Here is a 56851-nt window from a genome sequence, read left to right as displayed (position 1 = left end):
ATCGCGCAGCCGGACTGGACCTCCGCCGAGCCGTTTCGCGCGCTGGGCCGCCCCAATCTGTTCTTCGGCGTCACTGCCGGCAACATGGACTCGATGGTCAACCACTACACGGCTGACCGGAAGATCCGCTCCAACGACGCCTATACCCCCGGGGATGTACACGGCCACCGGCCGGACCGTGCCGTGATTGTCTACGCCCAGCGCGCCCGCGAGGCGTACAAGGACGTGCCGGTGGTCGCCGGCGGCATCGAGGCGAGCCTGCGCCGCATCGCCCACTACGACTACTGGCAGGACAAGGTGCGCCGCTCGGTGCTGCTGGATGCGCGTGCCGACATCCTGCTGTTCGGCAATGCCGAGCGCGCCCTGGTCGAGCTGGCCCATCGCGTGGCCGCCGGCGAGCACCCGCGGGAGATCACCGACCTGCGGGGTACGGCGTTCCTGCGCGATGCGGTGCCGGGCGGCTATGTGGAGCTGGACTCCAGCGAAGTGGATACCCCGGGCCCGGTGGATTCCAACCCCGACCCCTACGCGATGGTCTCGCCGTCGACCTGTGCCGAGGCCGACACGAAGCAGGAATCGAAAGGTGCCGCCGAGGAGGGGGGCGCTCAGGTCGTTCGCTTCCACCGCGACATCCCGCGCGGGACCCCGCGAGACCAGACGGTCATCCGCATCCCGGCCTTTGAACAGGTCAAGGGCGATTCCGTGCTGTACGCCCATGCCTCCCGCGTGCTGCATCTGGAGACCAACCCGGGCAATGCCCGCGCCATCGTCCAGCGCCATGGCGACAAGGAGGTCTGGCTGAACCCGCCGCCGATCCCGCTGACCACCGCGGAGATGGATGCGGTGTTCGACCTGCCGTATGCGCGTGCGCCGCATCCCTCTTATGGCGATGCGCGTATCCCGGCCTGGGAGATGATCCGCTTCTCGGTGAACATCATGCGGGGCTGCTTTGGCGGCTGTACGTTCTGCTCGATCACCGAGCACGAGGGCCGCATCATCCAGAGCCGCTCCGAGGAGAGCGTGCTCAAGGAGATCGAGGAGATCCGCGACAAGGTCGACGGGTTTACTGGCGTGGTCTCCGATCTCGGCGGGCCGACCGCGAACATGTACCGTCTGGCCTGCAAGGACCCGGAGATCGAGCGCAGCTGCCGCCGGCTGTCCTGTGTCTATCCCGGGATCTGCAAGAACCTCGATACCGACCACACGCCGCTGGTGAACCTCTACCGCAAGGCACGGGCGCTGCCCGGGATCAAGAAGATCCTGATTGCCTCGGGCCTGCGCTACGACCTGGCCGTGGAATCACCGGAGTACGTGAAGGAACTGGTTACCCATCATGTGGGAGGTTACCTGAAGATTGCCCCGGAACATACGGAATCCGGGCCGCTTTCTCGCATGATGAAGCCGGGCATGGGCGCCTACGACCGCTTCAAGGCGATGTTCGAGAAATACTCGAAACAAGCGGGCAAGGAGCAGTACCTGATCCCGTATTTCATCGCCGCGCACCCGGGCACGTCGGACGAGGACATGCTGAACCTCGCGCTGTGGCTCAAGCGGCACAACTTCCGCGCCGACCAGGTGCAGGCCTTCCTGCCCAGCCCGATGGCGCTCGCGACCGCGATGTGGCACTCCGGGCGGGACCCGTTGCGCGGCATCAAGCGCAAGGCGGGGGACCGGGTGCCGGTCGCGCGCGGCGCACGGGCGCGGCGACTGCACAAGGCGTTCCTGCGCTACCACGATCCGAACAACTGGCCGCTACTGCGCGATGCGCTCAAGCGCATGGGCCGCGCAGACCTGATCGGCAATGGCAAGCAACACCTGATCCCCACCTGGCAGCCCGCCGGCACCGGCAAGGGCACCGGTGGTGCGAGGGAGGCCACCGGCGGCCGTGTGACCCGCGGCGGCAAGGCCCTGCAGAAACGCGGCCAGACCTTCCAGACCCAGCACAAGGGCGTGGAGACCGCCGCCCGCCCGGCCGGGCCCGGGCCGAAGAAGGGCCCGCCCCGGGCCAAATCCCGCCCGGGCAAGCGCCGACCGCAGCGTCCGTAGAGCTCCACCTCCGCTACATGAATTGCGTAGGAGGCCAGCCCTCTGGCCGATGGGGCATGTCCGACACCCGATCGGCCAGGGGGCTGGCCTCCTACAGGGGGTGAGGGCCGGGTCGGGGAAATGCGCTTATTCTGGCCGTTGGGGGTGTCCACCCTTGCCATCCCGCCGCCATGACCCGCGGTCCTAGTCATCGTGTTGCTCTGCCTCCCTGGCATCCCGGATAGCCGCTGCACGGTTGTTGGGGCGCCGGGAGAAGCAATGTCTTGTAGGAGGCCAGCCCTCTGGCCGATGGGGTCTGTCCGGCATCCAATCGGCCAGAGGGCTGGCCTCCTACAGGGGGGGCGCCCCGGGTTGTCAGGGGCGGTGGTTAGCCCTCCTGGGGCTGGCGGTGCGGGCGGGGTGCCGGCTCGGGTACGTGGCCTTCCAGGGACAGGTGCAGGCCGGTGTGTTCCGGGTCGGTGGTGTCGAGCAGATAGAGGTACGGGCCGACGACGTCTTCCGGGCGTGGCAGCTTCTCGGCGTTCTCGGCGGGGTAGTGGCCGGCGCGGAAGCGCGAGCGCACGGGGCCGGTATCGATGCCGTTCACATGGATGAAGTGCTTCTCGTTGCGGTGCTCGCGCGCGAGGATGTCGATCATCGCGTCCTGCGCGGCCTTGGCCATGCCGAACGCACCCCAGAAGGCCTTGCGGCAGTCCTGGGTGGAAACGACCAGGCTGCCGTGCGGGCTGTCTTCCAGCAGCGGGAGCACGGCCTGAGAGAGGAAGAACGGGCCGTGCAGGTTGCTGTTGATGACCTTGAACCACAGCTCGGGGTCGTATCCCTTCATCGGCGTCAGCGTACCGGCCCAGCCGGCGTGCAGCACCAGCCCGTCCAGGCGCCCGAGGGAGTCGCGGATGTTCTCGGCGAGGTCGCCGTAGTCCTTGACCGTGGCACCTTCCAGGTTGAGCGGATAGATCGCCGGCTGCGGGTGGCCTTCCTGCTCGATCAGGTCGTAGGTCTTCTCCAGCCCCTTGATGTCCTTGTCCAGCAGCACGACGACCGCGCCTGCCGCCGCGCAGGCCTGCGCGATCGCACGTCCGATGCCCGCGGCCGCGCCGGTCACCAGGACCACGCGGTCGTTGAAGGCGCCCGGTTCCGGGCGATAGTCCAGCAGGGCGGGGATGTCGAGATCGGTCAAGGCAGCGTCTCCAGTAGCTTGTGGGCTGATTCTAATCCAGACCGCACGGCGGCTTCGAGGGTCGAGGGCAGGCCCGGCGTCACATAGTCGCCGGCCAGGAACAGTCCGGGCCAGGGGGTGCCGGCTACCGGGCGCAGTGCGTCCAGATCGACGCGGGCATCGATCGTGGCGCGTCTCTCGCACACGACATGACCGGTCTGGGGGATTCCCAGTTCGGGGAAGGTCCGTTCCAGTTCTTCCGCGACGCGACGCCAGCGCTCCTCCGCCGTCATCGCCGGCAGGTCGTCCGAGGTGGAGATCACGACGGCCAGCCAGTGCGGCTCGCCGGCCACCCGGCGGGGAATGAGCCATTGTCCGTGCTGGTCGATGAGCCCCTGTAGCGGCGGGCGTTCCAGGATCGGGCCGGGGTAGCGCAGGTACACCGTGCAGATGCTGCGCTCGCCCATGGCCACCAGGGCCCGATGGTGGGGTTGCAGCTCGGGGGCCTCGGGCAGGAGCCGAGCGGCCGCGCTGGGCGCGGTGGCGAGGATCACCGCGTTGGCATGGGTGACGCGATGGTTGCGGTCGCGGAGCTGGTAGCGGGCCTCCGTGCCCCCGGATTCGATGGCCACAATGCGCCGTCCGATCTCGACCGTGGCGCCGCGCTCGCGCAATTCGCGCAGGGCGGGTTCCGGATACAGCGATCCCAGCGGCCGGGTCGGGATGAGCAGTCGGGCGTCGTCCGGCCCGTGGTTTAGGGCCAGACGCAGCACGTTCTGGAAGATCCGGGCCGAGGCGCTGCGGATCGGCGTGTTCATGACTGCGAGGCACAGCGGTTCCCAGAGCTGGCGGATCAGCGTGTCCGGCTGATGGCGCGTCTGCAGCCATTCGAGTACGTCGAGGTCCTCGTCCAGCGGCCGATGCAGGATCGAGGCTGCCCCCAAAAGGGCCGGGAGGCGCCTGTGCAGCGGGGTGCCCGCGAGGCTTTGCCACAGGCCACTGGCGAGGGCGGGCAGGCGTGGCGAGCGGGGCTCCAGGCCAAAGGCCGGATGAGGGCGGCCCGGTGCATGCATGCGCAGGCCGAACGGCAGCGCCGCAAAGGCGCGCTCCGGGTCGGTGCCGACCGAGCGCAGTTGTTCCAGGGTGGCGTGACAGGCGCCGACCAGCACGTGCTGGCCGTTGTCCAGTTCGGCGCCATCGCGGTTCAGGCTGCGGGCGCGACCGCCGCCGGTGGCGGCGGCCTCGATCAGGTGGACCGCGATGCCGGCCCGGGCCAGGGTCAGCGCGGCGGTCAGACCGGCCCAGCCGGCGCCGAGCACGACGACCGGATGCGATGCGGGAACGGCAGCCATGGGGCGGGCGCGGTCAGCCCGCGCGGCGGTAGTCGCGCTTCAGTCGGCGCGCAGTGCGCCAGGCGATCCAGAGCTTGCGGATCGGGGTCAGCCGCACGCGGTGCTCCAGCACGCGATAGCCATCGTCCTGGATCTCGTCGAGCAGGGTGCGGTAGATCGCGGCCATGATCAGGCCCGGGCGCTGGGCGTAGCGGTCCTCGGCGGGCAGGTGCTCCTCCGCGCGCTGATAGTAGCGGCGGGCCCGTTCGGCCTGCTCGGCGAACAGGGCGCGGTGGCGGTCGTCTGTAACGTTAAGCTGGAATTCCTCGGGCTTTACGCCGTGCTTTTTCAGCTCGTCCAGCGGGATGTAGACCCGGCCGCGCATCGCGTCTTCGTGGACGTCGCGCAGGATGTTGGTCAGTTGCAGGGCCATCCCCAGGTCATGCGCGTATTTCAGCGTGCGCCGGTCCGAGAAGCCGAAGATATGGGCGGACAGGATCCCGACTACGCTGGCCGCGCGGTAGCAGTACAGCGACAGTGTGGTGAAGTCGGGATAGCTGTCGTAGTCGAGATCCATCTGCATGCCGTCGATGATCTCGTCGAAATACTCGCGGCTGAGATCGAACGGCGCCAGATGCGGCTGCAGGGCCTGGGTGATCGGGTGGCGCGGCTGATGGTCGAACAGACGCTCGATCTCCTCGCGCCACCACTGGAGCTTGGTGCGCGCCACGCTCTCCTCGCTGACCTCGTCGACGATGTCGTCCACCTCGCGGCAGAACGCGTACAGCGCGGTGATCGCACGGCGCCGGTCGGGTTCCAGGAACCGGAATGCGTAGTAGAAGCTGGAGCCGCTCTTCGCGGCCTTCTCCTCGCAATATTCGTCGGGGGACATACGCGCTCGGGATCGGGGTTCCGTCTTGGGACGGCAAGGCTAGCACAGCGGGGCCGGGATGCGGATGGCGGCGGTGATCGAAGCCACGTTTGACATACATCAACCGTACCCGGCTGGAGGCCGCGTAGGGTGGGGGTGTCAGGGTGGCGCAAGGGCCCGCCCTCCCGTTGCGGAGAGTCGTATGGAACAACGTCTGGTATTCGATCCCGAGGTGCTGCGCCGCTATGACGTGAGCGGGCCTCGTTTTACGTCCTACCCAACGGCTCCGCAGTTCCATGAGGGGTTTGACGCGCAGGCCTATGCGCGGGTGGCGCGGGCGACGAATGCCGAAGGTGCAGCGCGCCCGTTGTCGCTCTACGTCCACGTGCCCTTCTGCGACACGGTGTGTTTCTACTGTGCCTGCAACAAGGTGATTACCGGCAATTATCGGCGCGCGACGAGCTATCTCGACTCGCTGGAGCAGGAGATCGCCCTGCAGGGCGGGCTGTTCGATCGCGATCGGCCGGTACGCCAGCTGCACTTCGGGGGCGGGACGCCGACGTATCTGTCCGACGAGGACCTGACCCGGGTCATGAAGGCCCTGGGCCGGCATTTCACGCTGGAGACCGGTCCGGAGCGGGAATTCTCTATCGAGATTGATCCGCGTGCCGTGCGCCCCGGCACCCTGCCGCTCCTGGCGTCGCTGGGCTTCAACCGCATCAGTGTCGGGGTGCAGGATGTCGATCCGGCCGTGCAGAAGGCCGTCAACCGCATCCAGCCGTTCGAGGTCACCGAGCAGGCGGTACGCCAGGCGCGCGAGCAAGGCTTTACCTCCACCAACCTGGACCTGATCTACGGGCTGCCCCTGCAGACGGTCGACACGTTCTCCGCGACACTGGACCGCGTGCTGGAACTGCGCCCGGAACGGCTGGCCGTGTACAACTACGCGCACCTGCCGGAGCTGTTCAAGACGCAGCGCCAGATCCGCGACGGCGACCTCCCGCCGGCCACGGAGCGGCTCGCGATCCTTGAGATGACCATCCAGCGACTGACCGACGCGGGGTATGTGTACATCGGCATGGATCACTTTGCGCTGCCCGATGACGAACTCGCGATCGCCCAGCGCGCGGGCACGCTGCAGCGAAACTTCCAGGGCTACTCGACGCGCGCGGAGTACGACCTCGTGGCACTGGGGCCGACCGCCATTGGCAAGGTCGGGGACAGCTACAGCCAGAACCTGCGCGAGGTCGATGCCTATCAGGAACGGCTGGCATCCGGCCGGCTGCCCGTGTTCCGCGGCCTGGAGCTGAGCGCGGATGACCGCCTGCGGCGCGCCGTGATCAGCGAGTTGATGTGTCACTCGAGGGTCGACTTCGGCGGCATCGAGGCCGCATTCGGCATCGACTTCCGGGAGACCTTTGGCGATGCCCTGGACCGTCTGGCCGAGATGGAGGCCGACGGCCTCGTCACCATCGGCAGCGACTGCCTGGAGGTCCAGCCACGCGGCCGGCTCCTGCTCCGCAACGTTGCCATGGCCTTCGACGCCTACCTGAACCGCGAAGCGCAGCGCCGCTACTCCAAGGTCGTCTAGCTCGTGTTACGCCTGCGGCGGCGGGGGCGCAGGCTGTGGGCGAGGATGATCCAGGCGTCGCGGGTGCGCAGGCGTGGGCGGGCGAATACGTCGTCCTGCTGGCGCAGGCGCCAGAGTACGCGGGCGCCGCCGTTGATGATGGCGCGGATCTCCAGGCCCATGCGTCCGCGCAGCATGCCGCCGAGCGGTGCCCCCGCGCGCAGCAGGCGATCGGCGCGTGCGTACTGGAACTGCATCAGGTTTCGTAACTGAAAGGTCGTCTGGCCCGCCGCGATCATCTCCTCGCTGACGCCGTACTGTGCCATCTCGTTCTGCGGCAGGTAGATCCGGTTGTTCTCGGTGATGTCCTGGTGCAGATCCTGATAAAAGTTGATCAGTTGCAGGGCCGAGCAGACCGCGTCGGAGTAGCCAATCATCTCCTCGGTCGGGTTGCCGTCGAGGTACAGCATCAGCCGCCCGACCGGGTTGGCGGAGCGGCGGCAGTACTCCATGACCTCGCCAAAGGTCGCGTAGCGCTTCTGTTCCAGGTCCTGGATGAAGGCGTCGACCAGATCGACGAACGGGGCGGCGGGCAGGCTGAAACGCTGCCGCGCATCGGCCAGCGCGATCCATTCCGGCTCGGATTCCGCGGCCGGGTCCTCGAGGATCTGCACGCGTTCCTGCATGGCGATCAGGTCGGCACGCCGCTCGTCGACCGGGCGCTGGTCCTCGTCGGCGAGGTCGTCGGCATCGCGAGCGAAGCAGTAGATCGCGGCGACCGGCCCGCGCAGGCGCGCGGGCAGCAGCCAGGAGGCGACCGGGAAGTTCTCGTAGTGCTCCGCCGCACGGCGCTGGCAGTGGCGGTACGCGGCGCGGATGTCGGGGCGGCCCGCCATGCGGCTCAGTCCCGCGAGCCCGTGTCCGGAGCGGTGTCGCCGTCCGGGTTGTCGTCCGGTAGGTTCGCGTCGACGGGCTGGCGGGCGCGATTGTTCAGGGTATCCGGCGCCTCCGGGTTCTTGCGCGCGCGGATACCCAGCTCCTGGAACCGTCGGGCGCTCGGCATGACCTGGCGCTCCAGGCTGCCTACGGTTTTGTTGAAGGCGTCGGTGCTCTGGTCCAGCGCCTTGCCGAGGCGCGCCAGGTGTTCGGTCATGGTGCCCAGGCGGTGGGAGAGCTCCGCCCCGAGATCACGAATCTCCAGCGCGTGCTCGGTGAGCTGCGCCTGTTGCCAGCCGTACTCGACCGTGCGCAGCAGGGCGATCAGCGTGCTCGGGGTCGCGAGCAAAACCTGGCGTTCCAGGGCGTATTCCAGGAGACCGGGTTCGTGTTCCAGCGCGGCGGCCAGGAACGGGTCGCCGGGCAGGAACAGGACGGCGAACTCGGGGGACTGCTCGACGCTGGCCCAGTACTGCTTGCTGGAGAGCTCGGTGACGCGCGAGCGCAAGTGCTGGGCATGACGCTTGAAGGCCGCTGCGCGCGGTTCCGGGTCGGCCGCGGCGACGGCGTCGAGATAGGCATCCAGCGGTGTCTTGGCATCCACGACCAGGGCGCGATTGCCGGGCATGTGCACCAGCAGGTCCGGGCGTTGGCGGCCGCCGTCGCCGTCCAGCGGCGGCTGTTCGGTGAAGTCGCAGTGCGCCGAGAGGCCGGCCAGCTCCACCGCGCGCTTGAGGGTGAGCTCGCCCCAGCGCCCGCGCACGCCGGGGCGGGACAGGGCCTGCACGAGGTTGTGTGCCTCGCGCTGGAGCGTGGCGTTGTCCGAGCTCAGGCGCTGGATCTGTTCGTTCAGTGCGGCGAAGGCCTGAGCCCGTGAGCGTTCCATCGCGTTGATCTCGGCCTCGGTCTTGCCCAGCGTCTCGCGGATGGGCTTGAGCATCGCCTCGACCTTGTTCTCCGAACGCTCGATCTCGTTCTGCCCCTCGCTGAGCTTCTGCGACAGGATTGACTGGGCCAGGCGCAGGAACTGGTTGGAGTTGGCCTCCAGCGCCTCGCTGGCGAGTGCCGAGAAGGAGCGGTCGAGTTCCTGGCGCGCGGTCTCGAAGCTCTGGCGCAGGTCCTCGCGGCGCTGTTCCGCGGCTTCGAGCTCGGCCTCCAGGCGGGCATTGCGCGTTTGCAGATCACCTACGCGGCGATTCAGGCGCAGTCCGGCCAGGGCATAGCCGAGCACGAGGCCGACCAGGAGGGTCGCCCCGAGCGCGGTCCAGGCGGTGAGGGGGAGTGCGGTCAGCTCGCCAGCCATTGCGGGCCTGCCTTGGCCTGGTGCCAGTCCCAGAAGTCGCCCGGTTGATCGAGGGCGCCATCGGCGCCCCAGCGGTCCGGGTCCTGGGTGGCGTCGATGTAGCCCCAGCGCGCGATCAGCGTGGCCATGCCGGCGGCGCGACCGGCCGCGATATCGCGTTCGGCGTCACCCCAGTAGCAATGTTGTTCGGGCGGGAGCCCCGTCTGGCGTGCGGCCAGCCACATGGGCTCGGGGGCCGGTTTGCGTTGCGGGAGGGTGTCGCCGCTGACGATCGCGGCCAGCCGGGGCGTCAGGCCCAGGGCCTCCAGGAGCGGTTCGGTTAGCCAGGCGGGCTTGTTGGTCACCACACCAAGCGGCCAGCCGCGCTGCTCGCAGGCGTCCAGCACCTGGTCCAGCCCGGGGAAGAGGCTGGTGTCGATGCACAGGTCGCGGGCGTAGATCTCGAGGTAGCGCTGCTTGAGGGCCTCGCGGCGCGCACCCTCGACATCCGGAAAGCCCAGCTGCACAAGGGCCTGGGACCCGTGCGAGACATGATTGCGCACGGCGTTGAAGGGCAGCGGCGGGCGATCGTTCTCGGCCAGCAGCACGGTGAGCGCGGCGTGCATGTCCGGGGCCGTGTCGAGCAGGGTCCCGTCCAGGTCGAACAGGACCCCGCGGATTTCGCGGCTCATGGGGTCTCGCTGTCGCTGTCCGGGCGGCGCGCGGCCATCAGGTAGTTGACGTCCGTGCGCGGGGCCAGCCGATAGCGGCCAGACAGTGGCGAGTAGGTAAGCCCCGTCATGTCGACGACTTCGAAACGGTGCTTGCGCAGGACCGCGCCCAGCTCCGAGGGGCGGATAAAGCGGCTGTATTCGTGCGTGCCGGTGGGCAGCAGTCGCAGCACGTATTCGGCGCCGACGATCGCCTCGGCGAACGCGCGGGAGGTGCGGTTGATGGTCGAGAGGAACAGCCAGCCACCCGGGCATACCAGCTTGACCAGGGCGTCGATGACCGCCTCGGGATCGGGCACGTGTTCCAGCATCTCCAGGCAGGTGACCACGTCGTAGTCGCCCGCATGATGCTCGGCATGGGCCTCGGCGGTGGTGTGCAGGTAGTGAATCTCCAACCCGGAGTCGTGTGCGTGCTCGCGCGCGACCTCCAGGTGTTCGGCCCCGGCATCCAGTGCGGTCACCTGTGCACCGCGCACCGCCATCGCCTCGGACAGGATGCCCGCGCCACAGCCGACATCCAGCACCTTCTTGCCGGCCAGATCGGCGTGCTGGTCGATCCATTCCAGACGCAGGGGGTTGATCGCGTGGAGGGTGGCAAAGGCACCGTTCGGGTCCCACCACTCGTGTGCCCGATGCGTGAACTTGTGCAGTTCGGCGTGATCGACGTTGTCGCCAGTGCTGCTTTGGGATTCGCGGGTCATGGTTATCTCGATTACGCGGCCAGTTCGCGCTGGATTTCCAGCACGCGCGCGCCCCATTCGCGGGCCTCGGCCTGGAGCTCGTCCAGGTCCAGCGTAAGCAGTTCCCGGTCCCTGAGCAATGGCCGTCCTGCGACATGGACGTCGGTTACCGCCTCGCGGGTGGCGGCGTAGACGATCTGGGCGGCGGGCTCGTGCATGGGTTGCAGCTCGATGGCGCTAAGATCGATGCTGACCACGTCGGCCTGCTTGCCCGGTTCCAGGCTGCCGATGCGGTCAGCCAGGCCCAGCGCACGGGCGCTGCCCAGCGTGGCCATCTCCAGCGCGGCGGTGGCGGGCAGGGCCGAGGCGTCGCCACTGACGCCCTTGGCCAGCAGCGCGGCCGTGCGCATCTCCCCGATCATGTCGAGATCGTTGTTGGAGGCGGTACCATCGGTTCCCAGCCCCACGGTCACGCCGGCGCCCAGCAGTTCCGCGACCGGACAGAAGCCCGAGGCGAGCTTGAGATTGGATTCCGGGCAGTGTGCGACCGACACCGGACGCCCTTGCAACAACTCGCGGTCCTGTGCGCTGACCTGGGTCATATGCACGGCGATGAACGGCTGGTCCAGGAGTCCCAGGCGTGCCAGCCGGGCCAGCGGCCGCTCCCCGTGATCACGTTCGGCATCGGCGATCTCGCCGGCGGTCTCGTGCACATGCATGTGGATGGGGACGGCCAGCTCGCGGGCACGCTCCGCCACGCGCTGCAGGCTCTCGTCCCCGACGGTGTAGGGCGCATGCGGTGCCACGGTGTAGTGGATGCGGTCGTGGTGCTGCCAGTTCTCCACGACCTCGGCGCCCCGCTGGAAGTACTCGTCCGTGGTCTGGGCCCAGGGCGTGGGGAAGTCGAACACGGTCAGCCCCAGTGCGGCACGGATGCCGGATTCGTCGACCACGCGCGCGGCATTGTCGACGAACAGGTACATGTCACTGAAGCAGGTAGTGCCGCCGCGCAGCATCTCGGCGACCGAGAGGCGCGTGCCCGCGCGTACGAACTCGGGTGACAACAGGCGCCCTTCGGCCGGCCAGATGTAGCGCTTGAGCCAGTCCATCAGCGGGCGGTCGCTGCCTACACCGCGCAGCAGGCTCATGCCGGAGTGGGTATGTACGTTGACCAGGCCGGGGGTCAGGGCATGGCCCTCGCGGTGCAGATGTTCGGCATCGGGGTACTGCGCGAGGGCTTCTTCGCGCGGCAGCAGGGTCTCGATGATGCCGTCGCGAATCACCAGTGCGTGATCGACGAGCACCGTGTCGCGCGGGATCACCGGCAGAATCTGCGAGGCACTGAGAACCAGAGTTCGGGTTGTCGACATGGGAGGCCAGACCGAGGGAATTCGGCCGCGCATGGTACCGCAAAGGGGCGGCGAAGGCCGCCCCTTTGGGCAGGCCGATCCGGTTAGCTGGCCTGGCGTCCCAAGACCTGGGCGCGTGTGATCTCGGCGACATGTCGGCCCTGGGAGGCGGCCATCGCAAGTTCGTTTTCGCTCGGCTGACGCGAGCCGTCGCCATCGGCCAGGGTAGTGGCACCGTAGGGTGTGCCGCCGCTGATTTCGCTCATATCCAGCAGCCGCTTCTCGGTGTAGGGCAGCCCGACAATGGTCATGCCGTAGTGCATCAGGTTGACGATGGTCGAGACCAGCGTGGTCTCCTGGCCCCCGTGCTGCGAGGCGGTGGAACCGAATACAGAGCCAATCTTGCCGACCAGTTTGTCGCCAAACCACAGCGCACCAGTCTGATCGAGGAAATTGGCCATTTGCGCGGACATGCGGCCAAAGCGGGTCGGGGTGCCGATGATGACCGCGTCATAGTCCGCCAGTTCTTCCGGTCTGGCGATGGGGGCGGCCTGGTCCAGCTTGGCCCCGGCCTGCTTTGCGACATCCTCGGGCATTAGTTCCGGGACACGCTTGATCGTGACTTCGGTGCCAGGGATCTCGCGGGCGCCACGGGCGACCGCCTCGGCCATCTGCTCGATATGGCCCCAGGTGGAGTAGTACAGGATCAGGACTTTGGTGCTCATGGGAAGGACCTCCGGGTTTAATCGAGGTCCAGCTTAATTCGCATTAAACCGAACAAAAATGGCCTTTTAATGGCTTTATTGTTCGATTAAATAGAACCGTTAATGGGGTGACTGCGCGGCGCTTTGTTGCGCGGGTGATGTCCCGAGTACCGCCCTTTCCAGGTCCGACAAGTCACCCGGGTAGCCGTACAGGAAGCCCTGGAAGTGGCGGCAGCCCAGTCCGAACAGGAAGGCCCGCTGCTCGGCCGTTTCGACCCCTTCGGCAATCACGTCCAGGTCCAGCGTGTGGGCCAGATTGACGACCATCTGCGCAATCGCGGCGTCGTTGGGGTCGTCCAGCACATCGCGCACGAAGGACTGGTCGATCTTCAGCTGTGCCAGTGGGAGCTGTTTCAGGTAGGCGAGGGACGAGTAGCCGGTGCCGAAGTCATCCAGGGCGAATTCCACGCCCAGTGTGCGCAGTTCGTCGATGTGGGCGACGACGGTGTCGATCTCCTCGAGCAGCATGCTCTCGGTCAGCTCGAGTTTCAGCCGGTCGCCCGGGGCGCCGGTCTCCTGGAGGATCTCGCGCAGCTGCTGGACGAAGTGCTTGTTGCGGAACTGCCGGGCGCTGATATTGACCGAGAGGGTCAGTTCCCGGAAGGCGGCGATGTGCTGCCAGGCAGCGAGCTGGGCGCAGGCGGTGCGCAGCACCTTCCGCCCGATGGGAACGATCAGGCCGGTCTGCTCGGCGATGGGGATGAACTCGCCGGGGGAGATCGCGCCGCGCTGCGGATGCGGCCAGCGCAACAGCAGCTCGGCGCCGATGACTCGGCCGTCGGCTTCGACCTGGGGTTGATAGACGATGGTAAATCGATCCTCGTCCAGGGCGTGGCGCAGCTCGTTTTCGAGTTCGAAGCGGGCCTCCACCGCGCGATGCAGCCCGGGGTCGTAGAAACGCACGGTATTGCGCCCGGCGTTCTTGGCCCGATACATGGCGAGGTCAGCCTGCTTCAGCACCTCTTCCACGCCGAGGCTGTGGCCGCTGAACAGGGTTGCACCAATACTGGGGGTGACGTGGCGGTTCTGGCCGGCCAGCTCGAAGGGCTCGCGCAATAGATTGATCAGCTTGCGTCCTACCGCCTCGGCCTCGGTGGCAGCGCGGGCCGGATCCGGGTGGAGGTCGTTGAGGATGACCACGAACTCATCGCCGCCCAGGCGGGCGAGCGTATCGGCCTCGCGCACGGAGTCCTCCATGCGGCGGGCGACCTGGCGCAGCAGATCATCTCCAACCGCGTGTCCCAGGGTGTCATTGATGTCCTTGAAGTTGTCCAGATCGATGAACAGGACCGCGCCGTGGTGGCGCGAGCGCGCCGTGTTGGCGAGGGCCTGACCCAGACGGTCGTGCAGGAGCGTGCGATTGGGCAGCCCGGTCAGGCCATCGAAGAAGGCCAGGCGACGGATTTCCTCTTCGGCTTCCTTGCGGTCGGAGATGTCCATCATGGTGCCGAAGGTCGCCATGATCTGGCCGTCTTCATCAAAGCGCGCACTGGCGTAGATGCTGACCCAGCGATGACTGCCGTCGTGCGTGCGCAGGCGGATTTCCTCGGACTGCGCGTGGGTGCCCCCTTCTAGCAGGGTGTCACAGAAGTTCTGTGCGTCGTCTTGGTCCTCGGGATCCACGAAGGCACACATCGGTTTGCCGAGGGTCTCTTCGACCGGGAATCCTGTCAGGCTCTCCCAGGCTGGATTGAGCAGCGTCCAGCGGCCCTCGGCATCGGTGCGGAAGATCACCTCGGAAATGTGGTTGACGACATCCTGGTAGCGGTTCTCGCTCTCCTTCAGGGCCGCGGTGGCCCGTCGGTGGGCGGTGACGTCGAGGGTCAGGCCGCGCAGGCTGCGAGGGCTGCCCGTGCCCTCGGCCCAGGAAAGGATGTCGCGCAGCCAGATCCACTGCCCGTTGCGGTGCGCGAAGCGGTAGTCGACGACCTTGGGTTCGTTGCCGGGCTCGCGCGCAGCATCGCGTACACGGGGCAGATCGTCCGGGTGAATATGCCGGGCACGCAGTTCCCCCCGCCCCAGGTTGCGCGAGGGGAAGCCCAGCAGCTTTCGGGTGTCTCCGGCGACGAACTCCCATTCGTGGTTTTCGGGGTTCGCCTCCCAAAGGATGGCATTGGCCCCGCCCAACATGGACTCCAGGCGGGCGACGGAGCGATTCAACTGCAGGTTTTGCTGGAGCAGTGTGGACTGTGTGGTGCCCAGGTGGGCCGCCATGTCGTTGAAGGTCCGCGCCAGGTCGCCGAACTCGTCGCGGGAATCGATGCGTACCCGATGGTCAAGCTGCCCGGCCTCCAGGGCCCTGCCCCCTTGCAGGAGTAGACGCAGGCGGCGGGTCGTCATCAGGGCGAACAAAATGGCCGCGAGGATCGAGAGCCCCAGCACGCCCAGGGCCAGCAAGACATTGCGTTCCAGCAGGTTGGTCGAGAGCTGGTCGATGGCATCGGTCGAGTAGCCAACGGCGACGGTCCCCAGGGACTGACCGGAAAGCTCGATCTGCCGGGCAATCTCGACCTGGCCGGATTCACTGCGCACGCCCGCTTCGGCGGCCGGGAGGGTGTCCGGGGCGACACCGACCGAGGCCATGGGGCGCTCGCTAGCGTCGAGTACGACCGCGTACAGGACGTTGGAGTCGTCCCCCAGCAGGTCGAGGAGATCCTGGAGCATCGCGGGGTCGGCGTAGGCCAGGCCGGGCGTCAGGGCGGAGCCCAGCAGCCGGCTTTGTTGTTCGGCTGTGCGCTCCAGAACCTCCTGTTGGTTCTGCTGGACCTGGGTGATCCCGCTAAAGAGCAGCGCCGCGACCATCACGACCTGAATCGCGACGGTGCCGATGATGATCTGCCAGGCGACGTTCAGGCGCATGAAAGCGCCACAGGCCGGCCAGAGCGGGCAAGGAACGGCGGGACGCGGTGCGGCTTTGATGCGAGCAAGAGACGAAACATTGGCGTCCGGGGCAACCCGCGCCGAGCGGGATCATCGTAAAAAAGTCTTGCTACTCTACCTTAACGGGGGGTTGGTTTCTTCAATGCGAGACGGCGGACACGCTTTAGGTCGAGCGCCTCAATCGCCGCACCGCAGTGGGCTCGTGCCGCAAGGTCGGCACGAGCCTTGGCGACTCTAATAGCGGTTGATCGCGAGGCGACCCGGGCCGGTAAGGGCGAGAGCGATCGCCGAGAACAGGAACATGGCCTGCAGTTCGATGGCCCAGCCGCCGTGCTGGGTCAGCTGGACGACCTCGTCGGCATGCGCCAGGCCAATGGCGAACAGCATGTTGACCGCGATGAGTACGGCGCCAATCCTTGCATACAGGCCAATGATCAACAGGACGGGTGCCAGGACCTCCCCGATATACGCGCCATAGGCCAGCACGCCGGGTAGCCCGGCCCCGGCCAGCATCCCCTCGATATGTCCCACGCCTCCGGAGATCTTGTCGATCCCGTGCAGCAGGATCATGACGCCCAGCGCCAGTCGCAGGATCAGCTTCCCGGTGTCGTCCAGCATGTTATCCATATCGTTTTCTCCTGGTTCCCTGGTCAAGGGGAGGGTGTAGTTGATCGGTGTGGCCAACCTGTCGAGCGATCACATTCATAGGTCGTCCATAAGACTCTTGAAGGCCTGATAGTCCTCGGGGCTCGCCGGTTCAAAGCCACGGGGGTGGCCAAAGGTTCTGAGCCGTTGTTGCCCCTGAGTGGTGTCGGAGAGCTGCAGGAACAGCGTCTCCAATTCTAGAACATCCCTCTGCGCGCGTTCGTGCAACACGATGGTCATGCCGGGGAAGGGGTCCGACTGGGCCAGGATGCGGGCCAGGCTGCCATCGGCAAGGGCGATGGTGCGGGGTTCGTCCCGGGGCGGGCGAGGAGGGTCGAGGGCGCGGGCATCGATCACGAGCACGGCGGCTTCGGCAAGCCCCCGCTGCATGGCCGACACGGCGGCATTGTGGTGCGGGAACTCGAGGAATCGGACGGGTGGATCTTCGCTGTCGAACACCGCGCCGACTCGCTCTCGAGCCAGCCGGGTGCCCAGACTGTGACGGGCGGGGGTTGCCAGCGTCGTGTCCTCCAGGTCCGCCAGTTGCCGGGGTGAGGTGTCCATGGGCACTACGATGATCATGGCCAGTTCGTCGCGTGAGCGTACGAGCGGACGGTACGGGCTGCTCTCTCCAAGCGCGGGCACGACATGCGGGGCGACAATCGCCACGTCGTAGCGCTCAGTCTGCAGGCGTTCGAGAAAATGCAGGAAGTCCCGTGAGGCCTCCAGACGAACGGGCGCTTGCCGTACCTCCGCGAACCAGTCGCGTAGTGGTGCGTATCGCTGAAAGAGGTCATGAGGGCTCGCGAATGGCTGCAGCCCAAGCTCCCAGGTGTCGTCCGCGAGCGCATGCCCGGTGAGTAGGGCGAGAGCTAGTATCAGTCCCGGCCCCCATCGGCGGGGCCGGCGACTCATGGCGGCTGGAGGGGGCGCTCCGGCACTGGCTTGGTCCATCGGGTGGGATCCCGGCGGCAGGGCTTACAGGTGTCTATAGTCATCCGCACTCGGTGTGTCCATGCGTCAATAAATCGGCGCCGCAGCCGGACGTTCGTTCGTGCTGCTGTCGGGAATCCGTTGAATCCGCACGTGCGCGTCTCATCGGGCGGGTTGCGAGGGGGCTGGCGTCGAATTTGCATGAAGCGGTCTCGCATGCAGATGACCGCGTCGACGGGCGCGCCGGAGGAATCAAGATGACCATTTTCGACCGGGTAGCCGAGGCGTTGCTCGCCACTTTACAGGGGCTGACCCCGCTCACCGTTATCGGGGCCTTTTCGCTGTTGCTGTTCGCGCTCTTTCTGGTGGCCCTGATGGCGCTGACGCTTCGCCGGGCGAACGCGTTTCAGGGTGCCGCGCCGGCGCTGCTGACCACGCTCGGGGTTCTGGGTACGTTCCTCGGGGTGGCGATCGGCCTGATCGACTTCGATGCGGCGCGGGTAGAGGCGAGCATTCCGGCGTTGCTGGAGGGGCTGAAGCTCGCGTTCGTGACCAGCATCGTCGGCATCCTGCTGGCGTCGGTATTGCGCGTACTGCAGGTGATGATGCCGGCGCCGGTGATGGCAACGGATGACGGGGGCGATCCCCAGGTCAGCGGTGATCCCGAGCGCGTGCTGGCCGAGCAGCGTGATGCGACGCGAGCCCTGCTGCAGGCGGTGCAGCAGATGGACCGTCGCCTGGACCAGCGTCTCGAGACCCAGCACCACGAACTGAAGCAGAGCCTGGAGGGGCTGGCGGATCGTATGAGCGAGCTCAGCAGCGGGCATCTAGTGGCCGCGCTGGAACAGGTCATTCGCGACTTCAATGATCGCCTGGGCGAACAGTTTGGCGAGAACTTTCGTCGGCTGGATGACTCGGTGGCGCGGCTGGTGGACTGGCAGGATCGCTATCGCGAGCAGATGGATACCCTGCACCGGGCGTTCGATCAGGCACGCGAGGGCGTCGAGCAGAGCGAGGGTGCCCTGGAGCGTCTGACCGGGCAGGCGCTGAAGATTACGCGGCATGTCGAGGAGCAGGATGCGACGCTGGCCAGTCTGCGCCGGGAGACGGTGGAGCTGGAAGCCCTGCTAGGTGCGATCGCCGCGCTGCGTGATCGAGCCACCGAGGCCTTCCCGGCCATGGATGCGCGGCTCGAGGCGATGCTGGAGAGCATCGAGAACGCCGTGCAGTCCGGGCGCGCGGCCGAGTCGCGCTGGCGGGGTGACGCGTTCGCAGTGGGGGTTGCGACGCCGGCGGATACCGTGGGAGCGCGGTCGTGATCCTGCGCTGGTTGCTGCGACGCCGTGCACGCACCGGCGGCGCAGCGCACGAGGCGGATCAGGGGTCGCACTGGCTGGCAGTGGCGGACCTCATGGCCGCGTTGATGATGATCTTCCTGTTCCTGGCGCTCTTGCATATGGTCCAGGTCGAACGCTCGAGCGCGGCGCATGTCGAGGTGCGTAACGAGGCCGCCGCGTTGCGGGCGGCAATCTACTCGGTGCTGGAGGAGGAGTTTCGCGAGGATCTGCCCCGCTGGAATGCGGAACTCGACCGCGACACCCTGACGCTGCGCTTTCGCGAGCCGGAGGTCCTGTTCGAGCGGAGTTCCGCGAGCATCCGCCCGCGCTTCGAGGCGATCCTGGACGATTTCATGCCGCGTTACGCCGAGCAGCTGCGCCCATTTGCGGACGTGATACGCGAGGTGCGTATCGAGGGGCATACCTCCAGCGAGTGGGCCGGAAGCGACGATGCGATCGATGCCTATTTTGGCAACATGGACCTGAGCCAGCGCCGCACCCGAGCAGTGCTGGAGCATGCCTACCGGCTTGAGCCCCTGCAGGAGGACGACTGGTTCCGCTCGCGCGTGGCTGCGGTCGGCTTGTCCTCGTCGCGGCGGGTGCTGGATGCCGATGGGCAAGAGGACCGCGAGGCCTCGCGGCGAGTGGAGTTCAGCGTACTGACGGACTTCGAGGCGCGGCTGCTGGGCAACGCCGAGGCCCGCCCGTCACCGGAACCGTTGGAGGCGCGTTCACCCTGATCGATGCACTGCGGACTTTTGACGCCGGTGGCCGTTAGGGAAACGCTGATTGTTCGGCGCTTCCTTAGATGCGTTCCAACAGGGCATCGCGCAGGCGGTCCTGCTGGTCTTCCGTGAGGGGGCCGCCGGCGTTGCATTCCAGCAGAAAGCTGTCTTCCACCTGCTCGCCGGCTGTGGCGATTCGGGCCGTGCGTACGTCGATGGCGTGCTCAGCCAGGATGTGGCCGATGGTCGACAGGAGTCCGGGGCGGTCGAGCGCGCGCAGCCGCATGCGTGTCGCCTGCCCACCGGAGGCGGGTTCGAATTCGATTCGCGTATCGACATCGAAGTGCTTCAGGCGGCGTGGTAACTGGCGGCTTACCGGGGACTTTTCGCCATCGGTTCGGGTGAGTTCGTTGGCAAGGTACTGGCGAATCTCGTCGCTGCGGTAGCCGGCATCCACAGTCTGGCCGCCGCCGCTCTCCAGCACCATGAAGGTGTCCAGCGTACGTCCCCCCGCGGTGGTGATGATGCGGGCATCGACGATGTCGAGACCCAGCTGGGTCAACGCGCTGGTGATGCGGGCGAACAGGTAGGGGTGGTCTTCCGCATAGACGAAGATCTCGGTGCTGCCACGCGAGGTCTTGGGCCTCACGAGAATCAGCGGCAGTTCGTCAGCCTTCAGTGGCAGCAGGGCCTGTCCGTGCCAGGCGACCTCGTCGGCGGAGTGGCGCAGGAAGTACTCGTCGTCGAGTTCGTCCCACAGGGCCTCGGCGTCGTGGGCCCCAAAGCCGCGCCCCTGGAGCAACTGCAGGGCCTCGCCGCGAGTCTCGCGGATCTGTGTGTCCATATTCGGGGCCGCGTCGAGCCCGCGTTCGAGGAGGTTGCGCGTGGCGTGATAGAGCGTCTGCAGCAGCGAGTCCTTCCAGCTGTTCCATAGCTCCGGGTTGGTGCCGCGGATATCGGCGATGGTCAGCAGGTACAGGAAGTCGAGGCGTTCGCGGGTGCGCACCTCGCGGGTGAAGGCCAGCACGACATCGGGATCGGAGATGTCCTTGCGCTGGGCGGTCAGCGACATCAGCAGGTGGGAGCGCACCAGCCAGGCCACCAGGCCGGCGTCTTCGTCCGACAGGCCGTGCTGCTGGCAGAAGTGCAGGGCATCGTGGGCGCCCAGCTCCGAGTGGTCGCCGCCGCGACCCTTGGCGATGTCATGGAACAGGGCCCCCAGTACGAGCCGTTCCGGGCGTTCCAGCTCGGTGTAGATGCGGTGAGCGAGCGGCTGTTCGTGGGCGAATTCGGGCAGGGCCAGCCGGCGCGCGTTGCGCACGACGTTGAGGGTGTGCTCGTCGACCGTGTAGGCATGGAACAGGTCGTACTGCATGCGCCCGATGATGCGTCCGAAGGCCGGCAGGTAGTTGCCCAGCACGCCGTAGCGGTTCATGCGGCGCAGCTGGCTGGTAATGCCGCGGGGCGCGCGCAGGATGTCCATGAACAGGGTGCGGCAGACGGGGTTGCGGCGGAAGTGGCCGTCGATCAGATGGCGGTGGGCGCGGATCAGGCGGATGGTCGAGGCGCGGATGCCCTGGATCTCCGGGTGCTCCTGCAACAGGCGAAAGACCTCCAGCAGGGCCGGCGGGTAGATCATGAATACCTGGTCGTGTGCCACTTCCAGATAACCGCCACGAACCTGGAAGCGCTGATGGATGCGCACTGGATCCTGCAGGGCCTCCGGGTCGTCGAGGATGGCCTCGTTGAAGTGCTGCAGCAGGAGTTCGTTGAGCCGCTCCAGATCGCTGATCGTGCGGAAATAGCGCTGCATGAACTGCTCGACCGCGCGATTGTGGTTCTGGTCCACGAAGCCGAATGTGTTGGCCAGCTGGCGCTGGAGGTCGAACAGCAACCGATCCTCGCGGCGCCCGGCGAGCATGTGCAGGGCGAAGCGCACGCGCCAGAGAAAGCTCTGGCCCTCCAGCATCTCGTGAAGCTCGCCCTCGCGAAGGAAGCCCAGCGAGACCAGCTCCTCGATACGTTCCGCGCCGTAGTGGCGCTTGGTCACCCAGCCGATCATCTGGATGTCGCGCAGCCCGCCGGGGCCTTCCTTCACGTTGGGTTCCAGGCGGTAGCCGGTCTCGCCGAAGCGGCGGTGCCGGGCCTGTTGTTCCGCGAGCTTGGCCGCGTAGAAGCTACGCGAATCCCAGATGCGATCGGAGTCGATCGCGGATCGAAAATCGTTGAAAAGACTTAAATTGCCACTCAAATAGCGCGACTCGATCAGGTTCGTCGCGACCGTGATGTCGTCGCGGGCCTCGCGGGTGCAGTCCTCGATGCTGCGCACGCTGTGCCCGACCTCGATCCCGATATCCCAGAGGAAGGTGACGAACGCGCTGATCCGGTCGAACACCTCTCGGTCCGCCGTGCCATCGATCACGATCTGGAGGTCGATGTCGGAGGCCGGGTGCAGCTCGCCGCGCCCGTAGCCGCCCACCGCGACCAGGCACAGGCGGTCGTCGTCGGCCAGGCCCTGCTGGGCCCAGATCAGCTTGAGCATTTCGTCGATGCGCCGGGCGTGACCGAGGATCAGGTCCTCGATCGGCATGCCGTCGCGAAAGCCCTGGTACTGCTGGTCGAGGATCGCATGCCGACGGTCGCGGAACAGGGCGATATTCCCGGGATTGCGGCTCAGACGCTGGTAGTCCTCGCCCCAGTCGGGCGAGAACGCGGGCGCGTCGGCCTCGCTGGGCGTGCCGCCGGCGGGCAGGGTGCTCATGGGCACCCCCCTCAGGCCGCGAGTTCCTGGGGCGGTGTCTCGTCCTTGCGCAGGGTCAGGATCTCGTAGCCGTCGGCCGTGACCAGCAGGGTGTGCTCCCACTGTGCGGACGGACTGTGGTCCTTGGTGACGGCGGTCCAGCCGTCGGCGAGGATCCGGGTATGCCGGCGCCCGGCATTGATCATCGGCTCGATGGTGAAGCACATGCCTTCCTCGAGCTTGAGGCCGGTACCCGGCTTGCCGTAGTGGAGCACCTGCGGGTCTTCGTGGAAGCCCCGCCCGATGCCGTGGCCGCAGAATTCGCGCACCACCGAGCAGCGCTGACCCTCGGCGTACTGCTGAATCGCGTGCCCGATGTCGCCGAGGGTCGCGCCGGGGCGTACCTGCTGGATGCCGAGATACATGCTGGTGCGCGCGACGTCGATCACGCGCTGGGCCTGGATGCTGGGCTTGCCGATCACGAACATGCGGCTGGTGTCGCCGTGAAAGCCGTTCTTGATCACGGTGATGTCGATATTGAGGATGTCGCCGTTCTTCAGCTTGCGATCGCCCGGGATGCCGTGACACACCTGATGGTTGACCGAGGTGCAGATCGACTTGGGGAAGCCGCGGTAGTTGAGCGGCGCGGGGATCGCGTCCTGGGTCTTCACGATGTAGTCGTGGCAGATGCGGTCCAGCTCGCCGGTGGTGACCCCGGCCTGCACATGCGGCTCGATCATCTCCAGGACCTCGGCGGCCAGGCGGCCGGCGACGCGCATGTGTTCGATCTCTTCGGGGGTCTTGATGGTTACGGACATGGGGGCTCCGGTCGAGACCTGTGATAGCTCGCGCGACGGGTTTCGGGAGCCCGCGACACGGCGCCAATCAGGGCCCGGATAGTTGGTTCAAGTCAGCGTCCTATGCTATAAAGCGCGCGCCTCGCTGGCAATTCGGCGGGGCCGGGAGGCGGCCAACAGCCGGCGGTCTCGCGAACTTAAATCCACACACGCATCGACACGGTCTGTCGGGTGCCCGCCAGGAGGCTACGGTCTCGTGCTCGGGTTTCAGATCGGGATGCGTGGAGGCTCAACCCGTTACAGGAGAAACCTCATGTCCCTCGTGACTATGCGACAGATGCTGGAAGCCGGTGTGCATTTCGGCCACCAGACGCGTTACTGGCATCCCAAAATGGCCCCGTACATCTTCGGGGAACGCAACAAGATTCATATCATCAACCTCGAGAAGTCCCTGCCGATGTTCAACGACGCGTTGAACTTCCTCGGCAAGATTGCCGCGGACGGCGGCAAGATCATGTTCGTGGGCACCAAGCGCTCGGCGCGTGAAGTGGTGGGTGAAGAGGCGCGCCGTTGCGGCATGCCGTTCGTGTCCCATCGCTGGCTGGGCGGCATGCTGACCAACTTCAGCACGGTCAAGCAGTCGATCAAGCGCCTGAAGGACCTGGAGACCATGGACGCCGATGGCAGCTTCGAGGTGCTGAACAAGCGCGAAGCGCTGACCCGCCGCCGCGAGAAGGACAAGCTCGAGCGCAGTCTGGGTGGCATCAAGGACATGAACCGCATGCCCGACGCGATGTTCGTGATCGATGTCGGCTACGAGAAGATCGCGGTGGCCGAGGCCAAGAAGCGCGGTATTCCGGTCGTGGCGGTGGTCGATTCCAACCACTCGCCGGAAGGCGTGGACTACGTGATCCCGGGCAACGATGACGCGATGCGTGCGATCCAGCTCTACGTGGCTGCGATCGCCGACACGATCATCGAGGCCAAGGGCGCGGTGACCACGGGCGGCGTGTCCGAGGACGAGTTCGCTGGTGCAAACGCCGCTGCTGGTGGCAGTGCCGAATCCAGCGAGGCGGCCCCGGCCAACCCGGCCTAAGTCGGCATCGGGCCCGGTGCGCGATACCGCGCCCGGGCCACTTGAACCAAAGAGCCGGCCCCGGTTTGTTGCGTGGCCGGCTCGATTGACGAAATTTTCAGGAGTACTTCCCGATGCAGATTACTGCTGCCCAAGTGAAAGAACTGCGCGAGCGCACTGGCGCCGGCATGATGGAGTGCAAGAAGGCACTGACCGAAACCGGGGGCGACCTGGAAGCTGCCGTGGAGGCCATGCGCAAGTCCGGCATGGCCAAGGCCGACAAGAAGGCCGGTCGTGTGGCGGCCGAAGGTCGCGTCGAGATCGTCAGCGAGGGCAACAAGGCCGTGCTGGTCGAGATCAACTGCGAGACTGACTTTGTTGGTAACGACGACAACTTCCGTGCCTTTTCCGCGCAGTGCGCCCAGATTGCCCTGAGCTCCGGCGCGGGCGACGTGGAAGGCCTGATGGCCGAGACCGTTGATGGCCAGACCCTCGAGGAGCAACGCACCCAGCTGATCGCGAAGGTTGGCGAGAACGTGCAGGTCCGCCGCTTCGATCGCCTGCAGGCCGAAGACGCGCTGGGTTTCTACCAGCACGGCACGCGTATTGGCGTGGTGGTCAGCCTGAAGGGGGGCGACGAGGCCCTCGCGAAGGACGTTGCCATGCATATCGCGGCTTCGAAGCCGGTATGCGTGGACGAGTCCGGCGTGCCGCAGGAGCTGCTCGACAAGGAGCGCGCGATCTTCAAGGCGCAGGCCGAGGAGTCCGGCAAGCCGGAGAACATCATCGAGAAGATGATCGAAGGCCGCATTCGCAAGTACCTCGCCGAGATCACCCTGGTGGGTCAGCCGTTTGTGAAGGACCCGGATCAGACCGTTGCCCAGCTGCTGGAAGCGAAGGGCGCCTCGGTCACCGGTTTCCTGCGCTACGAGGTGGGTGAAGGGATCGAGAAGAAAAAAGAGAACTTCGCCGAAGAAGTGATGGCCCAGGCCCGCGGGGCCTGATTCGCCGAATCGCTTTGGCGTAGACTCCCGATGCGGGCGCAGGACGCGCCCGCATCGCTCGCCGGCCGGCATTCACGGCCATTGATGACAGGTGCAGGACCCGAGCCCGATAAAGGAGCCCAATGAGTCAGGACAGGCAGCCCGCGTACAGGCGCATCCTTCTGAAGTTGAGTGGGGAGGCCCTGATGGGCCAGCAATCCTATGGGGTGGACCCGGATGTCCTGGCGCAGGTCGCCGAAGAGGTGTCGGAGCTTTCGAGCATGGGTGTCGAGGTCGGCATCGTGATCGGAGGGGGCAACATCTTTCGTGGCGCCGGTCTCGCCCAGGGTGGCATGGACCGGGTTACGGGCGACCACATGGGCATGCTGGCAACGGTCATCAATGCCCTGGCCATTCAGGATGCGATCGAACGCGCAGGCCGCTTCTCCCGCGTGATGTCGGCCATCCGCATCAATCAGGTCTGCGAAGACTACATTCGCCGCCGCGCTGTGCGGCATCTGGAAAAGGGCCGGATCGTGGTGTTCGCCGCGGGAACCGGCAACCCATTCTTTACCACCGACTCCGCCGCCTCGCTGCGCGCCATCGAGATCAATGCCGAGTTGATGATCAAGGCCACAAAGGTGGACGGGGTCTATGATTCGGACCCGATGAAGAGCAAGGATGCCCGCCGTTATGAACGGCTGACGTTCGACGAGGCGCTGGAACGCCGTCTGGGTGTAATGGATACGACCGCGCTGGTGATGTGTCGTGACAACGGCCTGCCAATCCGCGTGATGAACATGTTTGCAAAAGGGGACCTCCGCCGGCTGGTGATGGGCGAGCCGGTGGGAACCCTGGTCGAGGGATCCCGAGATGACTGACGCCACGATCAAGGACGCGCGCCAGCGCATGGACAAGAGCATCGAGGCCCTGCGCAACGAGCTGGCCAAGATTCGCACGGGTCGCGCGCACCCCAGTCTGCTCGAGCATGTGCATGTCGACTACTACGGCATGGAAGTGCCGATCAATCAGGTCGCGAACATCAACGCCGAGGACTCGCGCACCCTGGCCGTGGTGCCGTACGAAAAGGACATGGTCGCGAAGGTAGAGAAGGCGATCATGACCTCGGATCTGGGGCTGAACCCGGCGAGCATGGGCACCGTGATCCGGGTGCCGCTGCCGGCGCTGACGGAAGAACGCCGCCGCGACCTGGTCAAGGTGGTCAGGGCGGAGGCCGAAAATGCGCGTGTTGCAGTGCGCAATATCCGGCGCGATGCCAACAATACCTTCAAGCAGGCGGTGAAGGACAAGGAGGTCTCGGAAGACGAAGAGCGCAAGGCACAGGAACAGGTGCAAAAGCTCACCGACGACCACATCGCCAAGATCGATGCATTGCTCGAGGACAAGGAAGCCGAGTTGATGGAAGTCTGACCGGCCACCCCTGTATGCCGGTTTCCTCCGCCACCGACCCCGCGCTGCCCGGCCACGTTGCCATCATCATGGATGGCAACGGGCGCTGGGCCCAGGCCCGTGGCTTGGAGCGCTCCGAAGGCCACCGCGAGGGTCTGGAGGCGACTCGCCGGGCTGTGCGTTTCTACGCCGAACACGGCATTCAGTCCCTCACGGTATTTGCCTTCAGCAGTGAGAACTGGGGGCGCCCCCGTTCCGAGGTCGAGGCGCTCTTTGAACTCTTCGTCACGGCCATCGAGGGAGAGCTCCCCGAGCTGGTCGAGCGCGGCATTCGCCTGAGATTCATCGGCGATCGCGCCACTTTTCCCCCAACGCTACAAACCCGCATGTGCGAGGCCGAAGAGGCCACGGCCGGCAATGAGGGGATGTGCCTGGTGGTGGCGCTGGGGTATGGCGGCCGCTGGGACATCCTGCAGGCGGCCAGGAAGTGGGTGGCCAAGGGGGGGGCGGAGGCCGATGGTGATGCCGAGTCCACCTTTGCGGCTGAGTTGAGTACGACCGGTCTGGCCGACGTGGACCTGCTGATCCGCACCGGTGGCGAACAACGCATCAGCAACTTCCTGCTGTGGCAGGCGGCCTACGCCGAAATACTGTTCATCGAGACCTACTGGCCGGATGTTGGCGAGAAGGATTTCGAGCGCAGCCTGGCCTGGTATGCCCAGCGCCAGCGGCGTTTTGGGCGAGTGTCGGCCGGGGCCTATTCAGCGACCGAGGTCCCCGGTGCTTAGAACCCGTGTAATGACCGCCGCGGTAATCGGGCTGCCCGCGCTGGCACTGATCGCGTTCGGGCCCAACTGGGCGGTGCTGGCGTTGATGGCATTGGGAATTGGGCTGGCCACCTGGGAGTGGGGCGAGCTGACCGGACTGCACGTCGCCTGGGAACGTGCGGTGCTGGTCGTGCTGGTGCTGGTGCCACTGGTGGCCCTGGGGCTGACGCTGGCGCAGCCCGTGCATTTATTGGTTCTCCTGTTTGCGGTTGTCTGGTGGCTGCTGATTGTGCTGGCGCTACCGTTTTACCGCTCGGGGATCGATGGGCGTGGTCCGCGCCCCAAGCTGCTCACCGTCGCGGCGGTGTTGACGCTGGTGCCCGCGGGGATGGCCGTCGTCTGGCTGCATGCGCTGGCGCCCTGGCTCGTGGTGTACCTGATCGTTCTGGTGGGCTTTGCCGATACCGGTGCCTATTTCGCCGGAAAGGCCTTCGGGCGGACCGCACTGGCTCCGCATATCAGTCCGGGGAAGACCCGCGAAGGGCTGCTCGGCGGTCTGGGCGCGGTGTTCGCTCTGGCCGTAGTGGTGGCCGGTGTCTGGGGGCTGGCGCCCATGGATGCGCTGGTGTTCGTGCTGCTGTCGATCCTGATTGCGCTGGTGTCGGTGGTGGGCGATCTGTTCGAGAGCATCCTCAAGCGCCAGGCGGGAGCCAAGGACAGCGGTTCCTTGCTACCCGGTCACGGGGGTATTCTGGATCGCATCGACAGCCTGATCGCGGCGGCCCCGATCTTTCTGGCCGGCTTGCTCTGGCTGGCCTTGTTGCCCCTCCCCGGGGCATGAGAATTCGCAGGTAACACGTTATGAGCCCCACGCGGATCACCATTCTCGGTTCCACCGGCAGTATCGGCGTCAGCACGCTGGATGTGGTGTCGCGCCAGCCGGACCGCTTTCACGTCTATGCGCTGACCGCGCATCGCAATGTCGAGCGTCTGAAGGCGCAATGTCTGCAGGCGCGACCGCGCGTGGCCGTTGTTGCGGAGGATGCGGCCGCGCACGCGCTTCAGCGCGAGCTGGAGGCGGCCGGTTGTCCCACGGAGGTGCGAGCGGGGCCGCAAGCGCTGGCCGAGGTGGCGGAGGCGCCGGAGGTGGATGCCGTGATGGCCGCCATTGTTGGCGCGGCCGGGCTCCTGCCGACTCTGGCGGCGGCCGAGGCCGGCAAGCGTGTGCTCCTGGCCAACAAGGAGGCACTGGTCATGTCCGGGGCGCTATTGATTGATGCCGTGCGTCGTTCCGGGGCCTGCCTGTTGCCGATCGACAGCGAACACAACGCCATTTTCCAGTGTCTGCCGACGGGGTACGTCTGCGCGGACGAGGTGGCGCCGCATGGCGTCGAGCGCATCTGGCTGACCGCCTCGGGTGGCCCGTTCCGCGACCGGCCTCTCGATACCTTTGGCGACATCTCGCCGGACGAGGCCTGTGCCCACCCGAACTGGGACATGGGGCGCAAGATTTCGGTCGATTCCGCGACGATGATGAACAAGGGCCTGGAGGTGATCGAGGCCTGCTGGCTGTTCGCGGTGAAGCCCTCGGCCATCCAGGTCGTTCTGCACCCGCAAAGCATCGTGCACTCGATGGTGGCGTACAACGACGGCTCGGTGCTTGCCCAGATGGGCAATCCCGATATGCGCACGCCGATCGCGCATGCGCTGGCCTGGCCCGATCGGGTGGCGTCCGGAGTGGCGCCACTGGATCTTCTGGGTGTGGGGCCGCTGGAGTTTCGCGAGCCGGAGGCCCAGCGGTTCCCGGCTTTGGGGCTGGCCTATCGGGCCATGGAGCAGGGCGGTACCGCTACCGCCGTGCTGAACGCGGCGAACGAGGTCGCGGTGGAGGCGTTCCTCTCGGGTGGCCTGGCCTTCAGCGACATCGCGGTGGTTATCGAGCGGACGCTGGACGCTCTGCCGACGCAGGCCGCCGATTCCCTGGAGCGTGTGCTGGCGGCGGATGCCGAGGCGCGCGCTCATGCCGGTAGCGAGATTGGGCGTCTGCAACGCCGGGCGGTGTCATGACGCTGTTGACCAGTCTGCTGGCGTTTGCCGTGGCCATCGGTGTGCTGGTGACGGTGCACGAGTACGGGCACTACCTCGCGGCGCGCGCGATGGGGGTCAAGGTACTGCGGTTCTCGGTCGGGTTTGGGCGGCCGCTACTGAGCCGCCGGATCGGGCGGGATCGGACGGAATTCGTCGTGGCGGCTCTGCCGCTTGGCGGGTACGTGAAGATGCTCGACGAGCGCGAGGGCGATGTCGCGCCTGAAGAACTGGATCGGGCCTTCAACAACAAGGGTCTGAAGGCGCGCACGTTCATCGTGTCCGCCGGCCCGCTCGCGAATTTCCTGTTCGCGATCGTCGCTTATGGTGCGATGTTCATGATTGGCGTTGGCGGGGTGCGACCGGTGGTGGGCGACATCACCGCGGACAGCCCGGCGGCGGTCGCGGGCCTGGAGCGTGGCGAAGAGATTCTTGCGGTGGACGGGCGGGCCGTACGGGACTGGGAGCAAACGAACCTTCGGCTCCTTGACCACGCCGTACGGGGTGATACGGTGCCGGTTCTCGTGCGCGACCGCGATGGCCGCGAGGTGGAGCGCACGCTGGATCTGCGCGATCGTCAGGCGATCCTGGGCGAGGGGCAATTCCTGGAGCAGGTGGGGCTCGCGCCTTATCGCCCGGCACTGGTGCCGCGCATCGGCCAGGTCGAGTCGGGCAGTCCCGCGGCGGCGGCCGGGCTTGAGCCTGGCGACCGTGTTCTTGCCGTGGACGGTGATGCGATCGACGACTGGAACGACTGGGTCCGCCGCATTCAGGCGAGCCCGGAGCGTGAACAGGTCGTGCAGGTGGAACGTGGTGACCAAACGGTCGAGCTGAGGGTTACGCCGGAGGCAATCGCCACCAATGGCGAGACCATCGGGCGCATCGGTGCCGGGGTGGATCCGGACCAGCCCGCGGCGCGCGAGATGGCGGTACTGGTGCGCCAGGGCCCCGTGGAGGCGCTGGTTTCCGGGGCGGCCCGTACCTGGGATGTCTCGATACTGACGGTCGGCATCCTCTGGCGCATGGTCACCGGCGAGGCCTCGGTCAAAAACATCAGCGGACCGGTTACCATAGCCGAGTTTGCGGGCACCACAGCGGTGATCGGGATCTCGGCCTTCCTCGGGTTCCTGGCGCTGGTGAGTGTGTCGCTGGGGATCATCAATCTGTTGCCGATCCCGCTGCTGGATGGTGGCCACCTGCTGTATTACGCGGTGGAGGCGGTTAAAGGGAGTCCGGTGTCCGAGCGCGCCCAGATCATCGGGCAGCAGTTCGGCATCCTCGCGATCGCCGGGTTGATGTTGCTGGCCCTCTACAACGATTTGACACGTCTGTTCGGGTAACCCCGAAACAGCCCTTCTGAATTGGCGGAAAGCATGTCGCGAAACAGCTTGAGAGCAATAGCCCTGGTCGGTCTCCTGGGTCTGGCAGGTACGGCCTGGGGACAGACCTACCAGATCGAAGATATCGAGATCGAGGGGCTGGAACGGATTACCGCGGGTACGGCGCTCAGCTATCTGCCAGTCGAAGTGGGCGACACCTTCGACGAAAGCCAGAGCCCGGACATCATCCGCGAGATGTTCCAGACGGGGTTTTTCGACGACGTGGAGATTGCCCGGCGCGGGAATGTGCTGGTGGTGATTGTCTCCGAGCGTCCGGCGATCAACGAGATCAATTTTTCCGGGAATCGTGACATCCCGGACGATGGCCTGCGCGAGGCGCTTGAAGCGGCCGGACTGCGCAGCGGTCGCGTGTTCAACCGCACGATGCTCGACCGGATCGAGAGCGAACTGCGTCAGCAGTACTTTGCTCGCGGCCGCTACAACGTCGAGGTGGATGTCGAGATTATCGACCTCCCGCGCAACCGCGTGGATATCGAGATCGATATCGCCGAAGGCCCTGTGGCGCGTATCCAGCAGGTCAATGTGGTGGGCAACGAGACCTTCACCGACCGCGAACTGACCCGCCGGTTTGATTCGGGCGTACCCCGCTGGTGGGCCTTCTTCAGTCGGCGGGACCACTATTCCCGCGAGAAGCTGTCGGGCGACCTTGAGCAGTTGCGTTCGCACTACCTGGACGAGGGCTTTCTCGAGTTCGATATCGATTCCACCCAGGTGACCCTGACGCCGGACCGCCGCGATCTGTTCATCACGATTAACGTGGATGAGGGTGAGCGCTATACCGTCACCGGATTCGACCTGGCGGGTGATTTCGTGGTGTCGCGGGACGAGTTGGAAGAGCTGGTCGAGATTGATGTGGGCGAACCCTTCTCGCGCAGCCAGGTGACGCAATCCGCCGAGCGGATCACCAATCGCCTGATGCAGGACGGCTATGCATTCGCCAACGTGAATCCCGTGCCGGATGTCGACGAGGACAGCCGCGAGGTCGATATCACCTTCTTTATCGACCCAGGCCCGCGTGTATACGTTCGGCGCATCCAGATCACCGGTAACGAGAATACGGAGGAGCGCGTCTATCGCCGCGAGCTGCGGCAGATGGAGAGCTCCTGGTACAACGGGGCCCTGATCAAGCGCTCCCGCGTGCGGCTGCAGCGTCTGCCATTCGTGCAGAGCGTGAACGTGGAGACGCAGCGAGTCCCCGGTACTGACGACGAGGTGGATCTGAACATCACGGTGACCGAGCAGCAATCCGGCGCGTTGACGCTTGGGGCGGGCTTCTCGCAGAACCAGGGGTTGTTGTTGACCGCGGGGTTGCAGCAGGACAACTTCCTGGGTACGGGTAACCGCTTTAATGCGGAGGTCAGTACCAGCCGAGTGAACCAGATCTTCCGCATGAGCGTGACCAACCCGCACTACACCCCCGCCGGGGCCAGCCGTGGGTTCTCTGTCTTCTACCGCAAGATCGACGCCGAGCGGGCGAACATCTCGCGCTACTCCTCGAACCGCTATGGGTTTGACGTGAGCTACGGGATCCCGCTGTCGGAGTTCGACCGCATCCGGATCGTGCCCGGTTTCGAACATATCGACATTGACACGATCGATCGTGACGGCCGGCGGGGCAGCCCGGACGAGATCTTTGACGAGGTCGACGAGTTCGGTAGTTCGGCAAATTTCTACAAGATCGAGACGAGTTATATCCACGACACGCGCGATCGCACGACCTTCGCCACCCAGGGGCGACGCCACCGCATTGGTCTGGAACTGGCCGTGCCCGGCAGTGATCGGGAGTTCTACAAGCTGACCTATTCGGGCGAGGAGATCTTCCGCCTGTCGGATCGTTATTCCTTCAGTATCTCGGGTGGGATTGCCTACGCGGATGGCTATGGCGGCTCCGAGCTGCCGTTCTATGAACGGCTGTTTGCCGGTGGTATTCGTTCGGTGCGTGGTTACGAGGACAACCGCCTCGGGGATCAGCGCGAGCTGCGCGAATTCCGGGACGAGAATGTTCCTGCGACGCGCGACTCCAATGACGACCCGTATGGTGGCCGCTTCCGTACCACGATCTCAGGGGAGTTGTTCTACCCGCTGCCGTTCGCGGCTGACAACGACGCGGTGCGGATGAGCACCTTTGTCGATGCCGGTAATGTGTTCAACGATCCGGGCGACTGGGACGTCGGCGAGTTGCGGGCGTCCGCTGGCTTCGCGATAACCTGGTTCTCGCCGGTGGGGCCGCTGAGCTTTAGCGTGGCCGAGCCGCTGAACGACCAGCCGGAAGACGATATTCAGCGCTTCCAGTTCCTGCTGGGGGCGTCCTTCTGAGCGCGAGGAGCAAGAACATGAGTCAGCGCAGTGGGACCATGAAGGGCGGCGTCTCCCTGGCGCTGTCCGCCGTGCTGTTGTTGGCGGGCTGGCTGGCCCTCCCGGCCCAGGCCGGGGCTCAGAACGTGGCATTCGTGACGATGAACCGCATCCTGGAGGACTCGCCGCAGGCCGAGCAGGCCATGCGCGAGCTGGAGCGTGAGTTCTCCCCGCGTGACGCCGAGCTGGTGGCCGAACGCGAAGAACTCCAGCGCATGCGTGACCGGCTGGAGCGCGACGGCGACATGATGAATCCCTCCGAGCGGGCCGATCTGGAGCGGGAGTTTTCCCAGCGGTCGCGTGAGTTCCGGCGAGCCCAGGAGAGCTTCAGCGAGGACCTGAACGTTCGCCGTAACGAAGAGCTGTCCCGGCTGCAGCGGCGGATCAACGACGCGATTGTGGAACTGGCGCGCGAACGCGAGATCGACGTCATCCTGACTGAACGCAACGTGCTCTACGCCAGCGACCGGGTCGACATCACGGACGATATCCTTGCCGCAATGCAGCGCGACGACTGAGCGGGTGATCACCGCCGGAGACCTCGCCGTACATCTGGGCGGCGAGCTCACCGGGCCGGCCGAGATCCCGTTGCGAGGGCTGGCGACGCTTGCCCGGGCCGGGCCGGCGGATGTGTCCTTTGTTACGAATCCCGATCGCTATCGCGATGCCCTGGACTCTACCGAAGCGGGCTGTGTGTTGGTCCCCAGGGTGGGTGCCAAGTCGGTGAGCACGACAGCGCGTGCCTGGATTGCCGTCGATGATCCCTACCGCGCCTATGGGCAGGCGTCCCGCTGGTTTGGTGCCGGGCGCCGATGCGGTACTCCCGGTGTTGACCCAAGCGCGCGAGTGCATCCTGACGCACGCCTGGCCGCTGATGCGGAGGTTGGACCGGGCGTGGTGATTGGCGCCGGTTGCCGTATTGGTGCCGGTGTGGTGATTGGCGCACACAGCGTTCTGGGCGCGCGAGTTGAGGTAGGGGAGGAGAGCTATCTCCATCCTCGGGTCAGCCTGCTGAACGGAGTGCAAATCGGCAGACGTGCCATCATCCATAGTGGCGCGGTACTGGGTGCCGATGGGTTTGGATTCGCAAGCGGTCCGGATTCCACCTGGGAGAAGATCGAGCAGTTGGGGGATGTGCGCGTGGGCGATGATGTGGAGATTGGTGCCAACTCCACTATCGATCGCGGATCGCTGGAGTCCACGCGGATTGGCAACGGGGTCAAGATCGACAACCTCGTCCATGTTGCCCATAACGTTCAGATTGGCGACCATACGGCCATAGCGGGTTGTGTGGGGATTGCGGGCAGCGCACGCATCGGGGCGCATTGCGCCATTGGGGGCGGGGTCGGGATTCTCGGCCACCTGGCGATAGCCGATCGGGTGACACTGCACGCGATGACGCTCGTCACGCGCTCGATTGATCAACCAGGGGAGTATGCGTCCGGTGTCCCTCACCAGGAGGCCCGGTTGTGGAATCGCATGCTGGCACGGCTGCGTCGGCTCGCCCGGACACGGGATGCATGAAACCCGCTTGTGTTGGAGTCGTCCGTTGGTCTCGGCTCATCAGAATCAGCAAAAAAGGAATGCCGCGTGGATGACTTCAATGTCCAGGAGATCATGCGCTATCTGCCGCATCGATATCCGTTTCTCATGGTCGACCGGGTGCTGGAGTGGGAGGCCGGCGTCTACCTGACCGGGATCAAGAACGTCAGCATCAACGAGCCCTATTTTCAGGGGCATTTCCCGATCAAGCCGGTGATGCCCGGTGTCCTGATCCTCGAGGCGCTGGCGCAGGCCACGGGTCTCCTGGCGTTCAAGACCGAAGAGGCGCGCAACGAGAATCAGGACAAGCAGCAGCTGTACCTGTTTGTCGGCATCGACGAGGCACGTTTTCGCCGCCAGGTGGTACCCGGCGACCAGCTCCACCTGCGTGTGGATCTCAAGCGCACCATGCGCGGCATCTGGCGCTTTGACGCGGTCGCCCGTGTGGGCGACGACGTCTGTGCCACGGCGCAGCTGATGTGTTCCGGGCAGGAAATCCCCTCGTGATCGACCCTCGGGCTGACGTACACCCGAGCGCGGAGCTGGACTCCTCGGTCGAGGTCGGGCCTTTCAGCGTGATCGGTCCGAATGTGCGAATCGGGGCCGGTACCCGCGTGGGTCCGCATGTGGTGATCCGCGGCCCGACCGAGATCGGTCGCGAGAACCGCATCTTCCAATTCTCCTCGATCGGCGAGGAACCCCAGGACACGACCTACAAGGGCGAGCCGACGCGGCTGGTGATTGGGGATCGCAACGTGATCCGCGAATCGGTCACGCTCCACCGGGGAACGGAGAAAGGGCTCGGTGAGACCGTGATCGGTCACGAGAACCTGATTATGGCCTACGTGCATATCGCGCACGACTGCACCATCGGCAACAAGATCATCTTCTCCAACGCGACTTCGCTGGCGGGTCACGTCGAGATTCAGGACAACGTGACCCTGGGTGGCTTTACCCTGGTACACCAGTTCTGTCGGGTGGGGACCTTTGCCTTTACCAGCATGGGCGCGGCGCTTAACCGTGACCTGCCGCCCTACTGCCTGGCCAGTGGCAACTACGCGCGGCTGATCGGGATCAACAAGGTTGGGCTGCGGCGCAATGGCTTCTCCAACGAGGCGATCCAGGCGCTGCATCGGGTCTTTATCCTCGGCATGCGTGGTCGTGCCGGCCGCGAGCGTCATCTGGAGACGATGTTCGACGAGACCGAGGTCCCGGAAGTGCGCAACCTGATCGGGTTCGTGCGCAACAGCCAGCGTGGGATACTGCGCGGAGGCCGGCCTCACTAAGGAAACGCCTGTAACTCAGGGCTTCCACGAGGCGGCGACAAGGCTGCCTATCCGGAGATCAGTAGTCGCTCAGGCGCCCTTCGTTGAGGAGTTCGCGTGCCATCTCGGCGATACGGCGGTCGGCCCCGCCGTCTCCCAGGCGTTCACGGATCGAGGCGAGGGACTCCCGCATCACGCCGAGCCGTTCCGGGTGCCGCAGCAGGTCGAGCGCGTCTGACGCCAGGCGTTCGGGGTTCGCCTGGCGCTGAAGGTATTCCGGGACCAGTCGTTCCCCCGCGACGATGTTGACCAGGGCGATATTCTCCAGGCGGACCAGTCGCGAAAAGACCGCGTGGCTGAACCCCCCCATTCGGTAGAACACCAGCATGGGCGCCTGGAGCAGGCCGGCCTCGAGCGTGGCTGTGCCCGAGGCAATCAGCAGCAGATCGGCGCCCGCCATTAGAGCGTGTGCGCCTTCTTCCCCGGAGACAAACGATATCGGCAGGCCGTCGCGCGGCGCCAGTGCGTCCAGCCGTGACGAGTCCACACCCGGGGCCAGCGCGACCGCGAAGCGCAGCGAGGGATCCTCCGCGTGCATCCGTCGCGCGGTTTCGAGCAGAAGCGGCCAGTGGCGCTTGAGCTCTCCGCTGCGGCTGCCGGGCAAGAGTCCGACCACGCGTTCATCTTCGGCAACGGCGATCCGCTCCGCTAGCGGTACGGTCGGTTCCTGGACCCGGTCCACCAGTGGATTGCCGACGTAGCGCACCGGGACGCCGGCACGCTCGTAAATCTCGGTCTCGAAGGGAAACAGCACCGCCATCGCGTCGACGCACTGCTGAATCCGGCGGATGCGCCCGGACCGCCAGGCCCACAGCTGGGGGCTGACATAGAACAGGACCGGGATGCCCAGGCGCCGGGCATGCGCCGCCAGGCGCAGATTGAATTCGACGTAGTCGACCAGGACCAGCAGGTCCGGACGGTCGCTTTCCAGGTGGGTACCCATGCGCCGGAACAGCCGGCGCAGGCGCGGGTAGTTCACCAGTACGTCGACGAGCCCGACGACCGCGAGTTCCTCGACATCGATCAGCGTCTCGACACCCGCGTCGCGCATCTGGGCGCCGCCCATGCCGGAGTATCGGACTTCGGGCTCCAGGATCGCGAGTTCGCGTACCAGCCCGGCCCCCAAGGCATCGCCGGAGCTCTCTCCGGCGCAGATGACCACGTGGCGTCGCATGGGGCCGGGTCTGTCTCGGCGCTTAGGCGAGGGCGCGCCGGATGGTGTCGCAGATCATCTCGATCTGGCCGTCCTCGAGCTCGGGGAACACCGGAAGGGACAGGCAGCGTGCGGTGACGGATTCGGTGACCGGAAGACTCGCAGGCAGGTTCGGCAGATCCGCGAAGGCTTTTTGCTGGTGCAGCGGGACCGGGTAGTAGATCGCGTGCGCGATCTCGGCCTCTTTCAGGGCTTGCATGATCGCGTCACGGTGATCGGTCAGAAGCGTGTACTGGTGGTAGACATGCGTACCGATACCGTCTTCGTGCGGGGTCTGAACTGGCAGGCCCTCCAGGCCCTTGCGGTAGCTGGCGGCGGCGCGCCGGCGCTGGGCGTTGTACGCGTCGATATGCGGCAGTTTCACCCGCAGGATCGCCGCCTGCATCTCGTCCAGGCGGCTGTTGTAGCCCACCTCGTCGTGGTAATAGCGCTCGCTGGACCCGTGGTTGCGCAGTCGCTTCAGGGCCTCGGCCGAGGTCGGGCAGCTGGTGGTGACCAGACCGCCGTCGCCGAAGGCCCCGAGGTTCTTCGAGGGGAAGAACGAGAAGCAGCCAAAGGCATTGGCGGACCCGGTCTGCGCGCCATCGATGGCGGCGCCAAAGGACTGGGCGCAATCCTCGACGATCAGGAGCTTGTGGCGTTCGGCGATGGTCTGCAGGCGTGGCAGGTCGGCCGGCTGTCCGAACAGGTGCACGGGAATGATTGCCTTGGTGCGTTCGGTGACCGCCGCTTCGACCCGCTCCGGGTCGATGTTGAAGGTATCGGGATCGATGTCCACGAACACCGGATCGGCCCCCACATAGCGAATTGCCTCGGCGGTGGCGATGAAGGTGAATGGCGTGGTGATCACCTCGTCGCCCGGGCCGATGCCTGCGGCGGCCAGGGCCAGATGCAGCGCATCCGTCCCCGAGGCGCAGGTAATCGCATGTTCCACACCGAGATAGCGCGCCAGCTCGTCTTCCAGCGCCTGGACATTGGGGCCCAGGATGTAGCGGGCCCCGGCCAGGACCTCCTGCAGCGCGGCATCGATTTCGGGACGCAGGCTCTGGTACTGGCGCTGCAGGTCGACCATCGGGATCACGGCTTGACTCCTGTGCGAGTGTTTTCGAGGTGGCTGTGGGGGCCGTCGGCCTGGCCCATCACGTTGAGGTTCTGATAGACGAGCTTCGTGATTTGCTCGGCGGTGGCCAGCGCGCGCTGGCCGTCGCGGCCGCTGACCACGACCGGGCCTTCGCCGCGTACGGCGGCCACGAAGGCGCGGATCTCGGCGAGCAGGGCATCGGCCTCGTCGAAGACGCTCTCGTCCCGGTGGATCTCCGGGGCACCGGTCTCCGGATCGGGCGCGCCGATGTGGTTGAGCGACAGGATGCGGTTCTGAAAGTCCACCGAGGCATAGGCATGCGACTGGAAGATGCGCATGCGCCGCTCGGACTTGTTGCTGACGCGCGAGGAGGTGACGTTCGCCACACAGCCGTTGGCGAACTCCAGGCGGGCGTTGGCAATGTCGATGTCCTGCGTGAGCACACGGGCGCCAGAGGCACGGACCTCGGTTAGCGGTGAGTCCGTCAGGGACAGGATGATGTCGATGTCGTGGATCATCAGATCCAGCACGACCGAGACGTCAGTCGCGCGGGGCTTGTAGGGCGCCAGACGGTGCGATTCGATAAATCGCGGATGCAGCGGATCGTCGGTCAGTCGGCGCAGGGCGGCATTGAAGCGCTCCAGGTGCCCGACCTGCAGCACGACCCCTTTGGCCTCGGCCAGCTGGTTCAGGGCCTCGGCCTGCTCCAGCGTCGCGGTGATCGGTTTTTCCACCAGCACATGGCACCCGGCGTCGAGAAAGTCCCGGGCGATGTCGTAGTGAAGGGTGGTCGGCGCGGCGATCGAGACCGCATCGACCTGGCCGAGCAGTTCGCGGTGATCGGTGACCGCGGCGCAGCCATGTTCGGCGGCGACACGCTCGGCGGTGGCGGCATCGGCATCGGCTACGGCGACCAGTTCGGTCTCGGGCAGGGCGGCGTATTTTGCGGCATGCCATTTGCCAAGGTGACCGACGCCGATCGCGGCGCAGCGCAGGGGATTCTGAGACATGGGCGGGCTCGAGGTTCGTGGGGCGTGTGCTAGGATTTCCGGCGCTATTGTAACGGATCGCCCGGACTGCGCATGTCCGCGATCCATTCCCGCTATTGTCCAGGGAAACACGGGTTTCAGTGTTCCCTTGGTGTCCAGGCCCGATCGGGGGTTCGATGTCCGCAAACAGGGTGGCAAACGCTTGGGTCGCGGGCGTCGACGAGGTGGGACGTGGCCCACTGGCGGGGCCTGTGGTGGCGGCCGCGGTGATCCTGCCGGAAGGTTTTGAGGCACCGGGACTGACCGATTCCAAGAAGCTCTCGGCGCGTCGCCGGCAGTCGCTGGATGTCGAGATTCGCGAACGCGCGGTGGCCTGGGCGCTGGGGCGAGCCGAGGCGGCCGAGATCGACGCATTGAACATCCATCGCGCGACCCTGCTGGCGATGCAGCGCGCGGTGGCCGCATTGTCGCAGGTGCCCGATCACCTGCTGGTCGATGGGCGCTTTACGCCAGAGGGCCCCTGGAGCGCCGAGGCGATCGTCGGCGGGGATGGCTCCGTAGCAGCAATCAGCGCGGCCTCGGTCATCGCCAAGGTGGCGCGCGACGCGGAGATGACGGCCCTGCACGAACGCTATCCCGACTACGGCTTTGATCGCCATGCAGGCTACCCGACCGCCTACCATCGCGACGCGCTGGCGCGCCTCGGGCCGTGTGCAGAGCACCGTCGCAGCTTTGGACCGGTGGCGCGGGCGCTGGCCGCTGTTACGGGGGAAGGGGCATGAGCAGCGAATGGCACGACCCCGGCTTTGTGCACCTGCGGGTGCACTCCGAGTATTCGCTGATCGACGGGCTGGTGCGCCTGAAGCCGCTGGTCGCGGCGGTCGCGGAGAAGGGCATGCCCGCCGTCGCGGTGACCGATCACTGCAACCTGTTCGGGCTGGTGAAGTTCTATCGGGCGGCCATTGCCCAGGGTGTGCAACCGATCATCGGGGCTGATCTGCTGGTGCGGGACGCCCGTGCCGACGGGAGCGTGGCGCGCATAACCCTGCTGGCGCAGAACGACCCCGGCTACCGCAACCTCACCCGACTGATTTCGCGTGCCTGGCAGGAAGGGCAGGAAAAGGGCATCCCCAGGATCGACGCCGAATGGCTGGACAGCGCGGCCGAGGGCCTGATCGCCCTGTCGGGTGGCATCGATGGTCTGTTCGTGAGCGGCTCCGGGGTGGCGCGCGCACTGACCCAGGATGAGCTTGGCCCCTGGCTGAAGCGTTTTCCCGGGCGCTTCTATCTGGAGCTGACGCGCACCGAGCGCCCGGGCGAGGAGGCCTGGATCGAGCAGGCCCTGACAGCGGCGGAGCAGTTCGATCTGCCCGTGGTGGCGACCAACGACGTGCGCTTTCTCAAGGCCGAGGATTTCGAGGCCCACGAGGCGCGTGTCTGCATTCATGACGGCACCACGCTGGATGACCCCTCGCGTCCGCGGCGCTACTCGGAACACCAGTACCTTGCCAGCCCGGAGGAGATGGCGGAACGCTTCTCGGATATCCCCGAGGCCCTGGCAAACTCGGTGGCAATCGCGCGGCGCTGCAGCGTGAGCCTGACGCTTGGGGAGTCAGTGTTGCCGGATTTCCCGGTGCCGGAGGGATACACCGTCGAGGATCACCTGCGGGAGACCTCCGCGAAGGGGCTCGCGGCACGGCTGGAGCGTTTCCAGTTCGCCGAGCGTTCGGAGTACGACGAACGCCTGAAGCTCGAACTGGACGTGATTTGCCAGATGGGTTTCCCCGGCTACTTCCTGATCGTGGCCGACTTTATCCAGTGGGCCAAGGACAACGGCATCCCGGTGGGCCCGGGGCGTGGCTCGGGCGCGGGTTCGCTGGTCGCCTATGTGCTGGGTATTACGGACCTGGATCCATTGCGTTATGAGCTTCTCTTTGAGCGCTTTCTTAACCCCGAGCGCGTCTCCATGCCCGACTTCGATGTCGATTTCTGCATGGAGAAACGCGACGACGTGATCGACTACGTGGCCGAGCGCTACGGCCGCGACAAGGTCTCGCAGATCATCACCCACGGCACTATGGCCGCGAAGGCGGTCGTGCGCGACTGTGGCCGCGTGCTGGGCTATGGCTACGGCTTTGTCGACCGTATCGCCAAGCTGATCCCGTTCGAGCTGGGCATGACCCTGGGCAAGGCCCTGGCCGAGAGCGAGGACCTGAAGGCGCAGTACGACCAGGACGAGGAGGTGCGCGGGATCATCGATCTGGCGCTCAAGCTCGAGGGACTTACGCGCAACGCGGGCAAGCATGCGGGCGGTGTGGTGATTGCACCGTCTGCGCTGACCGACTTCTCGCCGCTGTACTGCGAGGACGATGGCGGCTCGCTGGTGACCCACTTCGACAAGGACGACGTCGAGGCCGTGGGCCTGGTGAAGTTCGACTTCCTCGGGCTGCGCACGCTGACGATCATCGACTGGGCGGTCGAGAACGTGCGCAAGATGGACCCGGAGGCCCGCATCGACCTGGATGCGGTCCCGCTGGATGACCCCGACACCTTCAAGCTGCTGAAGGCCTACCAGACCACGGCGGTGTTCCAGCTGGAATCGGGCGGGATGAAGGATCTGATTCGGCGCCTCCAGCCGGACAGCTTCGAGGACATCATCGCGCTGGTGGCCCTGTACCGGCCGGGCCCGTTGCAGTCGGGGATGGTGGACGACTTCATCGACCGCAAGCACGGTCGCGCGCAGGTGGAGTACCCGCATCCGGATCTGGAGCCGATCCTGCAGCCGACCTACGGCGTCATCCTGTACCAGGAGCAGGTCATGCAGATCGCCCAGGTCCTGGCGAACTACACCCTGGGCGGCGCCGACCTGCTGCGCCGTGCGATGGGCAAGAAAAAGCCCGAGGAGATGGCCAAACAGCGCCAGATCTTCATGGAGGGCGCGCTGGGGCGTGGGGTCGAGGAGGGGACCGCGACCTACATCTTCGACTTGATGGAGAAATTCGCCGGCTACGGCTTCAACAAGTCGCACTCGGCCGCCTACGCCCTGGTCGCCTATCAGACCGCCTGGCTGAAGGCGCATTATCCGGCGCCGTTCATGGCGGCGGTGCTGTCCGCGGATATGGACAACACCGACAAGGTCGTGGGCCTGATCGAGGAATGCCGGAACATGGGCCTGAAGGTCCTGCCGCCGGACGTGAACCAGTCGGACTACCGCTTTACCTGCCTCGATGCGCAGACGGTGGTCTATGGCCTCGGGGCGATCAAGGGCGTGGGTGAGTCTGCGATCGACACGCTGTTGAAGGCACGCTCGGCGGACGGGTCCTTCCACGGGCTGATCGACCTGTGCCAGCGCGTGGACCTGTCCAAGCTCAACAAGCGGGTGCTGGAGACGCTGGTGCGCGCGGGTGCGCTGGATGCGATCGGTGCGAACCGCGCGACGCTGCTGAACGACATCCCCACGGCCGTGGCCGCGGCGGAACAGACCGAGCGCAATGCGAGCCTGGGTGTGGTGGACCTGTTTGGCGATCCGGCGGCTGCGGTGGTCCCGGAGAGCGAGACCCTCCCGGAGATGGAGGACGACGATCGTCTGCGCGGGGAGAAAGAGACGCTCGGCCTGTACCTGACCGGACACCCGGTCGAGCGCTATCGCGCCGAGCTCAAGCGGTTGACGGGCAGTACGTTCGCGGATCTGGAGGCGAAGCTGGAGCAGCGGCCCGATGACAGCGGCCAGCAGGGGCGACGCGGGCGCCAGGAGACCGTGCGCATTGCCGGCCTGGTCGTGGGGGTGCGGGTGCGCAACACGCAGAATGGGCGCATGGGCATCGCGACCCTGGATGATCGCAGCGGGCGTGCCGAGATCGTGCTGTTCAACGACGACTTCACCACCTACCGCGATCGGCTGGAGCCGGACACCCTTCTGGTGGCCGAGGGGACGGTGGCGCTGGATGACTATGCCGGCGGCATCCGCATGCGGGCCCGGGCCGTGTACACCCTGGACGAGGCGCGGGCGCAGTGGGCGCGCGCCCTGCACCTGTGCCTGGAGGGGGTGCACGCCGAGCAGGTGCAGAACCTGCGCGGCCTGATGGAGGAATATCGCGATGGTCAGTGCCGAGTCCACCTGTGCTACCGGCGGGATGATTTCGAGGCCGAGCTGAGCCTGCCCGAGGCCTGGGCCATTCGTCCGGACGAGCGGCTATTGCGCAATCTGCAGCAGAACCTGGGCCCGGGTTGCGAGGCCCAGGTCCTGTACGGCCGTTGATTCTGTCGGCATCTACGCAATTAGGCGTTGTGATCAACAGCCCTGAGCCACCGCACGTCGCTGCACATCCGCCTCGGCCGGTCTCGAACGGGCAGCGAAGTGCGGGGTAATTGGTTACAATTCCGCGCCTGACGCCCATCTTTCCGACGCGGGACCCTGCATGAATCCGGATTTTCTCGACTTCGAACAGCCCATTGCCGAACTGGAAGCCAAGATTCGGGATCTGCGCTATGTGGGTGACGATGCCGAGGTCAACATCCAGGAAGAGATCCAGCGGCTGGAGGAGAAGTGCCGTTCGCTGACGGAGAGCATCTTCGCCAAGCTCACCCCCTGGCAGGTGGCGCAGATGTCGCGTCATCCCAAGCGCCCGTACACGCTGGACTACATCCCGCAGTTGTTCGACGAGTTCGAGGAGCTGCACGGTGACCGGACCTACGCGGATGATCCGGCCATCGTGGGGGGCGTGGCCCGCCTCGACGGGCGCCCGGTAATGATCATCGGCCATCAGAAAGGTCGCCAGACGCGCGAGAAGGTCTACCGCAACTTCGGGATGCCGCGCCCGGAGGGCTACCGCAAGGCCCTGCGGCTGATGGAGACGGCCGAGCGTTTTCGGCTGCCGGTCCTTACGTTCATCGACACCCCGGGTGCCTATCCGGGCGTGGGTGCCGAGGAGCGCGGCCAGAGCGAGGCGATCGCCCGCAACCTGATGGTGATGGCGCGGCTGGATACCCCGATCATCGCGACCGTGATCGGCGAGGGCGGCTCCGGCGGCGCGCTGGCGATCGGGGTCGGGGATGCCACGCTGATGCTGCAGTACTCGACCTACTCGGTCATCTCGCCGGAAGGCTGTGCCTCCATTCTCTGGAAGAGTGCCGAACGCGCGTCCGAGGCAGCGGAGGCGCTGGGCATTACCTCGCAACGGCTGCACGATCTGGGGCTGGTCGATCGCATCGTCTCCGAGCCACTGGGCGGGGCCCATCGCGATCCGGAGACGATGTCGGCACACCTGCGCTCGGCGCTGCTGGAAACCCTTGATGGCCTGGAGGCGCTGGACCCGGCCAAGCGGCTGGATCGGCGTTACCGCCGCCTGATGGACTACGGTGCCTTCCAGGAAGCCACTTCCTGAGACACCGGGCCGGGTGGGGGATCACACCCACCCGGTGATGGTCGCCATGCGGGCCTTTTTGCAGGACCACCCGGACTTCGCTTCTTTGCGCGTCGCCTTTAGCGGCGGCCGCGACTCCTCTGTATTGCTGCACGCGCTCGCGCGACTGCGCCCTCAAGGGCTTGAGGCCTGGCATGTGAATCACGGTCTGCGACCGGATGCCGATGCGCAGGCGGCGTTCTGTGTACGCGTTGCCGAGGCGCTGGATGTAGCGCTGACCGTACGCAAGGTGACCGTTCTTGATGATGCCTCCGAGGGGCCGGAGGCCGCAGCGCGCCGTTCACGCTACACGGCCCTGCGCGAGGGCCTCGGGGGGCGGGACCTGATCCTGACCGCCCAGCATGCCGACGACCAGGCCGAGACCTTTTTGCTCGCCGCGCTGCGCGGGAGCGGTCCGGAGGGCCTTCAGGGCATGCGGGTACTGCGTCGCGAAGGGGACACCTGGTTGGGGAGACCGTTGCTGGAGGTCCCGGGCGAGGCCATCGCGGACTACGCAGAAGCGGCGGGGCTCGGTTGGTACGACGACCCAAGCAATGACGACACCCGCTTCGATCGCAATTTCCTGCGCCGCGAGATCCTCCCGCGTCTGGCGGAGCGCTTCCCTGTTCATGCCTCCCTGGCGCGCAGCGCCCGCTGGCAGCGCGAGGCCGTCGACCGCCTGGAGAGCCTGGAGGATGAACGCATTCCGGATGAGGCCTCGCTCGAGCTGGCCTCGCTGGCCGAGCTGGACCGGCCCGCTCGACGCGCGCGATTGCGGGCCTGGCTGCGCGCGCAGGGCCTGCGACCGCCGGGCCATGCGCGGCTGGAGGAGTTCTGTCGGCAACTGGAGGTCCACGCGCCGGACCGGAATCCGGAGCTGCGCTGGGCGGATGGCTGGATGGGCGTTTATCGCGGAACGATTTGTGCCGAAGCCCCGGATGCAAAGTCGGCCGTGCCAGGTGACGTGATCCCCTGGCCGCCGGGGCATGCGCGCCTGACGCTCCCGGATGGTCGCATGCTGGAGCGCGCAGCGCTGGTGGCCCTGGGTGTGGACGCGCAGGAGGCGCTGGAGGTCGGTTCTCGCCGGGGTGGGGAAACCGTGGTGACGCCAGCGGGCCGCCGACCCTTGAAAAAGCGGCTTCAGGAGCGGGGGATCCCGCCATGGGAACGCGAGCACCTGCCGTTGGTCAGGCGGCGGTCGGATGGGCTCGTCGTGGCCATTCTCTGGTCGGATGGAGACCTGAGTCCCTGAAGGTGGCAGGTCTGATGGATGGTGATCCGTTCAAAACCTGTAGTCCCCTTGCAGTTGACGGGGCGAGCGGAAAAGCCAATGCTTGAACTTCGTCATACTTTTGAGGGGCCGGGGTGTGAGAACCATCAGCCGGCAGACCAGGGCGTATGTCCGGGGTATCGCTTGTGTGTTCGCGTTGCTGGGTATGGCAACGGCACAGGGCGGAACCCTCAACCTGGCCACCGAGAGTTATCCGCCATTTAACTTCGAGACGCCGGAAGGCGGGCTTGACGGTATCTCTGTGCGCGTGATGAACCAGCTGCTCGAGGAAACCGGGATCGAGGCGGAGATCCGTTTGCTGCCCTGGAGTCGTGCCTACGCCGAGGCGCAGTCGAACCCCGATACCTGCGTGTTCTCCACGACGCGGACCCCGGAACGCGAAGAGCTCTTCGAGTGGGTAGGCCCGCTGGTGGAGAATCAGTGGCATGCCTATGCCCTTGAGGGCTCCGACGTCGCAGCGGAGTCGCTCGATGACCTTCACGACTATCGAGTGGGTGGTTATCGCGACGACGCCGTTGCGTTGTATGTCGAGGCCCGGGGGATTGAGATCGATACCGCCCCCAATGACCGCCTGAACGCGCGCAAGCTCGCGGCCGGCCGGATTGACGTCTGGGTCAGTGGCGAGCACCTCGCACCCTGGTACGCGCGTCTGGAAGAGATCGGCGAACTGCGCTCGCTGTTTGCCTTCAACGACACGGTGATGTCGCTCGCCTGCCACCCGGATACCGATCGCGATCGGCTGGACCGCCTCCAGGCCGCGCTGGATGCCATGCGCGAGGATGGCCGCTACGCAGCGATCGTCAGCGAAGTACTCGAACGTAACGGAGACGCGAATGACTGAGTTCGCCACGCAGCGCGAAGCGGATCGCGGTGGCCTGATCGCCGAGGAGGTGCTGGATTTTCAGCGCAACATGACCCGGCGCGGCATTATCTTTTCGTTCACCGGCTATATCTCCGAAGGCATCCTGAAGGCGCTGGGCGACGCCCTGCGTCAGAAGATCCGGCTGGAGTCGACGGACAACAAGACCGTAAACCGAGTGTTCTCGGTGTTCGTCGAGCAGGTGCAGAACATCATTCGCTACTCGGCCGAACGGATCGAGCACGCGGCGGAACCCCCGGTGGAGCTGAGCTCCGGCATGATTACGGTCGGCTCCGAAAAAGGCCGGTTCTTCGTGATCTGCGGCAATATCATCGCCCGCGAAGACGCGGATACTCTGGGCAGCCGGCTGAGCGAGCTTCAGGGGATGGACAACGAGGCCCTGCGGCGCTTCTACAAGGAAAAGCTGCGCGAGCCGCCGGACGAGGGCAGCAAGGGGGGCAGCATCGGGCTGATCGAGATCGCCCGCCGAGCCAGCGAGCCGATCCAGTTCGACTTCGAGCACCTCTCCGACGCGTATTCCTACTTTGTACTGAAGGCCTACATCTGATGGCAGCACTGGACCCCATTCGACACGAGGCAACGGACCGCACCCCGGAGGTCCTGTTCGATTTCGCGGCGGGGCATTACCGCATTTCCGGCGAGTCCTACCCGGAAGACGCCGCGAGCTTCTATGGACCCCTGACCCAGGGCCTGCGACAGGCGGTCCAGGAGCGGGCCAGCGAGTCGCTGGAGTTCAGCGTCGAGATGATCTACTTCAACAGCTCGACCGCGAAGGCGCTGATGAACCTCTTTCAGATCCTCGAAGACGCCGCCGAGGCCGGCATCAACGTGCGCATCAACTGGTGCTACCACGAAGACGACGAGACGATGGAAGAATTCGGCGAGGACTTTTCCGAGGACTTTGCCCACGCGGACTACCGCATGTGCCCGACATCATGAACGCCTCTCACGACCCCAAGCAGCCAGTGCCGGTGCCAGCGACCGCACGCGACGGCGACGATCCGGAAGCGCTTGCCGACTTCTCTCTGTTCGAGCAGGAGAAGCAGATCATGCAGCGCTCCGAGCAGATGCTGGAGGCGCTGGACGATGTGGCCGAGGGCGTGCGCATGCTCGCCAAGGCCTATTCAGAGAGTTATCGCGTTCAGCGCCGCATGATGCGCATGAGTGATCGGATGCAGCTGGACCTGCAGGCCGCCAACCGTCAGCTGCGCGAGCAGGCCACCCACCTGGAGCAGCTCAACGGTGCACTGTCCGACGAGGTGCGCGAGCGCGAGCGCCTGACGGCCGAGCTCGAGCGCCTGGCGCTGGAGGATGCCCTGACCGGGCTGTTCTCGCGGCGCCGGGTAATGGACTGTGTTGAGGGGCTGGCCGAAACGGTGGGCGATCAGGCCCGCTCGCTCACTGTGATGATGCTCGACCTCGACGACTTCAAAGCCCTGAATGACACCCATGGCCATGCCGCCGGGGATTACGCCCTGCAGAGCTTCGCCGAGATCCTCCGCGGCGAGCTCGGCGCCGATCAGTACGCCGGGCGCATGGGGGGCGAGGAGTTCCTGGTGGTGGCCGCGGACCTCGAGCTTGATGCGGCCATGAGCTTGGCGGAGCGCATCCGCACCAGTGTCGAGCAGACGATCCCGCGCTGGAAGGGCGAACCGCTGCATCTGGAGGTCTCGATCGGTCTCGTCGTGACGACCGAACGCTGGCCGGATGCCGGGGCGCTGGTCGCGGCGGCGGATGATCTGCTTTACCGCGCGAAAAACGAAGGCCGTAATCGCGTCGAGGTCCAGTTCCACGGCGAGCCTGTATGACAGAGCCCGGCCCGGCGCGCAGCCGCAGCCTGGTCGCGAAGCTGGCGCTCGCGACCCTGCTGGTTGCACTGGCGCTCAGCCTGCTGGCGAGCGCCTATGTGATCGCGGCCGACTCGCGCGCCTTTCGCGCGGACACCCTGGAACAGATCGAACGGCTGCAACGGCTGGTGGCTCCTCCCGCGGCCGAGGCGGCCTATCAGCTGAATGCCGATCAGGCGGAATCACTGGTGGCGGGCCTGCAGGCCTTTGACGAGATCCACCGCGCCGAGATACTCGACGACTTCGGGCGCACCTTGGCCGAGGTGGAACGCGAAGGTGGCGGCGCCTCCTGGCTTGGGGAACGCCTGTTCGGGGCGGATCGCCAGCACGAGCGCGAACTGCTCCACCCGGACCTGCGCGAAACCAATGGTGCAGTGGGGATGCTGCGTGTGGAGCTCGCCCCCGATGTGCTGGCTGCAGCCCTGATCGAGCGTCTGCGCAATAGCGTGATCACCAGCGTGGTGCAGGCGGTGATCGTCTCGCTGGTCGTCGTACTGCTGTTCTACGGCCTCATGCTGCGCCCGATGCTGCGCATCTCCCGAGCCGTGGCGGGTACCGATCCCGACCATCCGGCCCAGTGGCCGCGCCCCAGCATGGGCCACCATGCGGATGACGAGCTCGGTGCCCTGGACCGCTCGCTCGACCGCCTCCTGAATGCCTTTCAGCAGGGCCTTGATGCGCGGGATGGTGCGCGGGGCGAGCTGAAGGCCCTGAACGAGGACCTGGAGCGCCGCGTGGTCGAGCGTACCCGCGAGCTGGAGGCCGAGAAGCTGGAGACGGAACGTGCGCTTGCGCGGGTCGATGAGGCCAACCGCGAACTCGAGCGCAGCAACCGCCTTGTGGTGGAGAGCATCCGCTATGCGCGGCGCATCCAGACCGCGATGCTTCCGGACAAGCACGCCCTGGACGGACACCTGGACGAGGTGCAGGTCTACTGGGAGCCGCTGCACCTGGTCGGGGGCGACTACTTCTGGCTGGAGGCCATCGACGGGCGCAGCGTGCTGGTGGCCGCGGACTGTACCGGGCATGGCGTCCCCGGGGCATTCATTACCCTGGTGCTGGCCTCGGCGCTGGATCGCATCCTGCATGAACACCGGCTCCTGGAGCCGTCGGCAATCCTGCGCGAGATGGATCGGCTGGTGCGCTCGCGCCTGCGCCAGGACGGTCAGGACTCGGATTCCGACGACGGATTGGAGGCGGCGGTGTGCGTCTATGACCCGGATGCCCGGACCCTGACCTTTGCCGGCGTGGGGCTGCCGCTGATCATGGATCGTGCGGGACAGGTGGAAGAGATTCGCGGCGTCCGCGGTGGGCTGGGGTATCGCAGCCTGGAGCCCGCGCAGCCGGTGGATCATGTGGTGGCGGTCGAGCCGGGCATGGAGTTCTTCCTGATTACCGACGGAGCCCACGACCATGTGGGTGGCGAGCCGCCCCGACTGTTCGGGCGCCGTCGCCTGCGCCACGTGCTGGCGGAAAAGTCCCCGCGTGACCTGGCCGCCAAGATCGATTCCGTGGTCCGCGTACTGGAGGATTATCGCGGCGGCGAGCCACGGCGTGACGACATGACGCTGGTGGCCTTCCGGCCGCTCGCGGCGGACGCGAAAAACATGCCGCGTGGTGCGGCGGCCGATTGAGCCGTCAGGGGCTCTCTGGTAGCATTTCGGCCGATCTGAGCCGCCCGTGAGCCGTATGAGCGGGGCTACCGTAATTCCCTAGCCAGGTTTCCCGCATGACGCGTTATGTATTCATTACCGGAGGCGTGGTTTCGTCTCTGGGCAAAGGCATTGCATCCGCCTCGCTGGGGGCCATCCTGGAGGCGCGCGGCCTCAAGGTGACGCTGCTCAAGCTCGACCCCTATATCAACGTCGATCCGGGCACCATGAGCCCGTTCCAGCACGGCGAGGTCTTCGTGACCGACGACGGCGCGGAGACGGACCTGGACCTGGGGCATTACGAGCGCTTTGTGCGCATCCGCACCTCGCGGCGCAATAATTTCACCACCGGGCAGATCTACGAGAACGTGATCCGCAAGGAGCGCCGCGGCGACTACCTGGGCGGTACGGTGCAGGTGATCCCGCATATCACCGACGAGATCAAGCGCTCGATCCGCGAGGGTGCGGGCGATGCCGACATCGCGCTGATCGAGATCGGTGGCACGGTGGGCGATATCGAGTCCCTGCCGTTCCTCGAGGCGATCCGCCAGATGGGCGTGGAGCTGGGGCACGAAAATGCCCTGTTCATGCACCTGACCCTGGTGCCCTTTATTGCCGCCGCCGGCGAGATCAAGACAAAGCCCACGCAGCACTCGGTCAAGGAGCTGCGCTCGATCGGGATCCAGCCGGATATCCTGCTGTGCCGTTCGACCCAGGCGATCCCCGAGGGCGAGCGGCGCAAGATTGCGCTGTTCACCAACGTCGAGGAGAAGGCGGTCATTTCTGCGGTTGACGTGGACAACATCTACAAGATCCCGCTGTGGCTGCATTCGCAGAAGCTCGACGAGATCGTGCTGCGCAAGCTGCATATCGAGGCGCCGCAGGCGGACCTGTCGGACTGGAAGCACGTGGTCAACGCCATGGAGTTCCCGGAATCCGAGGTCACCGTCGGCATGATCGGCAAGTACGTCGATCTCACCGAGTCCTACAAGTCCGTGAACGAGGCGCTGACCCATGCCGGCGTACAGGTCGGGACGCGGGTGCGTATTCGCTATCTCGATTCGGAAAAGCTCGAAGGCGCGGATGCCGAGATCCAGGGGGAGATGGAAGGTCTGGACGCGATCCTGGTGCCCGGTGGCTTTGGCGAGCGCGGTGTGGAAGGCAAGATCGCGGCCGTGCGCTATGCGCGCGAGCACGGCGTGCCCTACCTGGGTATCTGTCTGGGCATGCAGGTTGCGGTGATCGAGTTCGCCCGTGATCAGGCCGGCCTCGAAGGCGCGCACAGTACGGAGTTTGCCCCGGATACCCCGCACCCGGTGATTGCCCTGATTACCGAGTGGCAGGACCGCGAGGGCCGCATCGAACGGCGCGATGCCGAGAGCGATCTCGGCGGCACGATGCGTCTGGGGGCACAGTCCGCGCGACTGGCCCCGGGTTCGCGGATTGCGGAGGCCTATGGCCGCGAAGATGTCAGCGAGCGCCATCGCCACCGCTTCGAGTTCAACAACGCCTATCGCGAACGGCTGGAGGCAGCGGGCCTGCGCATCTCGGGTGTGTCCGAGTCTGGCGAACTGGTCGAGGCGGTGGAGCTGCCGGGCCACCCGTGGTTCATCGGTTGCCAGTTCCATCCGGAGTTCACCTCGACCCCGCGCGACGGGCATCCGCTGTTTACCGGTTTCATCCGTGCCGCGCGGACCTATCAGGACGAGCGCGAGCCGGAGACCACGACGGCGCTGACGGACTAGTGTTTGCCTAACGCGCCGTATGACGGCGCTTTGCGGCCGTACCCGGAGGGTGGCGGTCGCCAGACAGGACATTGCATGCAGCTTTGCGGTTTTGAAGTCGGCCTCGATCGGCCCTTTTTTCTGATTGCCGGCCCCTGCGTGATCGAATCCGAGGCGATGGCCCTGGAGACCGCGGGTGCGCTCAAGGCGATCACCGACGAACTGGGCATCCCGTTTATCTACAAGTCCTCGTTCGACAAGGCCAATCGCTCGTCGACGAAGAGTTTCCGTGGTCCGGGCATCGAAGAGGGCCTGCGCATCCTGGAACAGGTGAAGCAGCAGTTGGGAGTCCCGGTGCTGACCGATGTCCACGAGGACACCCCGCTGGACGAGGTCGCGGCCGTGGTGGACGTGCTGCAAACGCCCGCGTTCCTGTGCCGGCAGACGAACTTCATCCAGAATGTCGCGCGCCAGGGGCGCCCGGTGAACATTAAGAAGGGCCAGTTCCTGGCGCCCTGGGATATGGGCAATGTCGTGGACAAGGCGCGCGAGGCCGGCAACGGCCAGATCATGGTCTGTGAACGCGGCGTCTCCTTCGGCTACAACACGCTGATCTCGGACATGCGGGGTCTGGCCCAGATGCGCCAGACCGGTTGCCCGGTGGTGTTCGACGCCACGCACTCGGTCCAGCAGCCGGGCGGGCAGGGCGCGACCTCTGGTGGGCAGCGAGAGTATGTCCCCGTGCTGGCGCGGGCGGCCGTCGCCTCCGGGGTGTCGGGTCTGTTCATGGAGACCCATCCGGATCCCGAGCGCGCCCTCTCGGATGGGCCCAACGCCTGGCCGCTGCCGCGCATGGCGGAGCTGCTGACCACGCTCAAGGCGCTGGATACGGCCGCCAAGGCGCAGCCGTTTGCCGAGGCCGAGTACGGGCTGGGTTGATTCGCGCAGGATTATTTAAGAGTTTCATTTAAGTTCCGCCTCCAACCTTTGGGGCGGATGAGTTTATTTTTCAAGGAGAAAGCATGTCCCAGATTGCGGAGATTCATGCCCGCGAGATCATCGACTCGCGGGGCAACCCGACGGTCGAGGCCGACGTTGTCCTGGATTCCGGCGCGATGGGTCGTGCCGCGGTGCCGTCGGGGGCCTCCACGGGGGCCCGCGAGGCACTGGAGCTGCGCGATGACGAGCCGCGCTATGGCGGCAAGGGCGTGCAGAAGGCCGTGGGCCATGTGAATGGCGAGATCCGCGACGCCCTGCGTGGCATGGAGCTGGACCAGACGGCGGTGGACCGCCGCATGCTTGAGCTGGACGGCACCGAGAACAAGTCGCGCCTGGGTGCGAACGCGCTGCTGGCAGTCTCGATGGCGGCCGCGCATGCACAGGCGGCGGATCGCGAGCAGCCGCTGTTCGAGTCCATGGGCGGCGAGCAGGCGACCCTGCTGCCCGTGCCGATGATGAACATCATCAACGGCGGCGCCCACGCCGACAACAGCGTCGACATGCAGGAGTTCATGATCCTGCCGGTGGGCGCGGACTCCGTGCGTGAGGCCGTGCGCTACGGCGCCGAGGTGTTCCATGCCCTGAAGAAGGTGCTGGGTCAGCGCAGCCTGGGGACGGGCGTGGGGGACGAGGGCGGCTTCGCCCCGGATCTGCCGTCCAACTCGGCCGCGATCGAAGTGATCCTCGAGGCCATCCACAAGGCGGGCTTCAAGGCCGGGCAGGACATCTGGCTGGGCCTGGACTGTGCCAGTTCCGAGTTCTATCGCGATGGCCGTTACCATCTTGACTCCGAAGGCAAGGCCTTCTCCGCCGACGAGTTCAGCGAGTACCTTGCCCACTGGGTCGACCAGTACCCGATCCTGACCATCGAGGACGGCATGGGCGAGGACGACTGGGATGGCTGGAAGGTCCTCACCGAGCGTCTCGGTGACCGCGTGCAGCTGGTCGGCGACGACCTGTTCGTGACCAATACGCAGATCCTGCAGGAAGGGATCGACAAGGGCGTGGCCAACTCGATCCTGATCAAGCTGAACCAGATCGGCACCGTAACCGAGACCCTGGAGGCCATCGAGCTGGCGCGCCAGGCGAAGTACACGGCGGTGATCTCGCATCGCTCCGGCGAGACCGAGGACGTGACCATCGCCGATCTGGCGGTAGCCACCGGGGTTGGCCAGATCAAGACCGGTTCGCTCTCGCGCTCGGATCGCGTGGCCAAGTACAACCAGCTGATCCGGATCGAGGAGCATCTGGGATCCCGGGCGCGTTATCCCGGCATGGATGCCTTCAACATCCGGCGATAATCCGCGATTGTTGCGTTTGTCGCGGGTTGGGTTCTCAGCCTGCAGAGCGTCTCCTGTGCCCGGCGGCCAAGGGGCCGTAGAATGCCGGGCATGGAAGCTCGACTCTCTCCCTGGCGGCTGGCCGTGGCGACCGGCCGCGGGAATCGCTGATGCGCTGGTTGCTGATCGGTCTGGCGGTGCTGCTACTGCTGTTGCAGTGGCCGCTGTGGCTGGGAGAGGGCAGCTGGCGCGATGTACGCGACCTGCGCGAGCAGGTAGAGGAGCAGCGTGCGGCCAACGCCGAGCTGGAGCAACGCAATCAGGCGCTGGAGGCCGAGGTACACGACCTGCGTACCGGTACCGATGCGGTGGAAGAACGCGCCCGCCGCGACCTGGGCATGATCCGCGAAGACGAGATCTTCTTCTTTGTGGTCGGCGAGGACGACGACCGGCGTCCAGTGCCGGAGCCGTTGCCAGACCCGGCGCGGGATGTGTCCCCGGGGCCCGCCGAGATCCCGGACCGCGAACGCGAGCCGGCAACCGATACGCTGCCACCCGAGGATCCGTTTGATGGCTGATCCCGACACCAACAACCCCTCCGCGGAACCCGCCTACTGGACCCTGATCCCGGCGGCCGGCGTGGGCCGGCGCATGGGCTCCGATCGACCCAAGCAGTTCCTGACGCTGGGGTCACGCACCATCCTGTCGCATACCCTGTCGATCTTTCTGGAGCACCCGCGCATTCGCGGTGTGGTCCTGGTGCTGGGGCCGGATGTGGATCCGGACGCGCTGGATCTTCCAACGGCGGGCGGGCGCCTGTTTCGCGTGGCCGGCGGGGCCGAGCGGGCGGATTCGGTCCAGAACGGACTCGACTTCCTGCAGGAACGCGCGGCCCCCGATGACTGGGTGCTGGTGCACGATGCCGCGCGCCCCTGTCTGCCACGCGCGGATCTGGACCACCTTCTGAACGCGCTGCGGGACGATCCGGTGGGCGGTCTGCTGGCCACGCCCAGCACGGATACGGTCAAGTGGAGTGACCAGGATGGGCGCGTCGAGCGCACGCTGGAACGCGCGCGCGTCTGGCGCGCGCTGACACCACAGATGTTCCGCCTGGGCATGCTGCGGGAGGCGAATCGCGCCGCGCGCGAGGCCGGTCACCCGGTGACCGACGAGGCCAGCGCCATCGAATGGCATGGCGCCCGTCCGCGTCTGATCGAGGGCTCGATGATGAACATCAAGATCACCCGGGCCGAGGATCTGGAGCTGGCCCAGCTGTACCTGATGCAGCAGGGGCGACTGGACGGGGGGTTCCGGCCATGAGCCGCATGCGCGTGGGGCAGGGCTTCGACGTGCACGCCTTCGGGCCGGGCGATCATCTGATCCTGGGCGGTGTGCGCATCCCGTTCGATCACGGCTTTGTCGCGCATTCCGATGGCGATGTCCTGCTGCACGCGATTTGCGATGCCCTGTTCGGGGCCGCGGGCCTGGGGGATATCGGCCGCCACTTTCCCGATACCGACGAGCGCTTTCGTGGGGCGAACAGCCGCGACCTTCTGCGCGAGACCCTGCGCCGGGTCCAGGAGGCCGGGTGGCGCCCGGTAAATGTGGATGCGACCGTGATCGCCCAGGCACCGAAGATGGCCCCGCATGTGGCGGCGATGGAGGACCACATCGCTGCGGACCTGGGGCTGATGGCGGGTGCGGTGAATGTGAAGGCGACGACCACCGAGCGTCTGGGCTTCACCGGGCGCGGAGAAGGGGTTGCGGCGCAGGCGGTGGTGCTGCTAGAGCCTTCTTCGGGGCTGATGCAGGTATGACGGCGGCTCGATCCCCCAGTGTGCTGGGTCTGGATCACGTCAGTGTCGTGATCGCCGATCTCGAGGCGTCCGCGCGGTTCTATGGCGAGATCCTGGGGCTGCGCCCCGTGGAGCGTCCGGATCTCGGTTTTCCGGGGCTCTGGTATGACCTGGGCAGCGGGCAGACCCTGCACCTGCTTGGTGTGCCCAACCCGGATGCCACCGAACGCGGCGTGCGCGGCGGTCGCGATCGCCACCTGGCCCTGCGCGTGCGTGGTCTGGAAGCTTTGCTGCAGCGCCTGGAGAACGCCGGGCACCCGGCCGAGCGCAGCCAGTCGGGGCGGCCAGCCGCGTTCGTCCGTGACCCGGACGGCAATACCGTCGAACTGATCGAGGCGGGCTGACACCGCGCGGGTGCGCCGCGCCGGAACCCCCGCTGCACGAGGAGGGAGCATGGACGGCGAGTACATCCTGGCCCTGGACCAGGGCACGACCAGCTGCCGGGCGATCCTGTTCGATCGTGATGCGTCGATCATCGGCGTCGCCCAGCGCGAGTTTACCCAGCACTACCCGCAGCCCGGCTGGGTCGAGCACGACGCGATGGAGATCTGGGGCACCCAGATCGGGGCCGCACGCGAGGTGCTGGAGACCCGCGGCATCAAGCCGGCCCAGCTCGCGGCCATCGGCATCACCAACCAGCGCGAGACCACCGTGGTCTGGGACCGCGAGACGGGCAAGCCGATCCACCCCGCTATCGTCTGGCAGGACCGGCGCACCGCCAGTTTCTGCGACGAGCTGAAGGCGCGCGGGCTGGAGGAGACGATCCGCAGTCGCACTGGTCTGGTGGTGGATGCCTACTTTTCCGGAACCAAGCTGCGCTGGCTGCTCGACCATGTAGACGGTGCGCGCGAGCGCGCGGAGCGTGGCGAGCTGCTGTTTGGCACCATGGATACCTGGCTGATCTGGAATCTCACCCGCGGCG

Annotated in this window: 51 protein-coding genes (2 of these 51 cut by a window edge); 34 read left to right on the top strand and 17 right to left on the bottom strand. The window is 66.1% G+C overall.

What is annotated here, in order from left to right; translation table 11 throughout:
• On the top strand, window positions 1-2046 hold the 3' portion of the coding sequence (locus G015_RS0112065) for a YgiQ family radical SAM protein (protein WP_020146807.1). Its footprint begins 231 nt before the window's first position; 2046 of the gene's 2277 nt are visible here — the last part of the coding sequence; its start codon lies beyond the left edge, outside the window; it ends in the stop codon at window positions 2044-2046.
• 367 nt (window positions 2047-2413) lie between these two features.
• Here the strand turns inward: G015_RS0112065 and G015_RS0112060 are convergent, their stop codons facing one another.
• Genes G015_RS0112060 through hpnD form a run of 3 tightly spaced genes read right to left on the bottom strand, consistent with a single transcriptional unit; the run spans window position 2414 to window position 5425 of the window.
• Window positions 2414-3223: an SDR family NAD(P)-dependent oxidoreductase gene (locus G015_RS0112060; RefSeq protein WP_018139598.1), complete on the bottom strand. Its 810-nt coding sequence runs from the start codon at window positions 3221-3223 to the stop codon at window positions 2414-2416.
• Entirely contained in the window at window positions 3220-4554 is a 1335-nt protein-coding gene (gene hpnE / locus G015_RS0112055) for a hydroxysqualene dehydroxylase HpnE (protein ID WP_020146806.1), read from the bottom strand. Before hpnE ends, G015_RS0112060 begins: the two co-directional genes overlap by 4 nt.
• Before the next feature lie 13 nt (window positions 4555-4567).
• Window positions 4568-5425 (bottom strand): presqualene diphosphate synthase HpnD, encoded by an 858-nt coding sequence (gene hpnD, locus G015_RS0112050; protein ID WP_018139600.1) that lies wholly within the window; start codon window positions 5423-5425, stop codon window positions 4568-4570.
• A gap of 181 nt (window positions 5426-5606) precedes the next feature.
• Between hpnD and hemN the strand changes: the two genes are divergently transcribed.
• Window positions 5607-6995, top strand: a complete 1389-nt coding sequence (hemN, locus tag G015_RS0112045) for an oxygen-independent coproporphyrinogen III oxidase (protein ID WP_020146805.1) — start codon at window positions 5607-5609, stop codon at window positions 6993-6995.
• Here the strand turns inward: hemN and hpnC are convergent.
• From hpnC to G015_RS0112000, 9 genes are all read right to left on the bottom strand, one after another.
• Window positions 6992-7870, bottom strand: a complete 879-nt coding sequence (gene hpnC, locus G015_RS0112040) for a squalene synthase HpnC (protein WP_020146804.1) — start codon at window positions 7868-7870, stop codon at window positions 6992-6994. The two genes, hemN and hpnC, sit on opposite strands and share 4 nt — an antisense overlap.
• Window positions 7871-7875: 5 nt before the next feature.
• Entirely contained in the window at window positions 7876-9213 is a 1338-nt protein-coding gene (gene rmuC, locus G015_RS0112035; RefSeq protein ID WP_018995360.1) for a DNA recombination protein RmuC, read from the bottom strand.
• On the bottom strand, window positions 9198-9884 hold the full coding sequence (gph, locus tag G015_RS0112030; protein ID WP_018139604.1) for a phosphoglycolate phosphatase: 687 nt from the start codon (window positions 9882-9884) through the stop codon (window positions 9198-9200). The genes rmuC and gph overlap by 16 nt, the downstream gene beginning before the upstream one ends.
• Window positions 9881-10624, bottom strand: coding sequence for a bifunctional 2-polyprenyl-6-hydroxyphenol methylase/3-demethylubiquinol 3-O-methyltransferase UbiG (gene ubiG / locus G015_RS0112025; protein WP_020146803.1), 744 nt, complete (start codon window positions 10622-10624; stop codon window positions 9881-9883). The genes gph and ubiG overlap by 4 nt, the downstream gene beginning before the upstream one ends.
• Before the next feature lie 11 nt (window positions 10625-10635).
• The gene (locus G015_RS0112020; RefSeq protein ID WP_018139606.1) at window positions 10636-11973 is read right to left on the bottom strand and encodes a TRZ/ATZ family hydrolase; all 1338 of its coding nucleotides are present in this window, start codon (window positions 11971-11973) and stop codon (window positions 10636-10638) included.
• Between the two features lie 83 nt (window positions 11974-12056).
• Entirely contained in the window at window positions 12057-12677 is a 621-nt protein-coding gene (wrbA, locus tag G015_RS0112015) for an NAD(P)H:quinone oxidoreductase (protein WP_020146802.1), read from the bottom strand.
• Window positions 12678-12776: 99 nt separating this feature from the next.
• Entirely contained in the window at window positions 12777-15575 is a 2799-nt protein-coding gene (locus tag G015_RS0112010) for an EAL domain-containing protein (protein WP_018994245.1), read from the bottom strand.
• Window positions 15576-15830: 255 nt separating this feature from the next.
• Window positions 15831-16223: a DoxX family protein gene (locus G015_RS0112005; RefSeq protein WP_018173970.1), complete on the bottom strand. Its 393-nt coding sequence runs from the start codon at window positions 16221-16223 to the stop codon at window positions 15831-15833.
• A 75-nt stretch (window positions 16224-16298) separates the two neighbouring features.
• Window positions 16299-17156: a phosphate/phosphite/phosphonate ABC transporter substrate-binding protein gene (locus G015_RS0112000; RefSeq protein WP_020146801.1), complete on the bottom strand. Its 858-nt coding sequence runs from the start codon at window positions 17154-17156 to the stop codon at window positions 16299-16301.
• Between the two features lie 275 nt (window positions 17157-17431).
• Here G015_RS0112000 and G015_RS0111995 point away from each other — a divergent pair, with 275 nt between their 5' ends.
• Window positions 17432-18493 (top strand): hypothetical protein, encoded by a 1062-nt coding sequence (locus tag G015_RS0111995; protein ID WP_020146800.1) that lies wholly within the window; start codon window positions 17432-17434, stop codon window positions 18491-18493.
• Window positions 18490-19251, top strand: coding sequence for an OmpA family protein (locus G015_RS0111990; protein WP_018139612.1), 762 nt, complete (start codon window positions 18490-18492; stop codon window positions 19249-19251). Before G015_RS0111995 ends, G015_RS0111990 begins: the two co-directional genes overlap by 4 nt.
• A gap of 64 nt (window positions 19252-19315) precedes the next feature.
• On the opposite strand, the gene glnD is transcribed toward G015_RS0111990, so the two are convergent.
• Both glnD and map read right to left on the bottom strand, forming a co-directional pair.
• On the bottom strand, window positions 19316-21997 hold the full coding sequence (gene glnD, locus G015_RS0111985) for a [protein-PII] uridylyltransferase (RefSeq protein WP_020146799.1): 2682 nt from the start codon (window positions 21995-21997) through the stop codon (window positions 19316-19318).
• An 11-nt stretch (window positions 21998-22008) separates the two neighbouring features.
• Entirely contained in the window at window positions 22009-22794 is a 786-nt protein-coding gene (map, locus tag G015_RS0111980) for a type I methionyl aminopeptidase (RefSeq protein WP_018139614.1), read from the bottom strand.
• A gap of 292 nt (window positions 22795-23086) precedes the next feature.
• On the opposite strand from map, the gene rpsB reads away from it, so the two are divergent.
• From rpsB to lpxA, 13 genes are all read left to right on the top strand, one after another.
• Window positions 23087-23869 carry a 30S ribosomal protein S2 gene (gene rpsB / locus G015_RS0111975; RefSeq protein ID WP_020146798.1) on the top strand — a complete coding sequence of 261 codons (783 nt, stop codon included), beginning with the start codon at window positions 23087-23089 and terminating at the stop codon, window positions 23867-23869.
• Between the two features lie 113 nt (window positions 23870-23982).
• Window positions 23983-24852 (top strand): translation elongation factor Ts, encoded by an 870-nt coding sequence (gene tsf, locus G015_RS0111970; RefSeq protein ID WP_018139616.1) that lies wholly within the window; start codon window positions 23983-23985, stop codon window positions 24850-24852.
• 122 nt (window positions 24853-24974) lie between these two features.
• Entirely contained in the window at window positions 24975-25712 is a 738-nt protein-coding gene (gene pyrH, locus G015_RS0111965) for a UMP kinase (RefSeq protein WP_018139617.1), read from the top strand.
• Complete coding sequence (gene frr / locus G015_RS0111960) at window positions 25705-26262, top strand: ribosome recycling factor (RefSeq protein ID WP_012982883.1); 558 nt, start codon at window positions 25705-25707, stop codon at window positions 26260-26262. Before pyrH ends, frr begins: the two co-directional genes overlap by 8 nt.
• A 14-nt stretch (window positions 26263-26276) precedes the next feature.
• Window positions 26277-27029 carry a polyprenyl diphosphate synthase gene (gene uppS, locus G015_RS0111955; RefSeq protein WP_020146797.1) on the top strand — a complete coding sequence of 251 codons (753 nt, stop codon included), beginning with the start codon at window positions 26277-26279 and terminating at the stop codon, window positions 27027-27029.
• Window positions 27030-27039: 10 nt separating this feature from the next.
• Window positions 27040-27849, top strand: a complete 810-nt coding sequence (locus G015_RS0111950; protein ID WP_020146796.1) for a phosphatidate cytidylyltransferase — start codon at window positions 27040-27042, stop codon at window positions 27847-27849.
• 20 nt (window positions 27850-27869) lie between these two features.
• The gene (ispC, locus tag G015_RS0111945) at window positions 27870-29075 is read left to right on the top strand and encodes a 1-deoxy-D-xylulose-5-phosphate reductoisomerase (protein WP_018648928.1); all 1206 of its coding nucleotides are present in this window, start codon (window positions 27870-27872) and stop codon (window positions 29073-29075) included.
• Window positions 29072-30433, top strand: a complete 1362-nt coding sequence (gene rseP / locus G015_RS0111940; RefSeq protein WP_020146795.1) for an RIP metalloprotease RseP — start codon at window positions 29072-29074, stop codon at window positions 30431-30433. The genes ispC and rseP overlap by 4 nt, the downstream gene beginning before the upstream one ends.
• A 33-nt stretch (window positions 30434-30466) precedes the next feature.
• Window positions 30467-32809 carry an outer membrane protein assembly factor BamA gene (gene bamA, locus G015_RS0111935; protein WP_020146794.1) on the top strand — a complete coding sequence of 781 codons (2343 nt, stop codon included), beginning with the start codon at window positions 30467-30469 and terminating at the stop codon, window positions 32807-32809.
• A gap of 17 nt (window positions 32810-32826) precedes the next feature.
• The gene (locus G015_RS0111930; protein ID WP_018139623.1) at window positions 32827-33366 is read left to right on the top strand and encodes an OmpH family outer membrane protein; all 540 of its coding nucleotides are present in this window, start codon (window positions 32827-32829) and stop codon (window positions 33364-33366) included.
• Window positions 33367-33370: 4 nt separating this feature from the next.
• Window positions 33371-34372 carry a UDP-3-O-(3-hydroxymyristoyl)glucosamine N-acyltransferase gene (lpxD, locus tag G015_RS0111925; RefSeq protein ID WP_019592662.1) on the top strand — a complete coding sequence of 334 codons (1002 nt, stop codon included), beginning with the start codon at window positions 33371-33373 and terminating at the stop codon, window positions 34370-34372.
• A 66-nt stretch (window positions 34373-34438) separates the two neighbouring features.
• A complete protein-coding gene (fabZ, locus tag G015_RS0111920) occupies window positions 34439-34897 on the top strand; it encodes a 3-hydroxyacyl-ACP dehydratase FabZ (protein ID WP_018139625.1) in 459 nt (152 codons plus the stop codon).
• Complete coding sequence (gene lpxA / locus G015_RS0111915) at window positions 34894-35676, top strand: acyl-ACP--UDP-N-acetylglucosamine O-acyltransferase (RefSeq protein ID WP_020146793.1); 783 nt, start codon at window positions 34894-34896, stop codon at window positions 35674-35676. The genes fabZ and lpxA overlap by 4 nt, the downstream gene beginning before the upstream one ends.
• A 58-nt stretch (window positions 35677-35734) precedes the next feature.
• On the opposite strand, the gene lpxB is transcribed toward lpxA, so the two are convergent.
• Genes lpxB through G015_RS0111900 form a run of 3 tightly spaced genes read right to left on the bottom strand, consistent with a single transcriptional unit; the run spans window position 35735 to window position 39019 of the window.
• A complete protein-coding gene (gene lpxB, locus G015_RS0111910; protein WP_020146792.1) occupies window positions 35735-36889 on the bottom strand; it encodes a lipid-A-disaccharide synthase in 1155 nt (384 codons plus the stop codon).
• Between the two features lie 22 nt (window positions 36890-36911).
• Complete coding sequence (locus G015_RS0111905; RefSeq protein ID WP_020146791.1) at window positions 36912-38009, bottom strand: DegT/DnrJ/EryC1/StrS aminotransferase family protein; 1098 nt, start codon at window positions 38007-38009, stop codon at window positions 36912-36914.
• Window positions 38006-39019 carry a Gfo/Idh/MocA family protein gene (locus tag G015_RS0111900; RefSeq protein WP_018139628.1) on the bottom strand — a complete coding sequence of 338 codons (1014 nt, stop codon included), beginning with the start codon at window positions 39017-39019 and terminating at the stop codon, window positions 38006-38008. The genes G015_RS0111905 and G015_RS0111900 overlap by 4 nt, the downstream gene beginning before the upstream one ends.
• Window positions 39020-39174: 155 nt before the next feature.
• On the opposite strand from G015_RS0111900, the gene rnhB reads away from it, so the two are divergent.
• The 17 genes from rnhB to glpK all read left to right on the top strand — a co-directional run.
• Window positions 39175-39780: a ribonuclease HII gene (gene rnhB, locus G015_RS0111895; RefSeq protein ID WP_026296460.1), complete on the top strand. Its 606-nt coding sequence runs from the start codon at window positions 39175-39177 to the stop codon at window positions 39778-39780.
• Window positions 39777-43256: a DNA polymerase III subunit alpha gene (dnaE, locus tag G015_RS0111890; RefSeq protein WP_020146790.1), complete on the top strand. Its 3480-nt coding sequence runs from the start codon at window positions 39777-39779 to the stop codon at window positions 43254-43256. Before rnhB ends, dnaE begins: the two co-directional genes overlap by 4 nt.
• 160 nt (window positions 43257-43416) lie before the next feature.
• Window positions 43417-44382, top strand: coding sequence for an acetyl-CoA carboxylase carboxyltransferase subunit alpha (locus tag G015_RS0111885; protein ID WP_018139631.1), 966 nt, complete (start codon window positions 43417-43419; stop codon window positions 44380-44382).
• Between the two features lie 13 nt (window positions 44383-44395).
• Window positions 44396-45652, top strand: coding sequence for a tRNA lysidine(34) synthetase TilS (gene tilS / locus G015_RS0111880; RefSeq protein WP_020146789.1), 1257 nt, complete (start codon window positions 44396-44398; stop codon window positions 45650-45652).
• Window positions 45653-45836: 184 nt separating this feature from the next.
• Window positions 45837-46532 (top strand): ABC transporter substrate-binding protein, encoded by a 696-nt coding sequence (locus tag G015_RS0111875; RefSeq protein ID WP_019592657.1) that lies wholly within the window; start codon window positions 45837-45839, stop codon window positions 46530-46532.
• Entirely contained in the window at window positions 46525-47118 is a 594-nt protein-coding gene (locus G015_RS0111870) for a SiaB family protein kinase (RefSeq protein WP_018139634.1), read from the top strand. The genes G015_RS0111875 and G015_RS0111870 overlap by 8 nt, the downstream gene beginning before the upstream one ends.
• Entirely contained in the window at window positions 47118-47510 is a 393-nt protein-coding gene (locus tag G015_RS0111865) for a DUF1987 domain-containing protein (RefSeq protein WP_018139635.1), read from the top strand. The genes G015_RS0111870 and G015_RS0111865 overlap by 1 nt, the downstream gene beginning before the upstream one ends.
• A complete protein-coding gene (locus tag G015_RS0111860) occupies window positions 47507-48379 on the top strand; it encodes a GGDEF domain-containing protein (RefSeq protein ID WP_051080509.1) in 873 nt (290 codons plus the stop codon). The genes G015_RS0111865 and G015_RS0111860 overlap by 4 nt, the downstream gene beginning before the upstream one ends.
• Window positions 48376-50052 carry a PP2C family protein-serine/threonine phosphatase gene (locus G015_RS0111855; RefSeq protein WP_020146788.1) on the top strand — a complete coding sequence of 559 codons (1677 nt, stop codon included), beginning with the start codon at window positions 48376-48378 and terminating at the stop codon, window positions 50050-50052. The genes G015_RS0111860 and G015_RS0111855 overlap by 4 nt, the downstream gene beginning before the upstream one ends.
• A 95-nt stretch (window positions 50053-50147) precedes the next feature.
• Window positions 50148-51815, top strand: a complete 1668-nt coding sequence (locus G015_RS0111850) for a CTP synthase (RefSeq protein WP_018139638.1) — start codon at window positions 50148-50150, stop codon at window positions 51813-51815.
• Between the two features lie 75 nt (window positions 51816-51890).
• Complete coding sequence (gene kdsA / locus G015_RS0111845) at window positions 51891-52733, top strand: 3-deoxy-8-phosphooctulonate synthase (RefSeq protein WP_018994229.1); 843 nt, start codon at window positions 51891-51893, stop codon at window positions 52731-52733.
• Between the two features lie 83 nt (window positions 52734-52816).
• The gene (gene eno, locus G015_RS0111840) at window positions 52817-54094 is read left to right on the top strand and encodes a phosphopyruvate hydratase (RefSeq protein ID WP_020146787.1); all 1278 of its coding nucleotides are present in this window, start codon (window positions 52817-52819) and stop codon (window positions 54092-54094) included.
• Window positions 54095-54243: 149 nt separating this feature from the next.
• Window positions 54244-54651: a cell division protein FtsB gene (gene ftsB / locus G015_RS0111835; RefSeq protein ID WP_018139641.1), complete on the top strand. Its 408-nt coding sequence runs from the start codon at window positions 54244-54246 to the stop codon at window positions 54649-54651.
• On the top strand, window positions 54644-55393 hold the full coding sequence (ispD, locus tag G015_RS0111830) for a 2-C-methyl-D-erythritol 4-phosphate cytidylyltransferase (protein ID WP_020146786.1): 750 nt from the start codon (window positions 54644-54646) through the stop codon (window positions 55391-55393). Before ftsB ends, ispD begins: the two co-directional genes overlap by 8 nt.
• Window positions 55390-55890, top strand: coding sequence for a 2-C-methyl-D-erythritol 2,4-cyclodiphosphate synthase (gene ispF, locus G015_RS0111825; protein WP_018173950.1), 501 nt, complete (start codon window positions 55390-55392; stop codon window positions 55888-55890). The genes ispD and ispF overlap by 4 nt, the downstream gene beginning before the upstream one ends.
• Window positions 55887-56273, top strand: a complete 387-nt coding sequence (locus tag G015_RS0111820; RefSeq protein WP_028490926.1) for a VOC family protein — start codon at window positions 55887-55889, stop codon at window positions 56271-56273. Before ispF ends, G015_RS0111820 begins: the two co-directional genes overlap by 4 nt.
• Window positions 56274-56322: 49 nt before the next feature.
• Window positions 56323-56851, top strand: partial view of a glycerol kinase GlpK gene (gene glpK, locus G015_RS0111815; protein WP_020146784.1) — the 5' end (the start) only. 989 nt of this gene lie beyond the right edge of the window; only the first 529 of its 1518 coding nucleotides appear in the window; it begins with the start codon at window positions 56323-56325; the stop codon falls past the right edge of the window.

The organism is Thioalkalivibrio sp. ALJ15 (genome assembly GCF_000383695.1).
Lineage (GTDB): Bacteria > Pseudomonadota > Gammaproteobacteria > Ectothiorhodospirales > Ectothiorhodospiraceae > Thioalkalivibrio.
This window is presented reverse-complemented; position numbering and strand designations above follow the sequence as displayed.

What these genes read in the sequence shown, in the direction of transcription:
- G015_RS0111950 (WP_020146796.1), top strand. Translation starts at nt 27,040, where the DNA reads ATGACCGCCGCGGTAATCGGGCTGCCCGCGCTGGCACTGATCGCGTTC.
- frr (WP_012982883.1), top strand. Translation starts at nt 25,705, where the DNA reads ATGACTGACGCCACGATCAAGGACGCGCGCCAGCGCATGGACAAGAGC.
- G015_RS0111900 (WP_018139628.1), bottom strand. Translation starts at nt 39,019, where the DNA reads ATGTCTCAGAATCCCCTGCGCTGCGCCGCGATCGGCGTCGGTCACCTT.
- hpnE (WP_020146806.1), bottom strand. Translation starts at nt 4,554, where the DNA reads ATGGCTGCCGTTCCCGCATCGCATCCGGTCGTCGTGCTCGGCGCCGGC.
- pyrH (WP_018139617.1), top strand. Translation starts at nt 24,975, where the DNA reads ATGAGTCAGGACAGGCAGCCCGCGTACAGGCGCATCCTTCTGAAGTTG.
- tsf (WP_018139616.1), top strand. Translation starts at nt 23,983, where the DNA reads ATGCAGATTACTGCTGCCCAAGTGAAAGAACTGCGCGAGCGCACTGGC.
- G015_RS0111860 (WP_051080509.1), top strand. Translation starts at nt 47,507, where the DNA reads ATGAACGCCTCTCACGACCCCAAGCAGCCAGTGCCGGTGCCAGCGACC.
- ispC (WP_018648928.1), top strand. Translation starts at nt 27,870, where the DNA reads ATGAGCCCCACGCGGATCACCATTCTCGGTTCCACCGGCAGTATCGGC.
- uppS (WP_020146797.1), top strand. Translation starts at nt 26,277, where the DNA reads ATGCCGGTTTCCTCCGCCACCGACCCCGCGCTGCCCGGCCACGTTGCC.
- map (WP_018139614.1), bottom strand. Translation starts at nt 22,794, where the DNA reads ATGTCCGTAACCATCAAGACCCCCGAAGAGATCGAACACATGCGCGTC.
- G015_RS0112010 (WP_018994245.1), bottom strand. Translation starts at nt 15,575, where the DNA reads ATGCGCCTGAACGTCGCCTGGCAGATCATCATCGGCACCGTCGCGATT.
- lpxB (WP_020146792.1), bottom strand. Translation starts at nt 36,889, where the DNA reads ATGCGACGCCACGTGGTCATCTGCGCCGGAGAGAGCTCCGGCGATGCC.
- rseP (WP_020146795.1), top strand. Translation starts at nt 29,072, where the DNA reads ATGACGCTGTTGACCAGTCTGCTGGCGTTTGCCGTGGCCATCGGTGTG.
- hemN (WP_020146805.1), top strand. Translation starts at nt 5,607, where the DNA reads ATGGAACAACGTCTGGTATTCGATCCCGAGGTGCTGCGCCGCTATGAC.
- G015_RS0111865 (WP_018139635.1), top strand. Translation starts at nt 47,118, where the DNA reads ATGGCAGCACTGGACCCCATTCGACACGAGGCAACGGACCGCACCCCG.
- gph (WP_018139604.1), bottom strand. Translation starts at nt 9,884, where the DNA reads ATGAGCCGCGAAATCCGCGGGGTCCTGTTCGACCTGGACGGGACCCTG.
- G015_RS0112005 (WP_018173970.1), bottom strand. Translation starts at nt 16,223, where the DNA reads ATGGATAACATGCTGGACGACACCGGGAAGCTGATCCTGCGACTGGCG.
- G015_RS0111995 (WP_020146800.1), top strand. Translation starts at nt 17,432, where the DNA reads ATGACCATTTTCGACCGGGTAGCCGAGGCGTTGCTCGCCACTTTACAG.
- hpnD (WP_018139600.1), bottom strand. Translation starts at nt 5,425, where the DNA reads ATGTCCCCCGACGAATATTGCGAGGAGAAGGCCGCGAAGAGCGGCTCC.
- ispD (WP_020146786.1), top strand. Translation starts at nt 54,644, where the DNA reads ATGGCTGATCCCGACACCAACAACCCCTCCGCGGAACCCGCCTACTGG.
- wrbA (WP_020146802.1), bottom strand. Translation starts at nt 12,677, where the DNA reads ATGAGCACCAAAGTCCTGATCCTGTACTACTCCACCTGGGGCCATATC.
- glnD (WP_020146799.1), bottom strand. Translation starts at nt 21,997, where the DNA reads ATGAGCACCCTGCCCGCCGGCGGCACGCCCAGCGAGGCCGACGCGCCC.
- hpnC (WP_020146804.1), bottom strand. Translation starts at nt 7,870, where the DNA reads ATGGCGGGCCGCCCCGACATCCGCGCCGCGTACCGCCACTGCCAGCGC.
- kdsA (WP_018994229.1), top strand. Translation starts at nt 51,891, where the DNA reads ATGCAGCTTTGCGGTTTTGAAGTCGGCCTCGATCGGCCCTTTTTTCTG.
- G015_RS0111875 (WP_019592657.1), top strand. Translation starts at nt 45,837, where the DNA reads ATGGCAACGGCACAGGGCGGAACCCTCAACCTGGCCACCGAGAGTTAT.
- rnhB (WP_026296460.1), top strand. Translation starts at nt 39,175, where the DNA reads ATGTCCGCAAACAGGGTGGCAAACGCTTGGGTCGCGGGCGTCGACGAG.
- G015_RS0112020 (WP_018139606.1), bottom strand. Translation starts at nt 11,973, where the DNA reads ATGTCGACAACCCGAACTCTGGTTCTCAGTGCCTCGCAGATTCTGCCG.
- dnaE (WP_020146790.1), top strand. Translation starts at nt 39,777, where the DNA reads ATGAGCAGCGAATGGCACGACCCCGGCTTTGTGCACCTGCGGGTGCAC.
- bamA (WP_020146794.1), top strand. Translation starts at nt 30,467, where the DNA reads ATGTCGCGAAACAGCTTGAGAGCAATAGCCCTGGTCGGTCTCCTGGGT.
- ftsB (WP_018139641.1), top strand. Translation starts at nt 54,244, where the DNA reads ATGCGCTGGTTGCTGATCGGTCTGGCGGTGCTGCTACTGCTGTTGCAG.
- G015_RS0112000 (WP_020146801.1), bottom strand. Translation starts at nt 17,156, where the DNA reads ATGAGTCGCCGGCCCCGCCGATGGGGGCCGGGACTGATACTAGCTCTC.
- G015_RS0111850 (WP_018139638.1), top strand. Translation starts at nt 50,148, where the DNA reads ATGACGCGTTATGTATTCATTACCGGAGGCGTGGTTTCGTCTCTGGGC.
- G015_RS0111855 (WP_020146788.1), top strand. Translation starts at nt 48,376, where the DNA reads ATGACAGAGCCCGGCCCGGCGCGCAGCCGCAGCCTGGTCGCGAAGCTG.
- G015_RS0111820 (WP_028490926.1), top strand. Translation starts at nt 55,887, where the DNA reads ATGACGGCGGCTCGATCCCCCAGTGTGCTGGGTCTGGATCACGTCAGT.
- rmuC (WP_018995360.1), bottom strand. Translation starts at nt 9,213, where the DNA reads ATGGCTGGCGAGCTGACCGCACTCCCCCTCACCGCCTGGACCGCGCTC.
- ubiG (WP_020146803.1), bottom strand. Translation starts at nt 10,624, where the DNA reads ATGACCCGCGAATCCCAAAGCAGCACTGGCGACAACGTCGATCACGCC.
- G015_RS0111930 (WP_018139623.1), top strand. Translation starts at nt 32,827, where the DNA reads ATGAGTCAGCGCAGTGGGACCATGAAGGGCGGCGTCTCCCTGGCGCTG.
- G015_RS0111885 (WP_018139631.1), top strand. Translation starts at nt 43,417, where the DNA reads ATGAATCCGGATTTTCTCGACTTCGAACAGCCCATTGCCGAACTGGAA.
- rpsB (WP_020146798.1), top strand. Translation starts at nt 23,087, where the DNA reads ATGTCCCTCGTGACTATGCGACAGATGCTGGAAGCCGGTGTGCATTTC.
- eno (WP_020146787.1), top strand. Translation starts at nt 52,817, where the DNA reads ATGTCCCAGATTGCGGAGATTCATGCCCGCGAGATCATCGACTCGCGG.
- ispF (WP_018173950.1), top strand. Translation starts at nt 55,390, where the DNA reads ATGAGCCGCATGCGCGTGGGGCAGGGCTTCGACGTGCACGCCTTCGGG.
- G015_RS0111870 (WP_018139634.1), top strand. Translation starts at nt 46,525, where the DNA reads ATGACTGAGTTCGCCACGCAGCGCGAAGCGGATCGCGGTGGCCTGATC.